The organism is Streptomyces sp. NPDC001270, from assembly GCF_042896695.1.
Classification (GTDB): Bacteria; Actinomycetota; Actinomycetes; order Streptomycetales; family Streptomycetaceae; genus Streptomyces.
In genome coordinates this window covers 57,304-114,974 of sequence record NZ_JBIAXM010000015.1, presented here as the reverse complement: position 1 = coordinate 114,974, position 57,671 = coordinate 57,304, and the positions used below count along the sequence as shown (strand labels likewise).

At 72.6% G+C, this 57,671-nt stretch carries 44 protein-coding genes, 1 other RNA gene and 2 pseudogenes (2 of these 47 only partly in view); 21 read left to right on the top strand and 26 right to left on the bottom strand.

Translation table 11 applies throughout. From position 1 onward, the window contains the following. The 8 genes from ACFY2B_RS25080 to ACFY2B_RS25045 all read right to left on the bottom strand — a co-directional run. On the bottom strand, window positions 1–1,449 hold the 5' portion of the coding sequence (locus ACFY2B_RS25080) for a 2Fe-2S iron-sulfur cluster-binding protein (RefSeq protein ID WP_390765318.1). The gene continues 549 nt to the left of window position 1, outside the view; 1,449 of the gene's 1,998 nt are visible here — the first part of the coding sequence; the start codon lies at window positions 1,447–1,449; its stop codon lies beyond the left edge, outside the window. Then, window positions 1,446–2,339 (bottom strand): FAD binding domain-containing protein, encoded by an 894-nt coding sequence (locus ACFY2B_RS25075; protein WP_376523794.1) that lies wholly within the window; start codon window positions 2,337–2,339, stop codon window positions 1,446–1,448. The genes ACFY2B_RS25080 and ACFY2B_RS25075 overlap by 4 nt, the downstream gene beginning before the upstream one ends. A gap of 586 nt (window positions 2,340–2,925) precedes the next feature. Further along, window positions 2,926–4,596, bottom strand: coding sequence for a beta-N-acetylhexosaminidase (locus ACFY2B_RS25070; protein WP_390765428.1), 1,671 nt, complete (start codon window positions 4,594–4,596; stop codon window positions 2,926–2,928). 16 nt (window positions 4,597–4,612) lie between these two features. After that, window positions 4,613–5,467, bottom strand: coding sequence for a carbohydrate ABC transporter permease (locus tag ACFY2B_RS25065; protein ID WP_390765317.1), 855 nt, complete (start codon window positions 5,465–5,467; stop codon window positions 4,613–4,615). 5 nt (window positions 5,468–5,472) lie between these two features. Further along, window positions 5,473–6,306: a carbohydrate ABC transporter permease gene (locus ACFY2B_RS25060; RefSeq protein ID WP_390765427.1), complete on the bottom strand. Its 834-nt coding sequence runs from the start codon at window positions 6,304–6,306 to the stop codon at window positions 5,473–5,475. Window positions 6,307–6,644: 338 nt separating this feature from the next. Further along, a complete protein-coding gene (locus tag ACFY2B_RS25055) occupies window positions 6,645–7,940 on the bottom strand; it encodes an extracellular solute-binding protein (protein ID WP_390765316.1) in 1,296 nt (431 codons plus the stop codon). Window positions 7,941–8,176: 236 nt separating this feature from the next. Beyond that, window positions 8,177–8,452 (bottom strand): DUF3039 domain-containing protein, encoded by a 276-nt coding sequence (locus tag ACFY2B_RS25050; protein WP_376523789.1) that lies wholly within the window; start codon window positions 8,450–8,452, stop codon window positions 8,177–8,179. Between the two features lie 30 nt (window positions 8,453–8,482). Then, window positions 8,483–9,055 carry a YqgE/AlgH family protein gene (locus ACFY2B_RS25045; RefSeq protein WP_390765315.1) on the bottom strand — a complete coding sequence of 191 codons (573 nt, stop codon included), beginning with the start codon at window positions 9,053–9,055 and terminating at the stop codon, window positions 8,483–8,485. A 318-nt stretch (window positions 9,056–9,373) separates the two neighbouring features. Here ACFY2B_RS25045 and murA point away from each other — a divergent pair, with 318 nt between their 5' ends. Next, window positions 9,374–10,714: a UDP-N-acetylglucosamine 1-carboxyvinyltransferase gene (gene murA, locus ACFY2B_RS25040; RefSeq protein ID WP_376523786.1), complete on the top strand. Its 1,341-nt coding sequence runs from the start codon at window positions 9,374–9,376 to the stop codon at window positions 10,712–10,714. A gap of 230 nt (window positions 10,715–10,944) precedes the next feature. Here the strand turns inward: murA and ACFY2B_RS25035 are convergent, their stop codons facing one another. From ACFY2B_RS25035 to ACFY2B_RS25000, 8 genes are all read right to left on the bottom strand, one after another. Then, complete coding sequence (locus ACFY2B_RS25035) at window positions 10,945–11,226, bottom strand: HU family DNA-binding protein (protein WP_351736298.1); 282 nt, start codon at window positions 11,224–11,226, stop codon at window positions 10,945–10,947. 275 nt (window positions 11,227–11,501) lie between these two features. Continuing rightward, a complete protein-coding gene (locus ACFY2B_RS25030) occupies window positions 11,502–12,932 on the bottom strand; it encodes an NAD-dependent malic enzyme (protein ID WP_390765314.1) in 1,431 nt (476 codons plus the stop codon). Between the two features lie 425 nt (window positions 12,933–13,357). Continuing rightward, window positions 13,358–15,787, bottom strand: coding sequence for a HelD family protein (locus tag ACFY2B_RS25025; RefSeq protein WP_390765313.1), 2,430 nt, complete (start codon window positions 15,785–15,787; stop codon window positions 13,358–13,360). A 94-nt stretch (window positions 15,788–15,881) separates the two neighbouring features. Further along, the gene (locus tag ACFY2B_RS25020; protein WP_390765312.1) at window positions 15,882–16,655 is read right to left on the bottom strand and encodes an anti-sigma factor family protein; all 774 of its coding nucleotides are present in this window, start codon (window positions 16,653–16,655) and stop codon (window positions 15,882–15,884) included. 47 nt (window positions 16,656–16,702) lie between these two features. Continuing rightward, window positions 16,703–17,224, bottom strand: coding sequence for a sigma-70 family RNA polymerase sigma factor (locus tag ACFY2B_RS25015; protein WP_390765311.1), 522 nt, complete (start codon window positions 17,222–17,224; stop codon window positions 16,703–16,705). Between the two features lie 371 nt (window positions 17,225–17,595). After that, window positions 17,596–18,183, bottom strand: a complete 588-nt coding sequence (locus tag ACFY2B_RS25010) for a CGNR zinc finger domain-containing protein (protein ID WP_390765310.1) — start codon at window positions 18,181–18,183, stop codon at window positions 17,596–17,598. A 312-nt stretch (window positions 18,184–18,495) separates the two neighbouring features. Next, window positions 18,496–19,662: a uroporphyrinogen-III synthase gene (locus tag ACFY2B_RS25005; RefSeq protein WP_390765309.1), complete on the bottom strand. Its 1,167-nt coding sequence runs from the start codon at window positions 19,660–19,662 to the stop codon at window positions 18,496–18,498. A 142-nt stretch (window positions 19,663–19,804) separates the two neighbouring features. Next, window positions 19,805–21,187 carry a nitrate/nitrite transporter gene (locus ACFY2B_RS25000; RefSeq protein ID WP_390765308.1) on the bottom strand — a complete coding sequence of 461 codons (1,383 nt, stop codon included), beginning with the start codon at window positions 21,185–21,187 and terminating at the stop codon, window positions 19,805–19,807. Window positions 21,188–21,542: 355 nt separating this feature from the next. On the opposite strand from ACFY2B_RS25000, the gene ACFY2B_RS24995 reads away from it, so the two are divergent. The 4 genes and pseudogenes from ACFY2B_RS24995 to ACFY2B_RS24980 all read left to right on the top strand — a co-directional run. After that, on the top strand, window positions 21,543–21,827 hold the full coding sequence (locus ACFY2B_RS24995; RefSeq protein WP_390765307.1) for a hypothetical protein: 285 nt from the start codon (window positions 21,543–21,545) through the stop codon (window positions 21,825–21,827). Between the two features lie 11 nt (window positions 21,828–21,838). Then, on the top strand, window positions 21,839–22,768 hold the full coding sequence (locus ACFY2B_RS24990; RefSeq protein WP_390765306.1) for a MauE/DoxX family redox-associated membrane protein: 930 nt from the start codon (window positions 21,839–21,841) through the stop codon (window positions 22,766–22,768). Between the two features lie 136 nt (window positions 22,769–22,904). Continuing rightward, window positions 22,905–23,429 carry a hypothetical protein gene (locus ACFY2B_RS24985; protein WP_376523771.1) on the top strand — a complete coding sequence of 175 codons (525 nt, stop codon included), beginning with the start codon at window positions 22,905–22,907 and terminating at the stop codon, window positions 23,427–23,429. A 259-nt stretch (window positions 23,430–23,688) separates the two neighbouring features. Further along, window positions 23,689–23,838 (top strand): annotated as a pseudogene (locus ACFY2B_RS24980) (acyltransferase); the annotation flags it as partial. On the opposite strand, the pseudogene ACFY2B_RS24975 reads toward ACFY2B_RS24980, so the two are convergent. Next, a pseudogene (locus tag ACFY2B_RS24975) lies at window positions 23,839–24,286 on the bottom strand (glycosyltransferase family 2 protein); the annotation flags it as partial. On the opposite strand from ACFY2B_RS24975, the gene ACFY2B_RS24970 reads away from it, so the two are divergent. Continuing rightward, the gene (locus ACFY2B_RS24970; protein ID WP_390765426.1) at window positions 24,240–25,604 is read left to right on the top strand and encodes an MFS transporter; all 1,365 of its coding nucleotides are present in this window, start codon (window positions 24,240–24,242) and stop codon (window positions 25,602–25,604) included. The pseudogene ACFY2B_RS24975 and the gene ACFY2B_RS24970 overlap by 47 nt on opposite strands. Window positions 25,605–25,704: 100 nt before the next feature. Continuing rightward, window positions 25,705–26,139, top strand: coding sequence for a nuclear transport factor 2 family protein (locus ACFY2B_RS24965; protein ID WP_390765305.1), 435 nt, complete (start codon window positions 25,705–25,707; stop codon window positions 26,137–26,139). 103 nt (window positions 26,140–26,242) lie between these two features. Here the strand turns inward: ACFY2B_RS24965 and ssrA are convergent. From ssrA to ftsE, 5 genes are all read right to left on the bottom strand, one after another. Beyond that, window positions 26,243–26,640: a transfer-messenger RNA gene (gene ssrA, locus ACFY2B_RS24960) on the bottom strand. A gap of 148 nt (window positions 26,641–26,788) precedes the next feature. Further along, window positions 26,789–27,268, bottom strand: a complete 480-nt coding sequence (gene smpB / locus ACFY2B_RS24955; RefSeq protein ID WP_390765304.1) for an SsrA-binding protein SmpB — start codon at window positions 27,266–27,268, stop codon at window positions 26,789–26,791. 60 nt (window positions 27,269–27,328) lie between these two features. Beyond that, window positions 27,329–28,498, bottom strand: coding sequence for a S41 family peptidase (locus ACFY2B_RS24950; RefSeq protein WP_390765303.1), 1,170 nt, complete (start codon window positions 28,496–28,498; stop codon window positions 27,329–27,331). Between the two features lie 67 nt (window positions 28,499–28,565). Further along, window positions 28,566–29,483: a permease-like cell division protein FtsX gene (ftsX, locus tag ACFY2B_RS24945; RefSeq protein ID WP_390765302.1), complete on the bottom strand. Its 918-nt coding sequence runs from the start codon at window positions 29,481–29,483 to the stop codon at window positions 28,566–28,568. 38 nt (window positions 29,484–29,521) lie between these two features. Then, a complete protein-coding gene (ftsE, locus tag ACFY2B_RS24940) occupies window positions 29,522–30,211 on the bottom strand; it encodes a cell division ATP-binding protein FtsE (protein WP_030167209.1) in 690 nt (229 codons plus the stop codon). 248 nt (window positions 30,212–30,459) lie between these two features. Here ftsE and ACFY2B_RS24935 point away from each other — a divergent pair, with 248 nt between their 5' ends. Continuing rightward, complete coding sequence (locus ACFY2B_RS24935) at window positions 30,460–30,666, top strand: hypothetical protein (RefSeq protein WP_376523764.1); 207 nt, start codon at window positions 30,460–30,462, stop codon at window positions 30,664–30,666. 112 nt (window positions 30,667–30,778) lie between these two features. Here ACFY2B_RS24935 and ACFY2B_RS24930 read toward each other — a convergent pair whose 3' ends face one another. The 4 genes from ACFY2B_RS24930 to ACFY2B_RS24915 all read right to left on the bottom strand — a co-directional run bounded on the left by ACFY2B_RS24930 (window position 30,779) and on the right by ACFY2B_RS24915 (window position 36,301). After that, window positions 30,779–31,648, bottom strand: a complete 870-nt coding sequence (locus ACFY2B_RS24930) for a hypothetical protein (RefSeq protein ID WP_390765301.1) — start codon at window positions 31,646–31,648, stop codon at window positions 30,779–30,781. 328 nt (window positions 31,649–31,976) lie between these two features. Then, window positions 31,977–33,083 carry a peptide chain release factor 2 gene (gene prfB / locus ACFY2B_RS24925; RefSeq protein WP_390765300.1) on the bottom strand — a complete coding sequence of 369 codons (1,107 nt, stop codon included), beginning with the start codon at window positions 33,081–33,083 and terminating at the stop codon, window positions 31,977–31,979. A 101-nt stretch (window positions 33,084–33,184) separates the two neighbouring features. Beyond that, window positions 33,185–34,417: a serine/threonine-protein kinase gene (locus tag ACFY2B_RS24920; RefSeq protein WP_390765299.1), complete on the bottom strand. Its 1,233-nt coding sequence runs from the start codon at window positions 34,415–34,417 to the stop codon at window positions 33,185–33,187. A gap of 225 nt (window positions 34,418–34,642) precedes the next feature. Then, window positions 34,643–36,301 carry a protein kinase gene (locus ACFY2B_RS24915; protein ID WP_390765298.1) on the bottom strand — a complete coding sequence of 553 codons (1,659 nt, stop codon included), beginning with the start codon at window positions 36,299–36,301 and terminating at the stop codon, window positions 34,643–34,645. A gap of 350 nt (window positions 36,302–36,651) precedes the next feature. Here ACFY2B_RS24915 and ACFY2B_RS24910 point away from each other — a divergent pair, with 350 nt between their 5' ends. From ACFY2B_RS24910 to ACFY2B_RS24850, 13 genes are all read left to right on the top strand, one after another. Further along, window positions 36,652–40,305, top strand: coding sequence for an FtsK/SpoIIIE domain-containing protein (locus tag ACFY2B_RS24910; RefSeq protein ID WP_390765425.1), 3,654 nt, complete (start codon window positions 36,652–36,654; stop codon window positions 40,303–40,305). A gap of 272 nt (window positions 40,306–40,577) precedes the next feature. Then, window positions 40,578–41,960 carry an ABC transporter substrate-binding protein gene (locus tag ACFY2B_RS24905; protein WP_390765297.1) on the top strand — a complete coding sequence of 461 codons (1,383 nt, stop codon included), beginning with the start codon at window positions 40,578–40,580 and terminating at the stop codon, window positions 41,958–41,960. 7 nt (window positions 41,961–41,967) lie between these two features. Then, the gene (locus ACFY2B_RS24900; RefSeq protein WP_390765296.1) at window positions 41,968–43,320 is read left to right on the top strand and encodes a carbohydrate ABC transporter permease; all 1,353 of its coding nucleotides are present in this window, start codon (window positions 41,968–41,970) and stop codon (window positions 43,318–43,320) included. Beyond that, window positions 43,317–44,225 carry a carbohydrate ABC transporter permease gene (locus tag ACFY2B_RS24895; RefSeq protein WP_390765295.1) on the top strand — a complete coding sequence of 303 codons (909 nt, stop codon included), beginning with the start codon at window positions 43,317–43,319 and terminating at the stop codon, window positions 44,223–44,225. The genes ACFY2B_RS24900 and ACFY2B_RS24895 overlap by 4 nt, the downstream gene beginning before the upstream one ends. A gap of 163 nt (window positions 44,226–44,388) precedes the next feature. Further along, window positions 44,389–46,650, top strand: a complete 2,262-nt coding sequence (locus tag ACFY2B_RS24890; protein WP_390765294.1) for a CDP-glycerol glycerophosphotransferase family protein — start codon at window positions 44,389–44,391, stop codon at window positions 46,648–46,650. 166 nt (window positions 46,651–46,816) lie between these two features. Next, window positions 46,817–49,036 (top strand): CDP-glycerol glycerophosphotransferase family protein, encoded by a 2,220-nt coding sequence (locus ACFY2B_RS24885; protein WP_390765293.1) that lies wholly within the window; start codon window positions 46,817–46,819, stop codon window positions 49,034–49,036. Window positions 49,037–49,042: 6 nt separating this feature from the next. Beyond that, on the top strand, window positions 49,043–51,286 hold the full coding sequence (locus ACFY2B_RS24880) for a CDP-glycerol glycerophosphotransferase family protein (protein WP_390765292.1): 2,244 nt from the start codon (window positions 49,043–49,045) through the stop codon (window positions 51,284–51,286). After that, window positions 51,283–52,575, top strand: a complete 1,293-nt coding sequence (locus tag ACFY2B_RS24875) for a hypothetical protein (RefSeq protein ID WP_390765291.1) — start codon at window positions 51,283–51,285, stop codon at window positions 52,573–52,575. Before ACFY2B_RS24880 ends, ACFY2B_RS24875 begins: the two co-directional genes overlap by 4 nt. Before the next feature lie 585 nt (window positions 52,576–53,160). Further along, entirely contained in the window at window positions 53,161–55,905 is a 2,745-nt protein-coding gene (locus ACFY2B_RS24870; protein WP_390765290.1) for a nitrate- and nitrite sensing domain-containing protein, read from the top strand. Beyond that, entirely contained in the window at window positions 55,898–56,341 is a 444-nt protein-coding gene (locus ACFY2B_RS24865) for a roadblock/LC7 domain-containing protein (protein WP_376523742.1), read from the top strand. Before ACFY2B_RS24870 ends, ACFY2B_RS24865 begins: the two co-directional genes overlap by 8 nt. After that, window positions 56,338–56,706: a DUF742 domain-containing protein gene (locus ACFY2B_RS24860; protein ID WP_390765289.1), complete on the top strand. Its 369-nt coding sequence runs from the start codon at window positions 56,338–56,340 to the stop codon at window positions 56,704–56,706. Before ACFY2B_RS24865 ends, ACFY2B_RS24860 begins: the two co-directional genes overlap by 4 nt. Before the next feature lie 85 nt (window positions 56,707–56,791). After that, on the top strand, window positions 56,792–57,409 hold the full coding sequence (locus tag ACFY2B_RS24855) for an ATP/GTP-binding protein (protein WP_390765288.1): 618 nt from the start codon (window positions 56,792–56,794) through the stop codon (window positions 57,407–57,409). A gap of 171 nt (window positions 57,410–57,580) precedes the next feature. Further along, window positions 57,581–57,671, top strand: partial view of a helix-turn-helix domain-containing protein gene (locus ACFY2B_RS24850; protein ID WP_390765287.1) — the beginning only. It continues 440 nt past the right edge of the window; the window shows 91 of its 531 coding nt (coding positions 1–91); it begins with the start codon at window positions 57,581–57,583; its stop codon lies beyond the right edge, outside the window.

Here is a 57,671-nt window from a genome sequence, read left to right as displayed (position 1 = left end):
GCGCAGCACGTACAGCAGGGACTCGCCGATCCAGGCGTCGGTGACGGGGCGGTCGGCGCCGTTGACCCGCAGGACGTAGGAGGCGAGGGGATGGTCGTCGTGCGGGGCCGTGACGGTGGCTTCGGCGTCCTCGGCGGGCTCGGCCTCGGCGTCGCCGGACGGGGTGTCGGAGCCGGCGGCCGTCGCGGGCGTCTGCCCGCCTTCCGGGCCGGTTCCGGCGGCGCCGGTCGCCTCGGCCCCCGCGGGGGGCTCAGCGGCCCCTTCAGCGGCCTCCTCGGCGCCGTCGGCGGTGCCGGGCGGCCCGGTCAGCACGGCGGGTCCCGCCGCGCCCGGGGTTCCGGCGGTCCGGTTCGGTTCGTGGGAGGCCGGCGCGTCGGCCTCGGACAGGGCGCGGGCGGGGGCGTGTTCGGCCGTGGCGGCCGGAGCGGAGCCGGAGCGGACGTCCGCGCCGGATCCGGCCAAGTCGGCGGCGGTGGTGGTGCCGTGGTCGGCCGTGGGCCGGGGGGCGGGGGCCGCCGGACCCGCGGCGCCCGGACCGATGGGTCCTGCCTCGGGCGCGTGGCCGTCGTACGGACGGAGCGCCGTGCCGTGACCGGGCTGGGCGTGTCCTGCCTGGGTGTGTCCTGCCTGGGCGTGGTCCGTGGGGCCGTGGCCGGTGAGGTCGCGGCCCGTGAGGTCGTGGCCTGTCGGGCCGTCAGCGGGCGGAGCCGCCTGGCCCGGTCCGGCCGGGGCCGGCGGACCGTCCTGGTACGCCTCGGCGGGCAGGAACTGCTCCGGAGCGGTCTCCGGCGCACCCCCGGCCTGCTCTCCGCCCGCGCGCGGGGGCGCCGTCCGCTGGTCGGCGGGCGCCGCCTGTGCTCCCCAGGGCTGTCCCGCGGCCTCGGTCGCCCAGGGTGCGGGGGCGCCGCCGGGCAGAGTGGCCGGCGGCGTGCCGCCCCACTGCTCGACGAGGGAAGATGTAGTGAACTCGCCCGATTCGTCCGGTAGATCACCCCCGGCGACAGGAATGGACCACTGGCCGGTCACGTCCTGGCCGGCCATGTCCTGGCCGGGAGCGTGCGCCGACGGCGCGGCCTGCGCACCCGGCGCGGTCGGGTCCTCGTAGGTCCACTGCTGCGTGGCCGCCGGGTGGTACGTGAACCGGTCGCCCGCGCCCGGATCCTGCGGCACGGCGTTCGGGTCGGCCCACTGGACGCCGTCGGCCGGCATCGACCAGCCACCGGTGGCCGCCGGACCGGCGCCGGGGTCCCCGGCTGCCACCGTGATCGGCGGCGGCACATAGCCGTGGCCGGGCGCGGCGAGCGGGCTGTCGGAGGTCCGCAGGGCGTCGACGCCCCCCTCGGGGAGCTTCACGAAGGCGGTGGCACCGTCGTCGTAGCCGTCCTGGGGCAGCGGATCCCAGCGGCCGCCCGCCTGGGGCGGGTTCTCTCCGTGCTGGTCGTCGGTCACGACAGTGCCCTCCCCAGTGCTCGCCGGGCCAGCGCGGCGACGGTGCGCCGCAGGTGCAGTACGGCAGGCGGAAGCTGTGGTACGGAGCCGTCCTGCTCGGGGGCCGGGTCGGGGATGCAGGCCGCGGCGACGTACTCGCCGAAGGCGGTCAGCGCCTCGGGCACGATCGCGCGGTCGTTGTCCCAGTCGATCAGCCGGGCGACCCACTGCTCGGCCTCCAGGGGCCGCAGCGGCATCGGCGCTATGGCCCCCACGGCGCACCGCACTCCGCGCCGGGCGGGGTCGAGGACGAGCGCCACGGACGCCGCGGCCCGGCCGGGTCCGGTGCGCCCCGTCGCCTTCAGGAAGACCTGCGGGGCGTGCAGCAGCGGCACGCGCACGTAGCCGATGAGTTCGCCGCCGCGGAGCATGTCCACGCCCGCGAGCAGATGCGACACCGGGACCTCCCGGCGCGCTCCCTGCGCGCCCGCGATGACCAGGATCGCCTCCAGGGCGGCGAGGACCGGCAGCGCGTCCCCGGTGGGTGCGCCCGAGGCGATGTTGCCGCCCAGGGTGCCCGCGTTGCGGATGTGCGGCGGACCCGCGGCGCGCGCGGCGGCGGCGAGCGCCGGGATCAGGGCCGCGAAGTCCGGGCGGCCCATGCGCGCGTGCGTGAGGCCGGCGCCGAGGAGCGCGTGACCGTCCTGGTACTGCCAGCCGCGGATCTCACTGATCCGGCCGAGGCCGACCAGGGCGGCCGGCCTGAGCTGTCCGGAGTTGACGGCGGCCATGAGGTCGGTGCCACCCGCCACGGGGACGGCGGCCGGCATGGCGGTGAGCGCCGCCACGGCCTCGTCCAGCGTCGTGGGCAGCGTGACGGCCTGCGCCGCCTGCGGTGCGTGCGTGGTCAAACCGGCTGCCCCTTCCCGCTGCCCCACCTGGTCCCACCTGTGCTGCCGTACGGTACGTGCTGACAGGGCGGACGTGGCAACTCTGGCACATCTTCGCAGGGCCCGAACGCAGGGGTCCGCTAGGAGGCATTCGCCCACCTCGCTGGGGAGATGGCCGGTTTTTACCCATCATCGCCGGTGCGCGGTGAATGACACTCTTCGGTGATTCCTGAGGGCTTTCTCCGTCATGTGTTCGGGTCCGCGGACGGGGGCGGCAATCGGCCACCCGGCGGCCGGCCGCACGGCCCCGGCGACCGACCGCACGGCCTCGGTGGCGGGTCGCACCGCCTGGGCGGGCGGTCGTCGCGGTGACGGCACCGGCGACGACAACCGGCCAAGCGCGAGTACGGCCGACCGCATGACGTCGACGGCCGGCCGCACCGCGACGGCGGCGCCGACCACACCGATGGCGGTCCCCCACGCCGTACGCGGCCGGCCACACCCTTGGCGGCAGGCCACCCACTTGACGGCAGGTCAGGCCGTCCGCGGCCGGTCGCGCCGCACGCCCGGCCGCACCGTGGTTACGGCCGGCCGGCCGCGGGAGGGATCACCGGCTCGGAGGCGGTCCGTCCAGGGGCCGGCCCTGCACGCCGGGACGCTGCTGCCACGGCCGGGGCCCGGACGGCGGCCGGTAGTCGACGCCGAGGGCGTCGAGTCGCCGGTAGTGGGCGGTCATCCGGCGCTCGAATCCGGCGAAGTCCCGCTCCGCCGGCGCGGGCAGCCGGCTCCAGGCCACCTCGGCGAACGCGGCCAGCCGGGGGAACGCCTGATAGTCCACGCGCGCGTGGTTCTCCATCACCTCGGTCCACAGGTTGGCCTGGGTGCCGAGCACGTGCTCGGCCTGCCGTGCGTCCAACTCCGGGGGAACGGGCTCAAAACGGTAGACGTCCTCCAGGGTGCGCACGAAGCCGATCGGTACGGGTTCGTCCGGGCCGGCGGCCTGCCGGTGGTCGAGGTAGACGTGCTGTTCGGGGCAGACGACGACGTCGTGGCCGGCCCGCGCGGCGGCGATCCCGCCCTGGTAGCCGCGCCAGGACGCCACGGCCGCGCCCTTGGCGAGCCCGCCCTCCAGGATCTCGTCCCAGCCGATGAGCCGCCGCCCGCGGTCCCGCAGCCAGTTGTCGAAGTGCGCGATGAACCAGGACTGCAACTCGTCCTCGTCGGCGAGCCCGAGTTCCTTGATGCGGGCCTGCGCGACCGGTGACCGCTGCCACTGGTCCTTGGGGCATTCGTCGCCCCCGATGTGAATGAACCCCGAGAACGGCAAGAGCCCTGTGACGTCCGCCGGGAAGAGTTCGAGGACTTCCTCCAGCACCCCTTCGAAGAAGTGCAGGGTGTTGTCAGTGGGGGCGAGTACGTTCGAAGAGACCCCCCAGGTGTCCCAGACGGAGAGGGCGGTGGTGTCGATGACGTCGGTGTTGCCGAGTTCCGGATACGCGGCGATGGCGGCCTGCGAGTGGCCCGGTACGTCGATTTCCGGGATGACGGAGATATGCCGCTCGGCGGCGTAGGCCACGATCTCCCGGATGTCGTCCTGGGTGTAGTAGCCACCGTGTGGCTTCTCCTCCCACAGCGGCGAGAACCGGTGGCCGAATTTGGTCCGCGCCCGCCAGGCGCCGGTCTCGGTCAGCTTCGGGTAGCGCTTGATCTCCAGCCGCCAGCCCTGGTCGTCCGTCAGATGGAAGTGGAAGACGTTGAGTTTGTGCGCCGCCATCAGGTCCAGGTAGCGCAGGACGCCTTCCTTGGCCGTGAAGTGGCGGGCCACGTCGAGCAGGAGGCCGCGCCAGCGGAACCGCGGGGCGTCCTCGACGTCGGTGGCGGGCACGGTCCAGCGGCGGCCGGGGTCGAGCGGGGCGCGCCGGAAGGCGTCGGGGCCGAGCAGTTGACGCAGCGTCTGCGCGCCCCAGAACACGCCGGCCGGACCGCCGCCGCTCAGGGTGACGGCGTTCCGGTCGACGTGCAGCGTGTAGCCCTCGGGACCGAGCCGGACGGTCTCGTCGGGCCGGATCCGCAGCCGGAGCGCCCCGCTGTCCGCTCCGTCACCGGGCGGCAGCGCGAACCCCGTCGCGGCCCCGAGCGTGCCGCGCAGCCAGCGGGCGGTGCCCTCGGTGCCGGGGCCCGCGTCGATCACCGTGGTCCCGTCGAGCACGAAGTCGCCCGTGGGGTCCGCGGCGCCGGTCGTCAGGGGAGCCGGGATCAGTTCCGTCGTAGAAGTCACGTCGCCACTCACGTCACTACTCCTTAACCGCTCCGCCCAGTCCGGAGACCAGACGTCGTTGTACGAGTACGAAGAAGACCAGCACCGGAATCGTCATCACCGTGGACGCCGCCATGACCCCGCCCCAGTCCGGCTCGTCCGGCTTGTAGAAGACGAGCAGGGCCATCGGCAGGGTCGACTGCGAGGTGTCGCTGATGATGAAGGACTTGGCGAACAGGAAGTCGTTCCAGGCCGAGATGAAGGAAAACACGCTCGTGGCCACCAGGCCCGGGAAGACGAGCGGGAAAAGGATCTGCCACAGGAATCGCGCGCGGCTCGCCCCGTCGATGTACGCGGCCTCCTCCAGCGCGTCGGGCACCGCTTTCACGAACCCCCGCAGCATCCAGATCGCGAAGGGCAGCGAGAAGGCGATGTGCGGCAGGATCAGCGAGCCGAGCGTGTTCAGTTGGCCGAAGTCCCGCATGAGGAAGAACAAGGGGATCGTCAGGGCCTCGACCGGCACCGTCTGGGCCACCAGGAACATGATCAACAGCGTTGTCCGGAAGCGGAAACGGAATCGCGTCACGGCGGTCGCCGCGAGAAACGCGATCAGCGCCGAGACGATCACGACGCTGCACGCGACGACGAGACTGTTGAGGAAGTAACGGCCGAATTCCTGCTGCCCGAACACCCGTCGGAAGGAGTCCAGGGAGGGCGTCGTGGTCCACGGCCGGGGCTGGTCCGACTCGATCTCGCCGGCCGGTTTGAAGGCGCTCAGCACCATCCAGTACAGCGGGAAGGCGACCACCGCGGCGACCAGGAGGGCCGTCGCCTCGGCCAGCGCGCGCCCCGTGCGGCGCGGCCTGCGCGGAAAGCCGCGCACAAGATTCACGACGCTCACAGCTCCTCCCCCTGCCGGCGCAGCGACCGCAGGTACCCGAGCGTGACGGCGAGCAGGATCAGCAGCATCACGACGCCGATCGCCGAGCCGAGCCCGTACTGCGAGGACGCGAACGCCTGCTGGTACGCGTACACGTTCAGGACCAGGTTCTGTCCCGCGATGCCGCCGCCGTTCGTCATGACGTAGATCTGCGTGAACACCTTGAAGTCCCAGATGACCGATTGGATGGTGACGACCGCGAGGATCGGCCGGAGCATCGGGGCGAGCACGGACCGCCAGATCCGCCACTGCGAGGCGCCGTCCAGGGCGGCGGCCTCCAGGACCTCGGCGGGCACGGCGCGGATCCCGGCGTACACGGTGACCATCACGAACGGGAAGGAGCACCAGACCACTTCGAGGAGCACGAGGAGGAAGGCGCTGTAGCGGCCGTACGTCCATGAGTGGTCGCCCAGTCCGAGGACCCGGTTGACCGGGCCGAAGTCCGGGTCGAAGAGGAACAGCCAGACGGTGGAGCCGGTCACCGCGGGGGTCGCCCACGCGCCCAGCGCGGCCAGCATCAGCGCCAGCCGGGGCACGGCGCGTACGCGGGTGAGCAGGACGGCGAGGGCGCAGCCGACGGCGAGCGTGGCGCCGACACAGGCCGCGGCGAAGACGACCGTGGCCAGCAGCACCTGCCAGAACTGGGTGTCCCCGAAGAGTTCCGCGTAGTTGTCGAACCCCTCGAAGGTGCTCGGCTCGCCACCGCTGACCTGGGCCTGCGTGTACCGGAAGAAGGAGATCAGGCCCAACTGGTAGATGGGGTAGACGAGCAGCGCGCCGAGCACGGCCAGGGCGGGGGCGAGATAGAGCCAGGGAGTCCAGGCGCCGGCTCCGTGTGCCCCGCGAGGGCCCCGCGCGCCGGTGTCACGCGAAGCGCTCCGGGGGCCGGCAACTCGCGACGTACGCCGAAGGCCGGCGTCACGATCCGCCTGGCGAGAGCCGGAGCGGCGTGCCGCCCGGCGGGGGCCGGGGTCGCCGGCCGCCCGCGGCCCGCTCTCGCCGCCTGCCGCCCGCGCCCCGGGCCCGGTGCCACCGGCGGCGGCGCCCTCGCCCGCACCGTCCGCGGCGGGGTCCACGGGGGCGCCGTCTCCCGTTCCCGGCCCGGGGGTGGTGCGCCCGTTCGGCCGGCTCACCCGGCGGAGCCGAACGCGTCGTCCATCTTCGCCGCCGCGTCCTCGGCGGCCGCCGGCACCTTCTTCTTGCCGCTGATGACCTCCTGGAACATGGTCGGCAGGACCAGGGAGGAGTCGATCTGGGACCAGGCGGGCGAGGCCGGTACGAACTTGGCGCCCGCGGACAGCGTCCGCACGAACGGCTTCACGTACGGCCGCTCGGCGGCGGCCTGGTCGCGCACGTCGGTGAAGGTCGGCAGGAAGCCCATCGCGTCGAACAGCGAGGACTGCGTCTCCTTCGACGCGAGGCGCTGCATCAGGTCGACGGCGAGGCTGCGGTGCGCGGTGCTCTTGAGCACGCCGATGTTGTTGCCGCCCGCGAACGCCGGGGCGATCGAGCCGGGCGTCACGCCGGGCAGCGGCACCACCGCGTACTTGCCCTTCACCTTCCCGGCCTCCACGGCCGCGTGACTGAAGTCACCGCCGATCGCCATGCCCGCCTTGCCGGCCGCGAACACGGTGATCGTGTCGTTGCCGCCCATGCCCGCGCACTTGGCGGCGGGGCAGTTGTCGTCGGAGAACAGGGACGTGTACGCCTTGATGCCCTTCTGCGCGGCCGGGCTGTCGATGGCGGAGGTGTACGAACCGCCGTCGCCGGTCGCGAGTTCGCCGCCGCCCGCCCAGACGAAGGGCAGCGCGCCGTAGGTGTAGACGCCGCCGACGGCCAGGCCGTACAGGTCCGGCTTTGCCGTCCGGACGGCGCGGGCCGCGGTGGCCAGTTCGGCCATGGTCTTCGGGACGGCCAGGCCGAGTTCGTCGAAGACGTCGGTGCGGTAGTACAGGGCGCGGACGCCGACGTAGAGCGGCGCTCCGTAGATCTTGCCGTCCACGGTGACGGACTGCCGGGCGGTCGGGTCGGTGTCCTTGGCCTCCTTCCAGGCGCCGAACTCCTTGGTGACGTCGAGGAGCCCGCCGTCGTGGACGTAGCCGGCGGTGTCGGTGTTGCCGTACTCCATGACGTCCGGTGCGGACTTCGGGTCGTTGAAGGCGGCCTTGACGCGCTGGGCGCGGGTCTCGACGGGGATGTACTCGACGTCGACCCGCACACCGTCGTGGTCCTTCTCGAAGTCGGCCGTGACGGCGTCGACGACCTTCTCCTTCGGCTTGTTGCCGACCTCCTGGAACAGCCACACGCGCACGGTGCCGCCCTTGTCGTCCTCGTCGGAGGCCGAGTTGGAGGACGACTGCGGGGCGCAGGCGGTGAGGAGCAGGGCGGTCAGTAGTGCGGGGGCGAACCGGGCGGACTGTTTCATCGTGATCCTCCGGGAGAGCGTTGCAACATACGCAATGACGATTTCGCTCTGCACAACAGGAGGAGGCTATGAAGTACCCGAACACGCCGACAAGAGGTCTGAACCACTCTGTGACCGGCGGGCGCACATCCCGCCCCACCGCATCACGACAAAGCCGTACACAACACGACAAAGGCCCCCGAGGTACGCAAGAGCGCACCCGGAGGCCGCGGGGATCTCAGCCGGAGACGGGCCGGTTACTTGCCGTCGCCCTCGTCGCCGCCCTTGCCCATGGACTCGTAGATCTCCTTGCACATGGGGCACACGGGGTACTTCTTCGGATCGCGGCCGGGCACCCACACCTTGCCGCACAGCGCCACGACCGGGGTGCCGTCCAGAGCGCTCGCCATGATCTTGTCCTTCTGGACGTAATGGGCGAAGCGCTCGTGGTCACCGTCGCCGTGGGACACCTGCGGTGTCGGCTCTACGAGGGTCCCCGTACCAGTCCCGCGCTCGGGCTCAAGAGTGCTCATACCTGCCAGGGTACTGAAACGCCATCCGGATCAGTTGAGAGACGGGTCGTCCGGATACGTGGCCACCATCGCCAGTTCGCTGCGCTGACGGCGCAGCACCTCGCGCCACAGTCGCTCCGGGGAGGGCGAGGAGACGTCACCCGGCTCGGACTCCACGACGTACCAGGCGCCTTCCACCAGCTCGTCCTCCAACTGGCCGGGCCCCCAGCCGGCGTATCCGGCGAAGATCCTGAGCGAGCCGAGGGCCGAGGCGAGCAGTTCGGGCGGGGCCTCCAGGTCGACGAGGCCGATCGCGCCGTGCACCCGGCGCCAGCCCAGCGGGGCGCGCTCGCCACCGCTTCCACCTGGGATGACCGCGACGCCGAGCGCCGAGTCCAGCGACACCGGGCCGCCCTGGAAGACCACACCGGGCTCGCCGGCGAGGGCGGCCCAGCCCTCCAGGATGTCGCCCACATCCACGGGGGTCGGACGGTTGAGGACGACACCGAGCGAGCCCTCCTCGTCGTGGTCGAGGAGGAGCACCACCGCGCGGTCGAAGTTCGGGTCCGCCAGGGCGGGTGTTGCCACGAGCAACCGCCCTGTGAGCGAGGACACCTCGGTCATGCCAGACATGATCCCGCATCTTCCCGCCGAGTGGGGAGCCAACCGGGGTAGGCGAGTGAATGGGACGCGCATCACCGTCGGGGCCGAGGAGCGGCCTGGTGAGGGCGTTCTCCGGGGTGACGGCGGGGACGGCCGGGGCCTCGGCGGCGCCGCCCGGCCGCCCGCCGCGGCCGGTGACCCCATGTGCCCGCGGGGGGACGGTTCGTGTTGTGACACAGCTATGACGCGACTGGGTGCCCATCGGGCTTACGGGAGGGGGGCGTACGGCGATTAGTCTGTCTCCCCTGGCCCTGCCCCACTCCACGGAACGCGAGTTACATGACCGTCACCGACGATGTCCTCCTTGTCCACGGCGGAACCCCGCTGGAGGGCGAGATCCGTCTCCGCGGTGCGAAGAACCTCGTGCCGAAGGCCATGGTCGCCGCCCTGCTGGGCAGCGGGCCGAGCAGGCTGCGCAACGTTCCGGACATCCGGGACGTCCGGGTCGTCCGCGGATTGCTCCAGTTGCACGGGGTGACGGTCCGTCCGGGTGAGGAACCCGGCGAGTTGGTGCTGGACCCCACGCATGTGGAAAGCGCGAACGTCGCCGACATCGACGCCCACGCGGGCTCCTCGCGCATTCCGATCCTGTTCTGCGGCCCGCTGCTGCACCGGCTCGGGCACGCGTTCATCCCCGGCTTGGGCGGCTGCGACATCGGCGGCCGGCCCATCGACTTCCACTTCGACGTGCTGCGGCAGTTCGGCGCGGTCATCGAGAAACGCGCCGACGGCCAGTACCTGGAGGCGCCCAAGGGGCTGCGCGGCACGAAGATCCGGCTGCCCTACCCGTCGGTCGGCACGACCGAGCAGGTGCTGCTGACGGCCGTACTCGCCGAGGGCGTCACGGAGTTGTCCAACGCGGCCGTCGAGCCGGAGATCGAGGACCTGATCTGCGTCCTGCAGAAGATGGGCGCCATCATCGCGCTGGACACCGACCGCACCATCCGCATCACCGGCGTGGACAGACTCGGCGGCTACGCCCACCGGGCGCTGCCGGACCGTCTGGAGGCCGCGTCCTGGGCGTCGGCGGCGCTGGCGACCGAGGGCGACATCTTCGTCCGCGGCGCCCAGCAGCGTTCGATGATGACGTTCCTGAACACCTACCGGAAGGTGGGCGGCGCCTTCGAGATCGACGACGAGGGCATCCGCTTCTGGCACCCCGGCGGCCAGCTGAAGTCCATCGCGCTGGAGACGGACGTGCACCCGGGCTTCCAGACCGACTGGCAGCAGCCGCTGGTCGTCGCCCTCACCCAGGCCACGGGCCTGTCCATCGTCCACGAGACGGTCTACGAGTCCCGGCTGGGCTTCACCTCCGCGCTCAACCAGATGGGTGCGCACATCCAGCTCTACCGCGAATGCCTCGGCGGCTCCGACTGCCGCTTCGGCCAGCGCAACTTCCTGCACTCCGCGGTCGTCTCGGGCCCCACCCGCCTCCAGGGCGCCGATCTGGTCATCCCCGACCTGCGGGGCGGCTTCTCCTATCTGATCGCCGCGCTGGCCGCGCAGGGCACCTCCCGGGTCCACGGCATCGACCTGATCAACCGCGGTTACGAGAACTTCATGGAGAAGCTCATGGGACTGGGCGCCAAGGTGGAGCTGCCCGGCAAGGCGCTCGGCTGACACGGGGGCGCGGACGGCGGGGGCCCCTCGGCTGACCGGGGGCCCCTCAGCCGGCGTCGGCATGCGCTGACGCCGGCTTTCGGCCGACCCGGGCGAGTGGTCCGTACCAGCGCCAGAGGTCCGTACCAGTCCGTGCGCATACGACGAGAGGGGCGGCCACCCGGTCCGGGGGCCGCCCCTCTCGTGTCACTGCGTGCCGTACGCGTCCCGTGGCGCACGGACGGCAGGGATTACTTGCCCTTCGCCGATTCCTTGAGCTTGCTGCCCGCGGAGACCTTCACGCTGTAACCGGCGGGGATGTTGATGGGCTCGCCGGTCTGCGGGTTGCGGGCGGTGCGAGCAGCACGGTGGGTGCGCTCGAAGGTCAGGAAGCCGGGGATGGTGACCTTCTCGTCGCCCTTGGAGACGACGTCACCGACGACCTCGGCGAACGCGGCCAGCACGGCGTCGGCGTCCTTGCGGGTCACTTCGGCGCGGTCGGCCAGCGCGGCCACCAGCTCACTGCGATTCATGTTGTTACTCCCGTGTTCTTCTTGCTGTTGGGGCGTGCCACGCGGCGGAGCCGCAGATCAGGCACAGCGAAGCCGATGCGCTCGCGCCCAGAGACGCATCCTGCCCCCACCTGCGGCGGGAAAGCCAATCCGGCACCCGTAGGCGTCGTGAGAACACCCTAGGGAGTCACACGAAAAGCGCCTGCTCGGCCGTCACCCTAGAGGGCGCCCGGCGCCAGGAGGTTCCGCGACGCGCCGGTGCGGGGCCGCCGTGTCGATCGTCACGCCTGTGCACACTACGGTACGAGGCTCTGCACCGCTCCCGCTGCCGACCTGGCGGCGTCCCGGACCGCGCCGGCCACCGCGCCCGCGACCTTGTCGTTGAAGACGCTCGGAACGATGTAGTTCGGGTTCAGCTCGTCCACGGTGACCACGTCGGCCAGTGCCTGCGCCGCGGCCAGCATCATGTCCGTGCTGACGGTGCGGGACTGGGCGTCCAGCAGACCGCGGAAGACGCCCGGGAAGACCAGCACGTTGTTGATCTGGTTCGGGAAGTCGGACCGGCCGGTGGCCACAACTGCGGCCGTCTGACGAGCGATTGCCGGGTCGACCTCGGGGTCCGGATTCGCGAGTGCGAACACGATCGCGTCGTCCGCCATGGCGGCCACGTCGTCCCCGTCGAGGAGGTTCGGGGCCGAGACGCCGATGAAGACGTCCGCGCCGCGCACGGCCTCCTGGAGGGTGCCGGTGAGGCCCTCGTGGTTGGTGTTGTCGGCGATCCAGCGCAGCGGCGAGTCGGAGGACGCGGCCACCAGGTCCTCGCGGCCGGCGTGCACCACGCCGTGGATGTCGGCGACGACCGCGTTCTTGACGCCCGCCGCGCGCAGCAGCTTCAGAATGGCCGTGCCCGCCGCGCCGGCCCCCGACATGACGACCCGGACGTTCTCGATCGCCTTGCCCACCACGCGCAGCGCGTTGGTGAGGGCCGCGAGGACGACGATCGCGGTGCCGTGCTGGTCGTCGTGGAAGACGGGGATGTCCAGGGCCTCGCGCAGCCGGGCCTCGATCTCGAAGCAGCGGGGCGCGGAGATGTCCTCCAGGTTGATGCCGGCGAAGCCGGGCGCGATCGCCTTGACGATCTCGACGATCGCGTCGGTGTCCTGGGTGTCCAGGCACAGCGGCCAGGCGTCGATGCCGGCGAAGCGCTTGAAGAGGGCCGCCTTGCCCTCCATGACGGGCAGCGCGGCCTTCGGGCCGATGTTGCCGAGGCCCAGCACGGCGGAGCCGTCCGTCACGACCGCAACCGAGTTGCGCTTGATGGTGAGGCGGCGGGCGTCCTCGGGGTTCTCCGCGATCGCCATGCACACGCGGGCCACGCCGGGCGTGTAGACCATGGACAGGTCGTCACGGTTGCGGATGGGGTGCTTGGACTGCATCTCGATCTTGCCGCCGAGGTGCATGAGGAACGTACGGTCGGAGACCTTGCCGAGCGTGACGCCCTCGATGCCGCGCAGCTTCTTCACGATCTCGTCGGCGTGCGCGGTGGAGGTGGCGGCGATGGTGACGTCGATACGGAGCTTCTCGTGGCCGGAGGCCGTGACGTCGAGGCCGGTCACCGAGCCTCCGGAGGACTCCACCGCGGTGGTGAGCTGCGAGACGGCGGTTCCGCTCGCGGGCACCTCCAGCCGGATGGTCATCGAGTAGGAGACGCTGGGCGCCGTTGCCATGGCCGACTTCCTCTGCTTTCACCGTGTCGCGAAGTTGTGCCGTCCGATCGTCGCACCTACCCCTGAGTACGTGCCAGCCGCCCTGGAATACGGACGTTTTGTTCACAGGTGCGCTGCGAGTTCGGAAAACAGCTTCCACCATACGGGAGGACGTCGGGCAATGAGAGCGGGCAATGAGGGAGGCCCACGTCGTCGAGCGACGTGGGCCTCTCTCTTCGTTCATGACACCGACCCGCCATGCTCGCCTCGCGGCAAGTGGTCGCTCGTGGCGACTAAGGTTGGGCCCGGGGGCTTGGATCGAGCCGGTGTCACAGCAAGGCTAACAAACGGATCCCCGACTGCCTTCCCGTCACCCGGCCTCCACCCCGCAATGACGACGCTTTGCGGCGACCCCTCCTGGTTCGTCCCGAGAGTTCATCCCGCGTTCAGTCCCGCAGCAGGTCCGGCACCCCGGCCGCGTCCGGCTCGTCGCGGTCCGCGGAGACGACGGTCAGCTGCTGGGTCGCTCGGGTCATGGCGACGTACAGCACCCGCAGGCCGGCCGGGCTCTCGTCGGCGATCTCCGCCGGGGAGACGACGACCGTCGCGTCGTACTCCAGTCCCTTGGCCTCCAGGCTGCCGAGCGCCGCCACCCGGTCGCCGAGCCCGGCGAGCCAGCGCGCGGCCTCCGCGCGCCGGTTCATCGCGACGACGACGCCGACCGTGCCGTCGACCAGGCCGAGCAGCCGCTCGGCCGCCGCCCGCACGGTCTGCTCCAGGGAGTCCCGGGCGACCGTGAAGTGCGGCTGGACCCCGGTGGAGCGGACCGCGGTCGGGGACTCGGAGCCCGGCATCGCGAGGGCCAGCACCTTCGAGGCCAGGTCGGCGATCTCGGCCGGGTTGCGGTAGTTCACGGTGAGCCGGAAGCGGCGGGCGCGCGCGGAGCGGCCCGTCCCGCCGTCGCCGCCGGGGCGCTGGCGGGAGCCGGGCACACGGGTGCCCAGCGCCTCGTCGCGGGCCTCGGCCGCCTCGTCCGGGTCGGACCAGGAGGACTGCGCCGGGTCGCCGACGACGGTCCAGCTGGCGTGCCGGCCGCGGCGGCCGATCATCCGCCACTGCAACGGCGTGACGTCCTGCGCCTCGTCGACGATGACGTGCGCGTACTCGGTGCGCTCCTGCGCCAGCCGCTCGGCCCGCTCGCGCTGCGACTCCTCGCGCACCGGCATCAGCTCCTCCAGGCCGGTGAGCTGGTCCAGCGGGTCCACGTCGCGCTTCTTGCGGGGGCGGGCCGGGGTCCCGAGGATCGCCTGCAACTCGTCGAGCAGGGCGATGTCGTGCACGGAGTAGCCGTCCCGCTTCAGGGAGCGGGCCACCTTGCGGATCTCGCCGGGGTTGAGGACGCGCCGGGCCCAGCGGCCGAGCCGGCGCTCGTCGGCCATCGCGTCGAGGACGGCCTTCGGAGTCAGCTCGGGCCACCACGCGTCCAGGAAGGCGATGAAGGCGTCCTCGCCCGCCACGTCCTCGTCGAAGGAGGCGCGCAGCTCGGCGGCCAGCTCCGGGTCGGTGTGCCGTCCGACGGCGCCGGACTGCTCGTACAGGGCGTCCAGCAGCAGCCTGCGGGCGCGCGGGCGCAGCAGGTTCACCGGGGCCGTGCCGCCCAGGGCGGTACGGCGGACGTGGTCGAGGTCGGCGGCCGTCAGCTCCAGGCGCCGGCCGAAGGCGACGACCCGGAGGCGGTCGAGCGGGCCGGACGGGACCGGCGGGGCGTCGGTGTCGTCGTCCTCACCGAAGGCGAGCTGTCCCGCGGTGGGTGCCGCGCCGCCGCCCGGCCCCAGCTCCAGCGCCCCGCGCGCGGCCTTGCGCAGCACCTTCAGCATCCGGTACGAGCCCTTGGCACGGGCCACCGACGGGGCGTCGTACAGCCTGGCCTCGGCGCCGTCGACGAGCGAGCCGATCGCCCGGATGGCGACCTGGCCCTCCTCGCCGAGCGAGGGCAGCACGCCCTCGGTGTAGGCCACCAGCAGCGGGGTCGGCGAGACGATCAGGATGCCACCCGAGTAGCGGCGCCGGTCCTGGTAGAGCAGGTAGGCCGCCCGGTGCAGCGCGACGGCCGTCTTGCCGGTGCCCGGCCCGCCCTCGACGTAGGTCACCGAGCCGGCGGGGGCGCGGATGACCAGGTCCTGCTCGGCCTGGATGGAGGAGACGATGTCCCGCATGGTGTGGCCGCGGGCCTGGCTCAGGGCGGCCATCAGGGCGCCGTCGCCGATCACGGGCAGTTGCCGGCCGTCCAGGTAGGCGGTCAGCTCGGGGCGCATCAGGTCGTCCTCGACGCCCAGCACCCGGCGCCCCTTGGACCGGATGACGCGGCGGCGCACGACCCGTCCGGGGTCGACCGGCGTGGAGCGGTAGAACGGGGCCGCCGCGGGCGCCCGCCAGTCGATGACCAGCGGCGCGTACTCCGCGTCGAGCACGCCGATGCGCCCGATGTGCAGGGTCTCGGCGATGTCGGCGGTGTTGTCGGCGCGCACCGCGCCCTCGGCGGGCTCCACGGCGGTGTAGGCGCCGTCGGGTCCCTTCTTCCCGTCCTTGCCGCGCAGCAGGTCGATGCGGCCGAACAGGAAGTCCTCGAACTCGTTGTTCAGCCGGTTGAGGTGGATGCCCGCCCGGAAGACCTGCGCGTCGCGTTCGGCGAGCGCGCCGGGCGTGCCGACCTGGCCGCGCCGGGCCGCGTCGTCCATGAGGAACTCGGCTTCGTGGATCTTCTCCGCAAGGCGCTGGTACACCCTGTCGAGGTGTTCCTGTTCGACGCTGATCTCTCGGTCACGTACGGAATCGTGCACCGACCCGACCGCGGATTGCTGAGCCTGAGCGGCCACCTGGCCCCCTTCTGACGTGCTGGGCAGCCGTCAACCGTACGCGAAGGGGGCCCCTGGAAGCTACGGCCCGGCCGGGGGATCCCACCGGACGGTCTCACGCGTCGACCTGGACGAGTTTCCGGCCGCTGAAGGTCATGACCTCGAAGTGGTCGATCTGGTCCGGTTGCAGGGCCGCCCCGCCGCGGACGTAGAGGGGGTTCTTCGCCGCGTCGGTGTCGGCGCCCGGCAGGCCGTAGCCCCAGTCCGGCACGGACCAGGAGGTCACCGTCTCGCGTTCGCCGTTCTTGCCGACGGCGACCAGCGCGCACTTCTCCGGTCCGGGGACGTTCTTCAGTTGCAGGACGGTGTCCGAACCCCAGGGTTTCTTCTCCAGCGCGACCGTCGCGGTGACGTGCGTCGTCGGGTCGGTCGCCGTGACCTTGTCCGGCATGGCCGTGAACGCGGTCCTGGCGGGCGGTGCGGCCACCGCGGGGCCGTCCGAGCCGCCGGTGGCGGCCAGCACCGTCAGCGGACCGCCGATGATCAGCGCGACCGCCGCGGCGACCAGGTAGCGGCTGCGCCGCCGCTTCCGGGCGCGGTGCTCGGAGACCTCGTCGGCCAGTTTCTCCGCCAGCCGCGGGCTGGGCCCGGCGGACGGCGACTCCCCGAGCGCGGGTGTGCCGGCCCCCGGCAGGTCCGCGAGCGCGGCCAGCAGGGGCTCCGTCCCGGCGAGTTCGTCGAGCTGCCGCGCGCACCGGTCGCACCCGGCGAGGTGGGCCTCGAAGGCGGTCGCCTCGGCGTCGTCGAGGATACCGAGCGCGTAGGCGCCGACCGTCTCGTGCTCGTCGGTCGCCGGGGTTCCCCGGCCGGGAGCCGTGGGACCAGTCATGCCCGGACCGTCCGTGCCGGATCCGTCGCGTCCTCCGTACCCGCTCGTCACGCCGTCACCCCCCGCTCCTCCAGCGCCAGCTTCATCGACCGCAGGGCGTAGAACACCCGTGAACGGACCGTGCCACTGGGGATACCGAGCGTCTCGGCCGCCTCGTTGACGGTACGCCCCTTGAAGTAGGTCTCGACCAGGACCTCCCGGTGCGCCGGGGTCAGGTCGTCGAGCGCGTCGGACAGTGTCATCAGCCACAGCGCCTTGTCGATCTCGTCCTCCGCGGGGATGGCCTCCAGCGGCGACGGATCGACCTCCTGCGGCCGGGCCTGCCGGCTGCGGTGGCCGTCGATGACGATGCGACGCGCGACCGTCACCAGCCAGGGGCGTACCGATCCGGTCGCCCGGTTGAGCTGACCGGCGTTCTTCCAGGCACGGATGAGCGTCTCCTGCACCACGTCCTCGGCGCGCTGCCGGTCCCCGGCGACCAGCCGGAGGACGAAGGCGAGGAGGGGGCCGGCGTGCTCGCGGTACAGAGCACGCATCAGCTCCTCGTCGGGCTCCGCGGATCGGGACATGCGGTGCCGGGGCCTCGATCCACGCTCATTGGCCACGACGGGATCCTTGCGCACGCCACCTCCGATGTCCGGGGGTTCCCCCAGCCGGTCGCTCGTGCACGGGTACGGATGCCGGGTGGGGTGTGTTCAAACCGGAGCGGCGGTTTTCCGTGGAGCGCCGCGACGAGGGGACATCTGCACACTTTACCCCCGTGCATTCTTTGCATTTCCGATACATCGGACGGGGTTGGAACCGGCCGTGCGGCGGCGCGGACGAACAGCCTGTCGCGGACATCACTCCAGACTCCAGCCGCTGCGGACGTCACTCCGGCTGTCGCGGACATCACTCCAGCCGCTGTGGACATCGCTCCGGACGTCGGCCGGCGGGGCGGTCAGGCCCGGGCCAGCGCCGCTCGCCGGCGGTGCCGGGCCACCCGCTCCCGGTTCCCGCAGACCTCGCTGGAGCACCAGCGCCTGCGCCGCCCGCGCGAGGTGTCCAGGTACACGATGGGGCAGTTGTCGCCCTCGCACTCCCGGACGGCCGCCCGCGCCACGGGGTCGGTGAGCAGGTCCACGGCGTCCCGCGCGAGGGCCGCGAGCAGCGCCGCGCACTCGGGCGGACCGGCGAGTTCCCGGACGAGCGTGCCGTCCGGGCGGCGCACCGCGCGCGGTGCCGGGGGCGCGGCCTGCGCGACCGCGTTGACCCGGGCCAGCGCGAGATCGTACGGCCGTCCGTCACCGGCGAGCCCGCCCCGCACCAACTGCCCGATGAACCAGCGCAGTTCACGGAAGCCCGGCAGCCAGGAGGCGTCGGCGTGGGCCAGCGGGGTGCCGGGCGGGACGAGACCGGACCCGACGATCCAGGCCCGCAGCGGCTCTACCGCGGCCAGCCGTTCCTCCGGGTGGGCGGTGGCCAGGAGGTCCAGGCACCTCCGCCCGGCATGGAACCGCAGCTCATTGGGGGCCGTACCCAGTGCCATGTGCCTGTCACCGCCTCTGCGCTTCGCTGGAAGGGCCCTGATTCGCTTGCGGCAGGGGAAACCGTTCCCTCTCCCACAGTGCCTGCCCAGTCGCGCGACCGGAACCCCTCACACCGCCGAAGCCGTGGGCGGGGTCCGGTGCGGGGGGTGGTGCGACACCTGTGCGACACCCGTACGAGGGCGGGCGGGCGAACGCGGGCCGCGTCAGGGGTCGTGACGAACACTCAGCAATATTCGGAGATATTCAATGGCATTCAATGGCATTGAAGGGCGTTGAAGGGCATGTGCCGATATGCGCGGATGATCGGTGGCTCACCCGTCGCCGTACTTGGTGTCCGCCGACGGGTCCAGGGCCAGCCGGTAGCCCCGTTTGACCACGGTCTGGATCAGTCTGGGCGTGCCCAGGGCGGTGCGGAGCCGGGCCATCGCCGTCTCCACCGCGTGCTCGTCCCGCCCGGCACCGGGCAGCACGCGCAGCAGTTCGGCCCGGGAGACCACCCACCCCGGGCGCCGCGACAACGCCCGCAGCAGCGCCATCCCGGCCGGCGGCACCGGCCTGAGGTCCCCGTCCACCAGCACCGCGTGCCCCCGGATCTCCACCCGGTGGCCGGCGATCGGCAACACCTGTGCGCGCCCGGGGAGTTCCTGGCACAGCAACTGGACGAGCGGCCCGAGCCGGAAGCGTTCCGGCTGCACCGTGGCCACCCCCAGCGCCTGCAACGGCAGCGCGGTCACCGGCCCGACACAGGCCGGCAGCACGGCGTGGTGGAGCGCGTCGAGCAACTCGCCCGTGAGGCCCCGTTCCTCCGCCCTGGACAGCAGCGACGCGGCGGCGGGCGCGCTGGTGAAGGTGAGCGCGTCCAGCCCGTGCGAGAGGGCCGCGTCCAGCAGCCGGTCCACCGGGCCGATGTCCTCGGGCGGCATCCACCGGTACACCGGCACCGGGATCACCTCCGCGCCCCCGGCCCGCAGCGCCTCCACGAAGCCGGGCAGCGGCTCCCCGTGCAACTGCACGGCGACCACGCGCCCCTCGACGCCCTCCTCCAGCAGCCGGTCCAGGACCTCGGCCATCGACTCGCTCGACGGCGACCACTTCTCGGTGAGCCCCGCGGCCCGGATGGCGCCCTTCACCTTGGGTCCGCGGGCCAGCAGCTCGACGCCCCGCAACCGCCCGAGCAGCGACTCGCCGAGCCCCCACCCGTCGGCGGCCTCGATCCAGCCGCGGAAGCCGATGGCGGTGGTGGCCACCACGACGTCCGGCGCCCGGTCGATGATCTCCTCGGTGGCGGCGAGCAGTTCGCCGTCGTCCGCGAGCGGCACGATGCGCAGCGCGGGCGCGTGCACGACGACGGCACCGCGCCGCTGGAGCAGTGCCCCGAGTTCGTCGGCGCGGCGCGCGGCCGTCACGCCCACGGTGAACCCCGCGAGGGGCCCGTGCTCCGGGGGCCCGGGTTCCGGTCGCTGCTGTGCCTCGTCCATGGCTCTCGTCCCGCGCTCGGTTCGTCGTGCCGCAGGCGAAGGCGCCGGTCCGGCTGTTTCGGCGGTGCGGCACCCGCCTGCCGACCGAGCTTGTCAACGACGCGTGACAGGCTCGGATCGACTCGATGTCACCATTGTTACGTCACACCTCGGCATAGCTGAGTTGCTGCTTCTCCTCGGTGGCAGTCTCGGCCGCGACCGGGGCGGCCGGCCGGCGAAGGTATACGGCCCAGGTGACCACGGAGCAGACGGTATAGCAGGCCAGGAAGGCGGCGAACGCGCCGGTGCCGGTGCCGGAGCTGAGGAAGGACTGCCGGAAGGCGAGGTTGATGCCGACCCCGCCGAGCGCGCCGACCGCTCCGATCAGCCCCATCGAGGCCCCGGAGAGCCGCCGCCCGTACCGCACGGCCGCCTCGCCGGTCAGCCCGGCGGCCAGTGCCTTGGCCTGGAAGATGCCGGGGATCATCTTGTAGGTCGACCCGTTGCCGAGCCCGGTGAGCGCGAACAGCACGACGAACGTGACCGTGAACAGGGCCAACGACCGCTGCTGACCCGCGACGATGAGCACGGCGGTGGCCGCCGCCATGGCCCCGTAGGTCCACAGGGTGATCCGCGCGCCGCCGTACCGGTCGGCGAGCCGCCCGCCGAGCGGCCGGACGAGGGAGCCGAGCAGCGGCCCGACGAAGGTGAGGTACGCGGCCTGCAACGGCGTACGGCCGAACTCGGTGGTGAGCACCTGCCCGAAGGCGAAGCTGTACCCGATGAACGACCCGAACGTGCCGACGTACAGGAAGGACATGATCCAGGTGTGCGCCTCCTTCGCGGCGTCCCTGGCGGCGCCGGTGTCGTTCTTCACGGAGGCAAGGTTGTCCATGAAGACGGCGGCGAGTACGGCGGCGACGACGATCAGCGGGATGTAGATCCCGAGCAGGACGCGCGGCCCGCCGCCGGCGCCGATGATCGCGAGCGCGACGAGCTGGATGACCGGCACGCCGATGTTGCCGCCGCCCGCGTTGAGCCCGAGCGCCCAGCCCTTCTGCCGCATCGGGAAGAAGGCGTTGATGTTGGTCATGGAGGAGGCGAAGTTGCCGCCGCCGATGCCGGCCAGCAGGCCGATCCACAGGAAGGTGGCGAAGGAGGTGCCGGGCTCCATCACCGCGAACGCGGCAACCGTCGGGACCAGCAGCAGCCCGGCGGAGATGATCGTCCAGTTCCGTCCGCCGAAGACCGCGACGGCGAAGGTGTACGGCACCCGGGCGACGGCGCCGACCAGGGTGACCACCGAGGTCAGCAGGAACTTGTCGGCCGGGGTCAGGCCGTACTCCGGGCCCATGAACAGCACCAGGACGGACCACAGGGTCCAGATCGAGAACCCGATGTGTTCGCTGAGCACGGAGAAGAACAGGTTGCGCCGGGCGATCCGCTCGCCGGTGGTCGTCCAGAAGGTCTCGTCCTCGGGATCCCAGTCCTGGATCCAGCGGCCTCCCCTGCCGGTCGGGGCGGGGTCCGTACCAGTGGCTGTCATCGCGCCTCCAGGTGCTCCGGGGATCGGGGGGTTGCGGGGGTCGGGCGTTGCGGGCGCCACTTGCCGGTGAGCGGGGTGACGAGCGGGATGAGCGGGATGAGCGGGTGATGACTTCCGAAGGTAGGAAGGGTGCGTTTCCGGTCTGTGGCCGTGGGTGACCGCCCGGGAACGTTGCTCTCACCCGGCGAGGAGGGCGGCTGAGAGGTCCCCCGCGGCCCCGGCGGCGGCCGGGTCCGAACGGATTGGGCTCACCTGCCCACGTCCGGACGCGCGTAGAAGCACGGCATCATGGCTGTCACTGCGCACCACCACCGCGGAGGCCGTCGAGACGGGCGACGGGCTCTACGCCCGCGGGGTGACCATGCCCGACGGCACCATCGCGGCGGACGCGGTGTGGGTCAACATCGTCAACATCCACTGCACGATCCGCGGCATCGCCAAGGACCGGCTGCACCTCGCCCACAACGACCACGAGTTGGTCGGCAGGGTCGTGGCCGAGACCACGACCGCCTCCTACCAGGGCGGCGCGCCGACCTCCGACCTGTCGCGGATGCGGATCGGGCAGACCGCGCAGGTGCTCGGTGCCTGGCGGCCCGCGGACCACCACATCGACATCGCCCGCGTCGCACTCGGACACTGAGGGGCGGCGCCATGATCGCCACGCTCCCGCTCGTCTCCGGCCTGGCGCCGCTGGTCTGCGGGCTGCTGCTGGGACTGACCGGCGCGGCCAAGCTCCTCGGCCGGCGGACCGCGCAACTGGCCGCCGGCACCGTACTGGTACGGGTGCTCGGCGACGGCCGACGGGCCACACTGGCACTGCGCACCGTGGGCGGATCCGAACTCGTCCTGGCCGCCGCGCTGCTGACCGTACCGGCCACGACCGCCCCCGGCCCCGCCCCGGCCCTTCCCGGCCTCGCCACGGCGGCGCTCGGCCTCGGCTTCACCGCGTACCTGACCTACGCCGGGGCCACCGCCCCCGAGTCGTCCTGCGGATGCAGCGCCCGCGCGGAGGGCCCGATCGGCGTACGGTCCTTCACCAGGGCCGGGCTCGTCGTGGTCGGCGGTCTGGCGGCGGCCGGCGCGGACACCGCCTGGTGGTCGACGCTCACCGGCCGCCCCGCCGCGTCCGCCGTCCTGCTCCTGGCCGCGGCGGCACTGCTGCTGTCCGTCTCCTCGGACGTCGACCACCTGTGGCTGGTCCCGCTGCGCCGGGCCGGGCTCCGGCTGTTCGGCAACCCGCTGCCCGCGGCGGCCGGCGAACGCGTCCCGGTCGACGCGACCGTACAGCTCCTGGAACGCTCCCTGGCCTGGGAGACCACCCGTCCCGCGGTCCGCTCGGCGCTGCTCGACCACTGGGACGACGACGGCTGGCGGGTACTGCGCTACTCGGGCACGTACCCGGACGCCCGCGGGTCCCGTCCGGTGAGCGTGCTGTTCGCCCTCGACATCACGGCGGACATCGTCACCGCGCCGAACCCGGCGGTCCGCGTCTGCCTGGTGGACGAGGAAACGGAAGAGATCCTCCCGCCCGAGGCCCTGGCCCCCCTGCCCCACCGGACCCCGCTGCCGCTGGCCGACTGACGGTCCGCCGGCCGGGCGAAGGCGATCGGACGCCCGCCTCCCCCTGGCGGACACGCGTAGACCTCGGGCACCATCTCCGTGCACCACCTGCACAGCCGCCCCATAGGAAGAACGGCCCTACCGCAGGAAGGTCCCCATGAAGATCCGCTCCGCCCTCACGGCCCTCGCGCTCACCCTCACCCCCGGGCTCGCCGTCCTCGCCGGCGCCGGGGACGCCCTCGCCGCCCAGGACGGTGCCCAGACCGTCGCCGTCACCAAGATCTCCCACGCGACCGCCACGTCGATGTTCAGCTCGGTCGGCATCACCTGGTCGTCCTCCGGCAACTGCTCCAACCGCAACGTCTCCACCTGCACGTCCTTCGACCAGCTCAACCTGGCCACCGCGCAGGGCGCCCAGACCCTCAAGCGGTCCTCCGGCTGCGCGCTGAACATCACGGGCGGCACCGAGACCGGCCACGCCAGCGGCACGTACTCCCACTGGAACGGCTACAAGCTCGACTACGGCAAGAACACCTGCGTCACCAACTACATCAAGGGCGCCTTCACCTACATCGGCCTCCGCGGCGACGGCGCCCCCCAGTACCAGTCCGGCGCCGGCAACATCTACGCGGACGAGGGCAACCACTGGGACGTCCTCTACTACAACTGCGGCGGCTGCTGACCCGGCCCCACCGGGAGCCCCGCCCCGCCCGGGACCCGGCCGTGAACGGCGGCCGGGTCCTTGGTGGTTGGGGGGCGTGGTGGGGGTGGTTCGGATCTACCGGTTGACGGCCTGGATCTCCTGGACGGCTACGTCCTGGGTACCCCCGAAGGTGCCGTCCGGCAGACGTCGTTCTTGGTTGACACCGGTACCTGTCCAGTAGATCGTCACCGCACGGTTGTTGGACAGGGTCACCAGCCTGTCCCAGCGCGCCAGCCGGTCCGGCAATGCACTGGTGATGGCCTTGGGCCTGTGGTGGGCCTCGGACCATTTGGGCCCCGACGGCTGGGACCTGAACGACATTCCGCTGGCGCAGGCCACATGGTCCTTCGGATTCGTGGTCGTTCTGCTGCAGTACTCGCCGTCCTGGCACGTCCGTGTCCTCGGCCAGGGTGTCGTCGCTCATGCCGCCGATGCGTTCCAGCGCCGACCGGCGGAACGCGCCCACCGCGCCTGGGATCGTCGGCATGCAGCGCAGCACGTCGTACAGGCGACGGTCGAGGTTGAAGCCCATCACGTACTCGATGTGCTGCCAGACGCCGATCAGCGAGTCCCGGTTGCCGACCTTGGCGTTGCCGCCACCGCGCCGACGCGCGGGGCGCCGAAGGGCTGCGCCAGTTCGCGGACCGTCGCCGGTTCGAAGACGGTGTCGCCGTCCATCATGACGATCAGGTCGTGCCGGGCGTTCGCCAGGCCACGGTTGAGCGCGGCCGGCCTGCCCACGTTCAGCCGGCGTACGACGCGGACGTTCGGCAGGGCCATCGCTCCACGATCCGGGCCGTACCGTCCGTCGAACCGTCGTCGACGACCACGAGCTGGGTCCTCACGGCGTTTCTGCTGTCCAGCGCGGTGCTGACGCCCCTGCTCGGCCGGCTCGGCGATCAGGTCGGCAAACGCCGCGTCCTCGTCACGGTCCTGTTGCTGCTGACCGTGGGCAGTGTGGTCGCGGCGCTCGCGACGAGCCTGCCCGTGCTGGTACTGGGACGCCTGCTGCAAAGCGCGGGAGGCGCCACCCTGCCGCTGGCCTTCGGCATCGTCCGCGACCTGCTGCCCGGCGAGCGGGTCGGTGCCAAGATCGGCACGATCGCCGCCGTCAGCGCGGTCGGCGGTGCGGTCGGTGTGCTCGTCGCCGGCCCGATCATCGACGGTCTCGGTGTGCCGTGGCTGTTCTGGGTGCCCGCCCTGGCCAACGGGATCATGGTGCTCGCCGTGCTCGCGCTCGTCCCGGACACCGGGGCCGCCACCACGGGCCGGATGAACTGGCTCGCGGGCCTCCTGCTCGCGGCGACCCTGGTACTGCTTCTGCTGCCGCTGAGCCGCGGGCAGGAGTGGGGCTGGGGCTCGGGCAGGACGCTGGGCCTGTTCGCCACCGCGGTGACGGCCGGAGTGCTGTGGGTGACCGTCGAGGCGCGGTCCGGGTTCCCGCTGATCGACATGCGGGTGTTCCGCCTGCGGCCGGTGTGGACGGCGAATCTCGCGTCGTTCCTCTTCGGGGTCACCCTGTACTCCGCCCTCGGGTTCATCCCTTCTTTCCTCCAGACGCCCACCAGTACCGGCTACGGCCTCGGTGAATCCATCGTGATGACCGGCCTGATCTTCCTTCCCGTCTCGGTCACCCAGTTCCTCGGCGGCCTCGCCGCGGGCCCGCCGGCGCGGACGGTGCCGACGAAGACGCTCCTGGCCCTCGGCACCGGGCCGATCGTCGTCTGCTTCCTCCTGCTCGCGGCCCGCCACGACAGCGCCTGGCTCATCTCCCTGGCCGCCGCGATCGGCGGCGTGGGTTTTGGCATCGGGCTGTCCGCGCTGTCCGCGCTGTCCGCGCTGTCCGCGGCGATCGTGCACGCCGTCCCCGCGGAGCACACGGGCGCGGCGAGCGGGATGAACGCGAACATCCGCGCCATCGGAGGAGCGGTGGGCGCCGCCGTCGTCGCCGCCGTCCTCGCCTCCCGCACGACGTCCGGGCAGTTCCCGAGCGAGAACGGTTATACGGTGGCGTTCCTGCTGCTGGCCGGGGCTGCCGTGGTCGGGTTGGTCTCCTGCCTCTTCATCCCGGCGGGGCCGCCCGGTGCGGGCCGGACCGAGGAGACGGCGCACGAGATCAGCGCGGACCTCGTCGACGAACGCCACACCAAGTGAGTCGAGCGTGCCGGATCCTCCGGATTTCCGGCGAGCTGACCCCGGTGCGTCACTTGACGTGTGCCAGCGTGCAGCAGAGAAGAACACGAAAGGGTTTCCCATGACAGCAGTTGCCGCCGCTCGGGATATCGAGAATCTGATCGCCGAGTACGCAGAACTGGTCGACACCGGCGACCTGGCCGGCGTGGGCCGGCTCTTCACCGACGGCGTTTTCATCGGCAGTGACGGCGTCCGGTTCGAGGGCAGTACGGCCGTCGAGAACATGCTCCGGGACCACGTCATCCTCTATGACGACGGCACTCCACGCACCCACCACGTCACCACCAATATCCGCATCGAGGTCGACGAGCAGGCCGACACGGCGACCGCCCGGTCCTACCTGACGATTTTCCAGGCGGTGGACGGACTGCCGCTCCAGCCGATCGCTGCGGGCCGTTACCGGGACCACTTCGCACGGCGGGACGGCACATGGCGGTTCGCCCAGCGTCGGATCACCATTCACATGGTCGGGAACGTCAGCCGTCACTTGCGCTGACCGGTGGGCCGGTCCCCCGGCCGACCATGACGGTGGACCGGTGCCCGGCCGCCCATGACAAAGACCCCGTCGCCGCGGCGACGGGGTCCTGGTCGTATGGGACGAGTGGAGATGGCGGGAATCGAACCCGCGTCCAACGGTGCGGAACCAGGGCTTCTCCGTGTGCAGTCCGCTGCGCTTTTCTCAGCCCCGGAGATCACGCGGACAAGTCTCCGACGGGCTCAGTCACTGTTTGGTTTCCCTCTTCACCCCGTGACCGGGATCAAGGTTTAGTCCCCTAGCTGATGCCAGGATCCGGGTCGGGAACAGCCCCGGGCTGACACTCCCTTAGTAGGAGGCTCGCTCTTGCTGCCTGATCAGGCAGCGAGGGCGAAGGCCTGCTGGGAGGAATCGCGCTTGGTATTGGCGATTATTTTTTCGGCCTGTGGTTTACGAGATCATGGCCGCTTCCTCGACACGCTTCCCCTGCTTCGACAACCGCTGTCGAAACCGATCATCCCCATGTTGATTTTTCAATCCGTGCACCCGCCTCGGGGTGCGGTGACATCTTACGTGACCAACGCGCCCGCATGCCAGCGCATTCCCGCCGCCGGCGGGGCCCATGGCCTCCGGCAGGTGTCCGGGCGGCGCAGCACGGCCCGCGGACCGGTCAGGCGCGCTGTTTGCGCCGGACCGCCGCGATCGCACGGTCCGCCTCGCGGCGGTCCTGCTTCTCGCGCAGGGTCTGCCGCTTGTCGTACTCCTTCTTGCCCCGCGCCAGCGCGATCTCGATCTTGGCCCGGCCGTCCTTGAAGTACAGCGCGAGCGGCACGATCGTGTGACCCGTCTCCTGGACCTTGGACTCCAGCTTCTCGATCTCCACGCGGTGCAGCAGCAGCTTCCGCTTGCGCCGGGCGGTGTGGTTGGTCCAGGTGCCCTGGCTGTACTCGGGCACGTGCACGTTGTACAGCCACGCCTCGTGCGCGTCGAGTTGCACGAAGCCGTCGACCAATGAGGCCCGTCCCTGGCGCAGCGACTTCACCTCGGTACCGGTGAGGACCAGGCCGGCCTCGTAGGTGTCCAGGATCTGGTAGTCGTGCCGCGCCTTCTTGTTCTGCGCAATCAGCTTGCGCCCTTTTTCCTTAGCCATAGTGCCGACCATTTTCGCACTAGGGAGGGGGTCTGGCGGAAGCCGATAAAACGGGGGTCCCTACGGCGGGTCGCCCAGTCCGCTCAGGACGGTCTCCGCCCGCTCCAGCGCCTGCTGGCCGGCCTGTAGGTCGGGGGTGATGCCGCGGCCGTCGACGGTGTGCCCCGAGGGGGTGCGGTAGTGGCCGACGGTCAGTTCCGCGACGGAGCCGTCGGGCAGCTCGGTCGGCATCTGGATCGAGCCCTTACCGAAGGTGCGGGAGCCGACGACGACCGCGCGGCCCCGGTCCTGGAGGGCACCGGTGAGCATTTCGGCCGCGCTCATCGTCCCGCCGTCGACGAGCGCGACCAGGGGCCTGGTGGTGTCGCCGCCGGACGCGGCGTGCAGGGCGCGCTGCTCGCCGTCGACGTCGTAGGTGGCCACCAGGCCGCCGTCCAGGAAGGCGGAGGCGGCGGTGACGGCCTCGGTGACCAGGCCGCCGGAGTTGCCGCGCAGGTCGAGGATGATCCCGGCGCCGGCCGGGGCCTGCCGTACGGCGGTGCGGACGGTGTCGCCGACTCCCTTGGTGAAGGCGTCGACCTTGATCACGGTGACGCCCCGGGTGAGCCTGCGGACGGTCACGGAGTCGGTGGACAGCCGGGCCCGGCGCAGCGTCTCGCTCCACGCGCGCGTGCCGCGCTCCAGGCCGAGCCGGACGGTGGTGCCGGCGGCGGCGTCCTGGGCGTCGCCACGCAGCAGGGCGACCACCTCGGTGACCGGGCGCCCGTCGACCGCGGTGCCGTCGACGCTGCGCAGCAGATCGCCCTTGCGGATCCCGGCGGCGGCCGCGGGCGATCCGGCCCGCACCTTGGTCACCTCGATACGGCCGTCGCTCGCGCGCCGCGCCCACAGGCCGACGCCGGTGTACTCGCCGTCGAGGGCCTCCTCGAACTCCTGGTACTCGCCCTCGGAGTAGACGGCGTCCCAGCGGTTCCCGCTGCGGCTCACGGCTCGTTCGGCGGCCTCCATGGGGGACTTGCCGTCGGCCATGGCCGCGGCGGCGGCCTCCTGGACATCGTCGTACCGGGTGGCCGTGCGGGCCGCGTCGCGGAGGGTCCTGCGGCCGGAGTGGTCCGGGTCGGGGAAGGATCCGGTCGCGGCGCCGGTGACGAGCACGCCGGCGAAGACCAATGTCAGGGCCGCCCCGCGGCGGAAGCGGCGGGGCTGACAGAACGGGTCACGGCCTGACATGCCGGTGAGTCTAGGACAACGCGAAGGGCCGTACGGCCGGTTGACCGTACGGCCCTCTTGGCGTGCGTCACACCTTCAGGTACTTGCGCAACGCGAAGAACGCTGCCAGCGCGGGCATCAGAATGCTCGCGGCGAGGATCAGCGGGAGCTTGGTCAGCACGGCGTCCCAGCCGACGAAGTTGATCAGGCTCAGCTTCGCGGACAGGTCCATGCCGTGGTCGACGGTGAAGTAGCGCCCGACGACCAGGAAGACGCAGGCGAGGCCACCGCCGATGAGTCCGGCGACCGCGGCCTCCATGATGAACGGCGCCTGGATGTAGAAACCGGACGCGCCGACCAGCCGCATGATCCCGGTCTCGCGCCGCCGGCTGAACGCGGACACCCGCACAGTGTTGACGATCAGCATCAGCGCGATGATCAGCATCAGCGCCATGACACCGAGCGCCGCCCGGTTCAGCAGGTTGAGCAGCCCGAAGAGGTTGTCCAGGATGCCCTTCTGGTCCTGGACCGACTGCACACCGTCCCGTCCGGAGAAGGCGGAGTCGATGACCTGGTACTTCTCCGGGTCCTTCAGTTTGATCCGGTACGACTCCTGCATCTGGTCCGGCGTGAGCGAACTGGCCAGCGGGGAGTCGCCGAACTGCTGCTTGTAGTGCTTGTACGCCGCGTCCTGCGACTCGTAGTTGACCGTCTCGACGACCGACATCTTCTTCAGGTCGGCGAGGATCTGCTTCTTCTGGTCGTCGGTCACCGCGCCCTTGGCGCAGGTGGGGTCCGTCTCGGCCTCGCTCTTGTTGCAGAGGAAGATCGAGACGTTGATCTTGTCGTACCAGAAGCCCTTCATGGTGGTCACCTGGTCGCTCATCAGCAGCGAACCGCCGAAGAGGGCCAGGGAGAGGGCGACGGAGACGATGACGGCGAAGGTCATCGTCAGATTGCGGCGGAGACCGACACTGATCTCCGACAGGACGAACTGGGCGCGCATGGCGTCGGATCAAGCCTTTCCGTGGATCTCGTGCGGTGTCAGTGCTGGTAGCCGTAGACGCCGCGGGCCTGGTCGCGGACGAGACGCCCCTTCTCCAACTCGATGACGCGCTTGCGCATCTGGTCGACGATGTTCTGGTCGTGCGTCGCCATCACCACGGTCGTGCCGGTCCTGTTGATCCGGTCGAGCAGTTTCATGATGCCGACGGAGGTCTGCGGGTCGAGGTTGCCGGTGGGCTCGTCGCAGATGAGCAGCTTGGGCCGGTTGACGAAGGCCCGCGCGATGGCCACGCGCTGCTGCTCACCGCCGGACAGCTCGCCGGGCATCCGGTCCTCCTTGCCGCCGAGCCCGACGAGGTCGAGCACCTGCGGCACGGACTTGCGGATCTCGCCGCGCGACTTGCCGATGACCTCCTGCGCGAAAGCCACGTTCTCCGCGACGGTCTTGTTCGGCAGGAGCCGGAAGTCCTGGAAGACCGTGCCGAGCTGGCGCCGGATCTGCGGCACCTTCCAGTTGGAGACGCGCGCGAGGTCCTTGCCCAGGACGTGCACCTGACCGTGGCTGCACCGCTCCTCGCGGAGGATCAGCCGCAGGAAGGTGGACTTTCCGGAGCCGGAGGACCCCACGAGGAACACGAACTCGCCCTTCTCCACTTCCAGGGAGACATCCCTGAGCGCGGGGCGGGTCTGCTTGGGGTAGACCTTGGAGACATTGTCGAATCGGATCACGGATGCACCACGGGTAGCCGGGGGTAGATGTGCGTGACCATACGCGAACCCGGAGGGCGAGCGCAGTCGCCGGTCGAGGTTGTGCGGAGCTTGTACATTTTTGTGCCCGGATTTGGGGGGGCGCCGTGTGGACCGGGCCACGGCGGTGGCCCGCGCAGGCTCCGCGGGAACCTGGCACAGTGGTGGGGGAACGTTCCCGTTCCCGTGGGCGTTGTCCCTATGACGGCCGGTGCAAGGAGGGCGAGCGCATGACGTACGACCGGTTGGTGTGCGCGAACTGCGCTGCGCCTGTGAGCGAGGGCCGGTGCCCGGTGTGCCGGGCCAATCGCGAGCGGCTGCAGCAGCAGGGCTTCTTCCAGGACGGCTTCTTCGCGGGGCTGAACCCGATGGCGCTGATCGCGCTCCTGGTGGTGCTGATCGCCGCGGTGGCGCTGGTGGCGCACCAGACCGCATGAGCGGGCCGTAGCGCGGCTGAGGACGGCCGAAGGGCCCGGAGCGCCAGGCTCCGGGCCCTTCGTCATGCCCTGTACGTACGAATCGTACGTCGGCGACTACGTTCCGTCACCGTCAGGCGGCGGTGCCGCCCCGGCCGCCCGCCAGTCGCGGCAGGACACGGAAAGCGATGCCGCCGGCGATCATCGTCGCGGCGCCCACGAGCAGGAACGCGGTCTGCCCGGCACCGGTCTCGGCCAGCTGGTCGCCGCCGCCCTGGGCCGTGGTGTCCGGGCCCGTGTCGGTGAGGGCCGAGGAGCCCTCGTCCTGGGGCACGTTGTCGTTGCCGCCGCCGTCGGGGGTGGTTCCGCCGGTGGTGCTGGAGCCGCCGCCGTTGCCGCCGCCGTTCCCGTTGCCGCCGCTGTTCCCGTTACCGCCGCTGTTGCCGCCGTTACCGTTACCGCCGGTGTTGCCGCCGCCGTTACCGTTGCCGCCGCTGTTCCCGTTACCGCCGCTGTTGCCGCCGTTACCGTTGCCGCCGTTGTTCCCGTTACCGCCGCTGTTACCGCCGTTGCCGTTGCCACCGTTGTTGCCGGTGCCACCGTCGGAGGCGCCGGTGCTGGTTCCTTCGGACGCGCCGGTGCTGGTCCCCTCAGAGGCACCCGTGCTCGTCCCCTCGGACGCACCCGTGCTCGTCCCCTCAGAGGCACCCGTGCTCGTCCCCTCGGACGCACCCGTGCTCGTCCCCTCGGACGCACCCGTGCTCGTCCCCTCAGAGGCACCCGTGCTCGTCCCCTCGGACGCACCGATGCTCGTCCCCTCGGACGCACCGGAGCTGGAACCGCCGATGAGTCCATCGCCGGTGCTCACCTTGGCCTTGATCGGACCGGCCTGGATACCGATGTCCAGGGCCGAGGCCGCGCCCGCGGCGGTCAGCGAGGCGCCGGCCGCGATCACCGCACCGGCGGCGACCCGTGCGACCCGGACCCGCGTCTTCTTGGTCATGTAGTTGCTACCCCCAGTAGCTGATCGTCAGTGTGCGGCGCATGGGGCCAGCCGTGATCGACGGAGGTAGCCGGTGAAGTCAGCGTCCTTCAACTGTCCTTCGAGTCCTGCACGCCCCCCGGTTCACATGCGCCCCAGAGATACGCATGAGTACGCTTCACCCTTCCTATTTTCCAAGGAACCGTCAAGGCCACTGCGTGGACAATGTCCGCCCGCACGGCATTTACGGGGAGTTGCAGCCCGCGATCGTTATCGAAAATCCAGCCAAAAGACAACTGCCGCCTCATGGGCGGCAGTTGGCGGACCGAGACCGACGTCTCTGCTGCTGCTACTTCTCCTGCTGCTTGCGCCAGCGGATCCCGGCCTCCAGGAAGCCGTCGATCTCGCCGTTGAACACGGCCTCCGGGTTGCCGACCTCGAAGTCGGTGCGCAGGTCCTTGACCATCTGGTAGGGGTGCAGCACGTACGAACGCATCTGGTTGCCCCAGGAGTTGCCGCCGTCGCCCTTGAGAGCGTCCATCCTGGCCTGTTCCTCCTGGCGGCGCCGCTCCAGCAGCTTGGCCTGGAGGACGTTCATGGCGGTGGCCTTGTTCTGGATCTGCGACCGCTCGTTCTGACAGGAGACGACGATGCCGGTCGGCAGGTGGGTGATGCGGACCGCGGAGTCGGTGGTGTTGACGCCCTGGCCGCCCGGGCCGGAGGACCGGTAGACGTCGATGCGCAGCTCGGACTCGTCGATCTCGACGTGGTCGGACTGCTCGACGACGGGCAGCACCTCGACGCCGGCGAAGGAGGTCTGGCGGCGCCCCTGGTTGTCGAAGGGCGAGATGCGCACCAGCCGGTGCGTGCCCTGCTCCACGGAGAGGGTGCCGTAGGCGTACGGCACCTGCACGGCGAAGGTGGTCGACTTGATGCCGGCCTCTTCGGCGTACGACGTCTCGTAGACCTCGGTCTTGTAACCGCGCTGCTCGGCCCAGCGCAGATACATGCGCTGGAGCCTCTCGGCGAAGTCGGCGGCGTCGACGCCGCCGGCCTCGGCGCGGATGTTGACGAGCGCCTCACGCGCGTCGTACTCCCCGCTGAGCAGCGTGCGGACCTCCATCTCGTCCAGCGCCTTGCGGACGTCGGCCAGCTCGGTCTCGGCCTCGGCCCGGGTGTCGGGGTCGTCCTCGGCCTCGGCCAGCTCGAAGAGCACACCGAGGTCGTCGATCCGGCCGCGCAGCCCCTCCGCCTTCCTGACCTCGGCCTGGAGGTGGGAGAGCTTGCTGGTGATCTTCTGCGCCTCGTCCGGGTTGTCCCACAGGGACGGCGCAGCCGCCTGCTCTTCGAGCGCGGCGATGTCTGCCCTCATCCGGTCGAGGTCCAGTACGGCCTCGATCGACTCCATGGTCGAGGAGAGGGACTTCAGCTCTTCGGATACATCGACGACTGCCACGCCCCCAGCCTAACCGCTGTGGCAACCGACCTCGGCCGCGCGTCCGCCGGCCGCCCGGTCGGCGGACGGCGGGCCGGGCGGACGCCGCGGGATGGGGAATGTCACGGTGCCGTGGACGTCTGAGTGCTCCCGGGGGTCGCGTCCGTGCCGTCGCCCGAGGTCGCGAGCCAGGCGCCGACGCCGACGGCCGCCGCGAGCACCACGCCCGCCACCCCCAGCGTCACCCGTCTGCGCCGGGCCGCCGCCCGGTGCCGGGCCGAGCCGGGGCGCGCGGCACCCGCGGCCCGGGGCACCCGCGCGGTGCCCCGGGCGCCGCCCGCCAGCTCGTCGGGCCCCGGCACCCGCATCGAGGTGTGGGTGTCCCGGTTGGAGTCCGGCTGGGCACCGGGGACGAGCGACACCGAGCCGCGCCGCCGGGTCCGCTCGCCGGCCGCCGGGCGTTCCTGCGCGGGCTCCGCGGCCTCGGGCGGCGCCACCGCGTCCGGCTCGTCCACCTCCAGCGGCGGCATCCCCGCCAGCAGCGGCAGCTGCTCCCGCAGCCGTGCCGCCAGCTCGGACGCGCGCAGCCGCGAGGCGGGCGCCTTTGCCAGGCACTGCACGAGCAGCTGCCACAGTTCGTCCGGGATCCCCGGCAGCGGCGCGACCGTCTCGGTCACGTGCCGGCGCAGCACCGCCCCCGGGTGGCCGCCGCCGAACGGCGTGAACCCGGCCAGCAGCTCGTACAGCACCGTCGCGAGGGCGTAGATGTCGACGGCCGCGCGCGGCGGCAGCCCTTCCACGATCTCCGGCGCCAGATAGTCCGGGGTCCCGATGATCTTCGTGGCGCGGGTCCGCTTCGGGGAGTCGATCAGCTTCGCGACCCCGAAGTCGGTGAGCAGCGCGCGGTGCGAGCCGCCGGGGCCGAGCGGCCCCTGCATGTCCAGCAGCACGTTCTCCGGTTTGACGTCGCGGTGCACGACTCCGGCCGCGTGTGCCGCGGCCAGCCCCTCCGCGACGTCCGCGACGATGGCCACCGCCGCCTCGGGGGCGAGCCGCCGCTCCCGCTCCAGGCGGGTGCGCAGGTCGGTGCCGCGGACCAGGTCCATGACGAGGGCCAGGTCGGTGCCGTCGACGACGAGGTCGCGCACCGACACCACGTTCGGGTGGTCCAGGCCGAGCAGCGCCGTGCGCTCCTGCACGAAGCGTCCGACGAGTTCCTGGTCGGAGGCGAGATCCTCGCGCAGCAGCTTGACGGCGACGGGTCCGTCCGGTCCCTCGCCCAGCCACACCGTGCCGGCGCTGCCCCGTCCCAGGATCTGGTTCGCGGTGTACCGGCTGCCGATCTTCCGTGTCAAGACTGCTCCTACAGACGCGTGTTGCCGACAAAACTACGCGTCCGAGGAGCCCACGTTCACCGCGGAGACCCAAATCACCCGCGAGGTGTCGACAAATCCCCAGACCGGGAGCCGAGCGCTCCGCCGACCGGGTCGAGCCGTGCCGTCGTTCGTCCGCGGCAGCGCCGTGGACGGCCGGGCGGTTTCCCCGCGCCCCGTGGGGCGCGGCGGCCCCGCCCGGTCCGGTCAGTTGCCGCTGGAGCTGCTGCCGCCCAGGTCCTTGAACCATCCGGTGACGGTGCTGAACCAGTCGCTGAGCTGTCCCCAGTAGCTCTTGCCGGTCCCGATCCAGTCCTGCAAGGGGCTCAGCTCCCACACCAGCCAGCCCGCCACGAACAGGATGACGATCGTGAACAGGCAGCCCTTCAGACAGCCGAGCCCGGGGATCCGCATCGGGTTGGCGCTGCGCTGGCGCGGCTGCCGGGGCTCCGGCGCCGGGCGCTGCGGCTCGGCCGGGGCGGGCGGTGCGTACCGCTGCTGGGGGCGGGGTGCGGCGTACGGCTGCGGCTGGTACTGCTGCGGCTGCTGGTACGGCTGCTGCTGGTAGCCGCCGGGCGGGCGCTGTTGCTGCTGCGGGTGGGACACCTGCCGCTGCGGGCGGCGGCGCAGCGGGTCCTGGTCCGGGTCGAGGTACTGGACCTGCGTCTGCTCGTTGCGGTCGCGGGCCGCGCGCAGCTGGTTCTGCCAGGGGTGCGGCTGGTCGGGCTGGCCGGGCTGGCCGGGTTGTCCCGGGGGCATCGGCGGCATGACGGCGGTCGGGTCGGCCGCGCCGGTGCTCGGCAGGACCGCGGTGGGGTCGGCTGCCCCGGCCGGGCCGCCGGAGTGCGGCAGGACGCTGGTCGCGCCGTTCGGGTCGAACCCGCCGGGGGACGAGCCCGTCGGCAGCACCTGGGTCGGGTCGGCCGCCCCGGGCGCGCCCAGTACGGAGGTGGGCGCCGGGTCGGGGGCCAGCAGCGCGCCGACGCCCTCGGCGGCGGCGATCTGGGCGGAGCCCGCGTGCACGCCGACGCCGTCGGCGACGACCCGCAGGCCGCGCGCGAGGTTTTCGGCGCTGGGGCGTTCGTCGGGGTTCTTGCGCAGGCAGCGCTCGATCACGGTCCACAGCGGGTCGGGCACGGTGGACGGGCGGCGCGGCTCGGCGCTGAGGTGCTGGTGCAGGACTTCGAGGGCGGAGCTGCCGGCGAACGGCGGGTGGCCGGTGACCAGCTCGTACAGCAGGATGCCGGCGCCGTAGATGTCGACGGCGGAGGTCTGCGGGCGGCCCTCGGCGGACTCCGGCGCGACATACGCGGGCGTGCCGACGAACTCCTGCGTACGGGTGAGGCCCGGGGAGTCGGCGAGGCGCGCGATGCCGAAGTCGGTCAGCAGCGGGTGCATCCGGCCGTCGGACTGCTCGAGCAGGACGTTGGCGGGCTTCAGGTCGCGGTGGACGACCCCGTCGGCGTGGCTGGCCGCGAGCGCGTCGGCGATCTGGGCGGTCAGCAGCGCGGCGGCGACCGGCGTGAACGGGCCGTTCTCGCGCAGGTAGCGGTGCAGGTCGGGGCCCTCGACGAGGTCCATGACCAGGGCGAGCAGATCACCCTCGACGACGAGGTCGCGGACCCGGACGATGTTCGGGTGGGTGAGCCGGAGCAGGACGGAGCGCTCCCGCAGGAACCGCATGACGACGTCGGCGTCGCTCGCCAGCTCCTCCTTGAGGACCTTGATCGCGACCGTCTCGCCGGGCTGGCCGGGCACGGCCGCCTCGGCGCCCGCCGTCTCCCTCTGGCGGGCTCGCCAGACGGTGCCCGTGGCACCGCGTCCGAGCGGCTCCTCGAGCAAGTACTTGCTGCCTACCGGCCGCACGTCATGCGCTCCCTGTTGCTTGCGGGTGTTCCGGTCCACTGTAGTGCCGCCCACCGAGGCGCCACATAAGCGTTCTCGTCCGTGTTCGAAGGAAAGACGCTCCCCTTGCTCTCCAGGTTGCCGAAAGGTCGCCGAAGCACGGCATGGCCTATCTCACCCGGTCCCAAGTGATCATCAGCGCAGGAGTGGTCAGGCACTTTTAGGGGCAGAGCCGACCAATCAAGATCACTTGGCACCGGACCGCGGGCGAGGTGTCGGTGGCAGGTGCGAGGATGCCTGCAGTACTGGCCGATGTGCTCGTGTGGGGTGGGGGGAAGTCCGCGCCCGCGCAGAAGGGACCGCTGACGGCGATGCAGATCCGGCTGACCGTCGTAGAGCCGCCCGGCCCGTCTCCGCGCAGGGGACCCGCCGCGAGCCGCGACGTGCTGGTCACGGCGCCCGCGGGCACCGCCCTCGCGGCGGTGGCCTCGGCGCTGGCCTCGACGGTCGCGGGCGACGGGGGCACGGGCCGGGACCCGGCGAACGCCCCGGTCGTGCTGTACGCCGGCGCCGAGCGGCTGGACGCCCGGCGCAGCACCCTCGGCGAGCCGCCGCTGGTCGACGGCGCCGTGCTGGCCCTGGGCGGTCCTGCCGAGCCGGAGCCCCATCCGGAGCTGGACGACGCCCCGACGCAGTTGCACGTGGTCGCGGGGCCGGACGCGGGCGGGGTCCATCTGCTGCACGGCGGCCGGGTCACCGTGGGCCGCTCCGCCGACGCCGACGTCCCGCTCGACGACCCCGACGTCTCCCGCCTGCACTGCGCCGTCACGGTCGCCGCGGACGGCCAGGTCTCCGTCGCCGACCTCGGCTCCACGAACGGCACGGTGCTGGACGGCACGCGCGTGGACGACCGCCCGGTCGGCTTCGCGCCGGGCGCGCTGCTGCGGATCGGCGAATCCGCCCTGCGGCTTACACCGTCCGGGGGGCCGGGCGCCCGGATCGGGACGGCACCCGACGGCGAGGGCTGCGTGCGGCTGACCCCGCGGCCGGGAAGCACCGCGGGCGGCGGGGGTGGCGAGGACGCGGGGGGCGGTGAGCGTACCCGGCTCCCGGGAAGCGGGGCGGCCTACGGGGGCGGCGCGGACGGCCCGAGCGGGGGACACGGGGCCGGTGCGGCGTACGGCGGGGCGGGCGCGCCCTCCGGGGCCACCCGGCACGCCTACGCCACGGCCGGCTGGGGTGCCTCGGACACGGCTCCCCGGGCCCAGGAGCACCACCCGGTGGAAGGGCCGGTCGTACCCGGGCAGGCCGGCGCGCCGCGGATCGAGAACCGGGGCGGGCCGCGCACGGCGACCGGCATGGACACCCACGCCGGCCGCTTCGGGATCGGCGGCCCCGGCGCGGCCTTCGGCGGCCCGGGGTCCGGCCCGCCGGCGGACCCGCACGCGGCGGCTCACGGCACCGGTCCCGACGGCCTCGCCCCGGACCCGACGCGCGGCGGGCACACCGAGGGCGTGCCGGGCAGGCGCCCGCCCGCGGGCCACCCCGCGACCGGCCCGGAGGGGGCGTACGGACCCGGTGGTCCGGGCGCCGGCGCCCCGCAGGCCGACGGCCGCAGGGGCACCCCCGTGCGCGGCACCGACCTGCCGCAGGGCGTGCGCAGACGCGGCGGTCTCGGCGCCTGGGCGCGGCGGCTGGCCGGGGGGCGCCCCGATCCGGCGGACGGCGGCCCGGGGCCGTACGACACTCAGGACCCCGGCCCCGCCGGCGGTCCCCCGCCCGGCGGCCCGCAGCGGCCGGAGACCTGGCCGGACCCGGCGGCGCTGCTGCTGACCGCGCTCGGACCGGGCCCGCGGCTGTGGGAACGCGGGCCGGGCCATCCGCAGACACTCACGGTCCGGCTGGGCACGGCCGACCGGACGGCACCGGACGGCTCGGGGCCGCTGCCCGCCGTCCCGGTCACCGCCGACCTGCGCGAGGCCGGGGCGCTGGGCCTGGCCGGACCGCGCCCGCGGCTGTCCGGGCTGGCCCGCGCGGTGCTGGCCCAGCTCGCCGCGCTGCACTCCCCCGACGGCCTGGAAATCGTCCTGATCAGCGCGGACCACTCGCGCCCGCTGGAGGAGCGCACCGCCGAATGGTCCTGGCTCGGCTGGCTCCCGCACGTACGCCCCGGCCACGGCCAGGACTGCCGCCTGCTGCTGGCCTACGACCGCGAGCAGGCCGCGGCCCGCACGGAGGAGCTGCTGCGCCGCCTGGAGAGCCGTGCGGGGGACGCCCCGGCGGGGCGGGCGGCGCACCACCCCGCCGGGGCGTCCCACCCTTCCTCCCCCGCCGTGCACGGCGGGGAGGCGGCGGGTGGCTTCCCGGGTCCGTACACGGTCGTCGTCGTGGACGGCGATCCGGGCGGTACGGGCCTGCGCGAGGCGGTGACGCGGCTGGCGCTGGCGGGGCCGCGGGCCGGGGTGCACGTGGTGTGCCTGGCCGAGACACCGCCCGCCCCGGCGCACGCCGCCGGGCAGGCGGTCGGGGCGTACGAGGCGGCGTACCGGGCCGCCTACGAGGCGGCGTGCGAGGTGGCGCCGGCGTTCCGCGCGTGCGGGGCCATAGCGCTGCTCGGCGGTGACGTCGCGACGGCGCTGCACCTGATGCGGGTCGCCCAGCCGAACACCCCCACCTCTCCCGCTGCCGCGGCCGGCCCCCTGAACCCTGCCGCCCCCACCCCGGCCGGCCCGCGCCGCCACGACTCACCCGTCCCGGTCGGTCCGGGCGCGTTCGCCGCGGTCGACGCCGTCTCGCCCGCCTGGGCGGAGCGGTTCGCGCGGGCGCTGGCGCCGCTGCGGACGGACGGCGCCGTCGACGCGCACCGCGCCCGCGTCGCGGCACCGCTGCCCCAGTCGGCGCGGCTGCTGGACGAGTTGGGGCTCGCCCGGGCCACCCCGGCGTCGCTGATGGCGCGCTGGGCGGATGCGGCGGACGACACGGAGTCGCGGGGCGGCCGGGCCTGGGCGGTGCTCGGCGCCGGTCCGCACGGTCCGCTCGGTACGGACCTGGTCGCCGAGGGCCCGCACCTGCTGGTCGAGGGCCCGCCCGGCAGCGGCCGTACGGAGTTGCTGCGCGCCCTCGTCGCCTCGCTGGCCGCCGCCGAACGCCCGGACCGGCTGGGCGTCGTCCTGATAGACGGGCGGGACGGCGCGGGAGCGGGCGGCGAAGGGCTGCGCGTGTGCACCGACATACCCCACGTCACCACCCACCTGACCACCAACGACCCGGTGCGCATGCGGGAGTTCGCGCAGTCGCTGAGCGCCGAGCTGAAGCGGCGGGCCGAGTTGCTGGGGCGGACCGGTTTCGCCGAGTGGCACGCCCACGGCGGGGCGGCGGGCCGGATCGTCGCCCAGCGCACACCGCCCGGGCGGCCCGCCGCGCCCGACGGCGGTGACCTCGAATCCCCGCCCAGTACGACGCTGCGGCTGCGCCCCGCCGGGGCCCGGCAGAAGCGGACACCGCAGGCGCCGCCGCTGCCCCGTCTTGTGGTGGTCGTGGACGACCTGGACGCGCTGGTCTCCCCGGCGCTCGGTGCGCCGGGCCGCCCCGCCGCGGGCTCGGTGCTGCGGGCGCTGGAGGCGGTGGCGCGGGAGGGCGACCGGCTCGGCGTCCATCTGGTGGCGGCGGCGGCCCCCGGCGGTCGTACGGCGGAGACGGAGCCGGCGCGGCGGGCGGCCCTCCGGGTCACCCTGGACGCCCCGTCCGCGGGGCCGGACGAACCGGCGCCGGGGCGCGGGCGGTTGGCCACGGCGGACGGCCGCGTCACCGCGTTCCAGGCGGGCCGGGTGACGGGGCGCATCCCGCGGACGGCGACCCAGCGGCCCACGGTCGTCCCGCTGGAGTGGCACCGCATGGGCGACCCGCCGGCCCGTCGGCCGGTGCGTGAACTGGGCAACGGACCCACGGACTTGGCGTTGCTGGCGAGTGCGGTGGAGCGGGCGGCCCGGGAGGTGTCGGCCGCGGAGGTCCCGTCACTGCTGTGACCCCGAGCGCCACCGCCCGTCGCCACCACCGCCCTCAACCCCCGCTGCCCCAGGCGCCGTCGCCCCGAGGGACAGGCCCCGTGGCCGATCCCCGGTGCCGTCCCTTCGACGCATGACACCGCGAACTGTGTGTAGGTGCCCGATCACGAGCCGGTCACGATCAGCCCGCCCACGCCGCAGGCGCTCTTGCCGCCTGTGAGCGGCCGGGCGTAGACCGTACGGCACGGGACAGCGCTCGGACGTTCAACGGCAGCACGAAGAACGGGGTAGTGATGCGCAGCAGGAGCAGCACCGTCCGGACACACAGGGCCGTCACCACACTCGCCGGCCTCCTCGCGGGGGCGCTCGCGCTCACCGCCTGCGGGGGCAGCGACGACGAGAAGAGCGGCGGCGGCGAGAGCAGCGGCTCCGCCGGGACGGGGAGCACCGTCACCCTGCCGAAGCTGAACGGCGCGAGCCTGGAGGTCGCCGCCGTGTGGACCGGTGGCGAGCAGAAGAACTTCAAGCAGGTCCTCGCGGAGTTCGAGAAGCGCACGGGCGCCAAGGTCACCTTCGTACCGGCGCAGGACCCGATCATCAACTTCCTCGGCTCGAAGATCGCGGGCGGAAAGCCGCCGGACGTCGCCCTGCTGCCGCAGCCCGGCGCGATCAAGCAGGCGGTGGACAAGGGGTGGGCCAAGCCGCTGGGCGCCGAGGCGCAGGCGCAGCTGGCCAAGAACTACGCGCAGGGCTGGCAGGACATCGGCAAGGTCGGCGGCAAGCAGTACGGCGCCTACTACAAGGCCGCCAACAAGTCGCTGATCTGGTACAACGCCAAGGCGTTCGAGAACGCGGGCGCCCAGGAGCCGAAGACCTGGCAGGACCTGCTGACGGCGGCACGGGCGGTGTACGACTCCGGGGTCACGCCGTTCTCGGTCGGCGGCGCCGACGGCTGGACGCTCACCGACTGGTTCGAGAACGTCTACCTCTCCCAGGCGGGCCCCCAGAAGTACGACGAGCTGGCCCAGCACAAGATCAAGTGGACGGATCCCTCCGTCAAGGAGGCGCTGACCACGCTCGCCCAGATCTGGGGCAAGAAGGACTACATCGCGGGCGGCGCGAACGGCGCGTTGCAGACCGAGTTCCCGGCCTCCGTCACCCAGACCTTCACCGGCGGCGACCAGCCGAAGGCGGCGATGGTCTACGAGGGCGACTTCGCGCAGGTCAACATCGGTGAGACCAAGGCGAAGGTGGGCACGGACGCGAAGGTGTTCCCGTTCCCGGCGGTGGGGGACGGCACGCCGGTGGTCTCCGGCGGCGACGCGGCCGTCGTCCTGAAGGACTCCGCGGCGGCGCAGGCCCTGGTCACCTTCCTGGCCTCGGCGGACGCGGCGACGATCCAGGCGAAGCTCGGCGGCTACCTCTCCCCGAACAAGAACGTGCCGAACTCGGCGTATCCGAACGACGTGCAGCGCACCATCGCGAAGGCGCTGATCGCCTCCGGCGACGACTTCCGCTTCGACATGTCCGACCAGGCCCCGCAGGCGTTCGGCGGCACGCCCGGCAAGGGCGAGTGGAAGGCCCTCCAGGACTTCCTGAAGAACCCGTCGGATGTCGCGGGCGCCCAGGCGCAGTTGGAGAAGGGCGCGGCAGCCGCGTACGGGATGGGCGGCTGAGGCGGCGATGGCGTCGGCCACGGCGGCGGGCGGCCCACCGGCCGCCGCCGCTCCCCGCAGCCGCAAGAGCGTGACCGGCACCCGCAGGACCGTGGCAGTCCTCTTCCTGCTGCCCGCCCTGGTGCTGCTCGGCGCGCTCGTGGTCTACCCGATCGGGTACTCGCTCGTCCGCAGCTTCTACGACTCCTCGGGCGGCGGATCGGCCCGTTTCGCCGGATTCGACAACTACCGGGCCCTGTTCACCGACGACGGCATCCGCACCGCCCTGAAGAACAACATCATCTGGGTGGTGTTCGCGCCGACCGTCTCCACCGCCCTCGGGCTGGTCTTCGCGGTGCTGACCGAACGGGTGCGCTGGGGAACGGCGTTCAAGCTGGTCGTCTTCATGCCGATGGCGATCTCGATGCTGGCGGCCGGGATCATCTTCCGGCTGGTGTACGACCAGGACCCGGACAAGGGCGTCGCCAACGCCGTGTGGGTGGGGGTGCACGACACCTTCGCCCAGTCGTCGGCGTTCCCGAAGGCGCACCCGGGCCGTGAGTCGCCGCTCAGGCCGGACGGCGGCGGCTTCGTCACGTCGGCGGCGGTCCACGCCGGTACGCCGGTCACCCTGCCGATGGTGGGCGTCGCCCCCGACCTGATGCCCGGTGACGCGCGCAGGGCCGTGGCCGCCGGGCCCGAGCCGGGGAAGGTCACCGGCACCGCCTGGCAGGACTTCACCCGCGGCAAGGGCGTCGGCAGGCTCGGCGCGCCCGACCCGTCCGAACTCGGCTACGCCGGGATGAAGATCGAGGCGGTGAAGGACGGCAAGGTAGTGGCCGCCGCGAAGGCCGCCGCGGACGGGACGTTCACGCTGCCCGCGGCGGCCGACGGCGCCCTGCTGCGGCTCCCGGCGGACAACTTCAAGGAGCCCTACAACGGCGTCGACTGGCTGGGCCCGGCGCTGGTGACCCCGGCCGTCATCGGGTCGTACGTATGGATGTGGGCGGGCTTCGCGATGGTGCTGATCGCGGCCGGGCTCGCGGGGATGCCCCGGGAGCTGCTGGAGGCCGCGCGGGTCGACGGCGCCAATGAGTGGCAGGTGTTCCGGAGGGTCACCGTGCCGCTGCTCGCGCCGGTCCTCGGCGTGGTCGTCGTCACCTTGATGATCAATGTGCTGAAGGTGTTCGACCTGGTCTTCATCATCGCGCCCGGCTCGTCCCAGGACGACGCGAACGTGCTGGCCCTTGAGCTGTACCGGAAGGGCTTCGCGGAGGACCGGCCCGGCGTCGCGAGCGCGATCGCGGTGTTCCTGCTGCTGCTGGTGATTCCCGTGATGTGGTTCAACATTCGGCGGCTGCGGCGGGAGGGGCGGCGATGACGACGGAAGCGGCAGGCGTCGGCAAGGTGGTCCCCGGCCCGGCGGTGCGGGCCCGGTCCTCGCTCGGCTCGCGGATCGCGGCGCGGCTGAGCGGCGGGCTGGTCCGCGCGGTCCTGATCGTGGTCGGCCTGTTCTGGCTGATGCCGACCATCGGGCTGCTCGTCTCGTCCCTGCGGTCGCCCGAGGACATGAGCGCGGACGGCTGGTGGCACGTGTTCACCAAGCCGTCCCAGCTCACCCTCGGCAGCTACCAGAAGCTCCTGGAGAACGGCGACATCACGGGCTCCTTGGTGAACACGGTGCTGATCACGGTCCCGGCGACGGTCCTGGTCGTCGTCATCGGCGCGCTCGCGGGCTATGCGTTCGCGTGGATGGAGTTCCCGGGCCGCGACTGGTGGTTCCTGATCGTGGTCAGCCTGCTGGTGGTGCCCGTGCAGGTGGCGCTGATCCCGATCGCCGAACTCTTCGGCAGGATCGGGCTGTTCGGGTCGGTCTTCGGCGTGGTGCTGTTCCACGTCGCCTTCGGCCTGCCGTTCGCGGTGTTCCTGCTGCGGAACTTCTTCGCTCAGATCCCGCGGGAACTGCTGGAGGCGGCCCGGCTGGACGGCGCGGGTGAACTGCGGCTGTTCGCCCGGGTGGTGCTGCCGCTCGGCGGGCCCGCCGTCGCCAGCCTGGGCATCTTCCAGTTCCTGTGGGTGTGGAACGACATGCTGGTGGCGCTGGTGTTCAGCGATTCCGGCTCGCAGCCGATCACGGTCGCCCTGCAGACCCAGGTACGGCAGTTCGGCAACAACATCGATGTGCTGGCGCCCGGTGCGTTCCTGTCGATGGTGATCCCGCTGGCGGTGTTCTTCGCGTTCCAGCGGCAGTTCGTGTCCGGGGTCATGGCGGGCGCGGTCAAGTAGCCGCCGGGCGAGGGCGGACGGAGATCCGCCGGGAGGCGGGCCGGTGCCGGCCCGCCTCCCCTTGTGCGCGAGGGTCCCCCGTATGCCGTACGGGCCGTAACCACGTCACTCCACCGGCCGTTCCCGGGCAGAACGCCCGCGCCGAGCGACCCATGGATGTGCCGTGCCCAGGTTCAGTGTCATTGTCCCCGCGTACCAGGTCCAGGCGTACCTCCACGCCTGCCTGGACTCGGTGCTCGCGCAGTCGTACCCGGATCTCGAACTGATCGTCGTGGACGACTGCTCGCCCGACGCGTGCGGGGCGGTCATCGACGAGTACGCGGCCCGGGACGCGCGGGTCCGGCCGGTGCACCTGCCCGAGAACCGGGGGCTGGGCGGCGCCCGCAACGCGGGCATGGAGTGCGCGAAGGGCGACTACCTGGTCTTCCTGGACGGCGACGACACCCTCACCCCGGACGCGCTCGGCTCGATCGCCGACCGGATCGCGGAGACCGGCGAACCGGACGTCCTGGTCTACGACTACGCGCGCACCTACTGGACGGGCGAGACGGCCCGCAACCGGGCCGCCGCCGAACTCACCGAGGACGGACCGGCGCCCTTCCGGCTGGCGGACCGGCCGGGGCTGCTGAACGTCCTGATGGTCGCCTGGAACAAGGCGTGCCGCAGGGAGTTCGTCGAGGCGGCGGGGTTCTCGTTCCCGCCGGGCTATTACGAGGACACGCCCTGGACGTTCCCGGTGCTGATGTCGGCGCGGTCGATCGCGACCCTGGACCGGGTCTGCGTGCACTACCGGCAGCGCCGCGCCGGCAACATCCTCTCCACCACCAGCCGCCGGCACTTCGACGTCTTCGAGCAGTACGACCGGGTCTTCGCGTACGTCGCCGAGCGGCCCCGACTCGCCCGCTGGCAGCCGGTGTTGTGGCTGCGCATGGTGGACCACCTGGCGACGGTGTACGGCAGGCGGGACCGGCTGCCGCGCGGCGCGAGGGCCGAGTTCCTGCGCCGGGCCCGCGCCCACTACCGCCGCTACCGCCCGGCTGGTGCCCCGGTGCCGCCGGGCTCCCGGCTGCGCCACACCCTCATCCGGCTGGGCGCGCACCGCACCTGGCGCACGCTCCGGGCGGCGGCGGCCCTGCACCGGCGCGCGCGAGGGCTCGCCGCCGGACTGCTCAAGGCGGTGCGCACCGGTATCCTGCGGCTGCACTACCGCGTCCAGCGGTGTCTGCCCGTGCGCGCCGACCGTGCGGTGTTCGCCGCGTACGACGGCCGCGGCCACGGCTGCAACCCGGGGGCGCTGGAGGCCGCGTTCCGGGCGTATGCCCCGCACGTCCGCACGGCGTGGATCGCCCGGCCCGAGCACCGGCACACCGTCCCGCCGGGCACGCGCCGGCTGCGGCCCGGCACCGCGGCCTACTGGACGGCGCTGGCCCGCGCCAAGTACCTGATCGACAACTCCGCGCTGGATCCCCGGCTGGTCAAGCGGCGCGGCCAGGTCCGGGTGCAGACCCGGCACGGCACGCCGCTGAAGCGGACGGGCCTCGATCTGCACGGCCGCCCGGCCGCCGCCCGCGGCACGGACCTCGCGGCCTTCCTGGCCGACGTCGACACCTGGGACTACGTCCTGTCCGCCAACCGCCACTCCACCCTGGTCTGGGAGCGCGTCTGCCCGGGCCGCTACACGACGCTGGAGTACGGCTACCCGCGCAACGACGTCTTCCAGAAGGCGACCTCGGCGGACGTGTCCCGGCTGCGCGAGCGGCTCGGCGTCCCCGCGGACGCGGTGGCGATCCTCTACGCGCCCACCCGCCGCGACTACCGGCGTGCCCAGCCGCTTCCGCTGGACCCGCAGCGGCTGCTGCGCCGGCTGGGCCCGCGGTTCGTGCTGCTGGTGCGCGCCCACCCCGGGCACCCCGGGCCGCCGGCCGAGGGCGAACGCGTCATCGACGTCAGCGGCCACCCGAGCGTCGAGTCGCTGTGCCTCGCCTCGGACGTGCTGCTCACCGACTACTCGTCGATCATGTTCGACTACGCCAACCTGGACCGTCCGATCGTGCTCCACGCCGACGACCAGGAAGCCTTCGAGGCGGCCCGGGGCAGCTACTTCGACCTGCGTTCCTGTCCGCCGGGCGCGATGGCACGCGGCGAGGACGAACTGGTCGACATCTTCGCGAGCGGCCACTGGCGCGGCTCGCGCTCGGCCCAGCTGCGGGCCGCGTTCCGGGAGCGGTTCTGTCCGTACGACGACGGACGCGCCGCCGAACGGGTGGTCAGGCACGTGGTGCTGGGCGAGTCGGCGGGGCTGCCGCGCATCACCCCGCTCGCCCACCGCCACCCGGTCCCGTCGGCGTCCTCGGCCCCCGCCCACTCCCCTTCGGTAACCCTTCCGCAACCTTACGGACCGCTCACCGTCACCGAAGGCCGCTGAACGCCGTTTCCCCCTACGGGAGTTCCCATGCCCCGCAGCACCTCGCGGCCCACCCCGAGCCGGCCGTCCACCTGGCGGCCGACGGGGCGGCCCGGCCGCGTCCGCACGGCCTGAGTCCCGGGACCCGCACGACCCGGGAGGCAGGTAAGACCACAGAGAGAGCGCCATGCCCCGTTTCAGCATCATCGTTCCGTCCCACGGGGTCGCCGGCCGGCTGTCCCAGGCGCTGGACTCGGTCCTCGCGCAGTCCTTCGGCGACCTGGAACTGATCCCGGTCTGCGACGGCCCCGGCACCCCGGCGGCGGACGTCGCCGGGACGTACGCCGAGCGGGATCCCCGGGTGGCTCCGGTGCACTCCCCGCCGTCCGCCGGGCTGAGCGGGGCCCGCAACGCGGGGGCGCGGGCGGCGAGCGGGGCGTATCTGCTGTTCCTGGACGGCGACGACCTGCTCCTGCCGGGGGCACTGGCGGCGCTCGACGCACGGCTCGCCGGGACCGGTGACGTGGACGTGCTGTACTTCGGGCACGAGCGGGCCCCCTGGTGGGAGGGCGAGCCCACCGACCCCGTCGCCCCGCTGCTGGCCGGCGCCCCCGACGGCGCGTTCGCGCCCGGCCGGTGGCCGCGGCTGACCGGCGTACCGCTTCCGGCGTTCAGCGCCGCCTACCGCCGCTCCTTCGTCACCGGGCACCACCTCGCCTTCCCCGACGGGTACTTCACGGACCTGGGCTGGGGCGGGCTCGCCACTCTCGCCGCCGAACGGATCGCGGTGCTGCGCCGGGTCCTGGTCCGCCACCGGCTGCGCCGCCAGGGCAGCCGGCTCAACCTGCCGGGCGGACACCAGCGGGACCTGCTCGACCAGGTGGACCTGGTGCTGACCCGGGCCGCCGAACGGCAGCTCGCCGCCGACCGGGCCCGGCCGCTGTTCGAGCAGTTGTTCGCGGCCGTCCTGAAGACGGCCTCCCGGCCCGAACGGCTGCCCGGCGGGCACCGCGCGTTCTTCCGGCGCGCCCGCAGGCTCCACCGCCGGCACCGGCCGGCCGGCTTCAGGCCGCCGGCCGGGCGGCTGGGCGTGCAGCACCGGCTGCTGGCGGCGGGCGCGTACACGGCGTTCCGCGCGCTGCGCGCCGCCAACCGGACGGCGGCGCGGGCCGCGGAGCGCGTGCCCCGCCCCCGTATGCTGCGCACCCGGCTGCGCTACCAGGCCCTGCTGCGCCGCCCGCTCGACGCGCGGCTCGCCGTGTACTGCGCCTACTGGGGCCGCGGCTACGTGTGCAGTCCGGCCGCCATCCACGCCAAGGCCCGGGTGCTCGCCCCGCACATCCGCTCGGTGTTCCTGGTCGAGCCGGGCCAGGAGCGCACCCTGCCGCCGGACGTCGACCACGCGGTGATCGGCTCGCGCCGCTACTGGGAGGTGCTGGCCCGCGCCAAGTACCTGATCAACAACGCCAACTTCGCCGAGGGCGTCGTCAAACGGCCGGGCAGTGTGCACGTGCAGACCCAGCACGGCACCCCGCTGAAGACGATGGGCGTGGACCAGTCGACCTATCCGGTGGTGGCCGCGCAGACCGGGAGCTTCGCCAAGCTGCTCGGCCGGGTCGACCGCTGGGACGTCAACCTGTCGTCCAACCGCCACTCCACCCAGGTGTGGGAGCGCGCGTTCCCCGGTTCGTACGAGGCGCTGGAGTACGGCTATCCGCGCAACGACGTGTACTGCACGGCGACCGCGCACGACGTGGCCCGCGTCCGCCGGGAACTCGGCGTGCCCGAGGGCGTGACGGCCGTCCTGTACGCGCCCACCCACCGCGACCACCACACCGGTTTCGAACCGGGCCTGGACCTGGCGGCGTTCTGCGCGGCGGCCGGCGAGGACGTGGTCGTGCTGCTGCGCGCCCACTACTTCTACGACCGCGACCCGGCCGCGGGCGGCGACCCGAACGGCCGCGCCGGCCGCGTCATTGACGTATCCGCGCACCGTTCGGCCGAGGACGTCTGCCTGGCCGCGGACGTCCTGGTCACCGACTACTCGTCGATCATGTTCGACTACGCCAACCTGGACCGCCCGATCGTGATCCACGCCGACGACTGGGAGGTCTACCGGGAGACCCGGGGCGTCTGCTTCGACCTGATGGCGGCGCCGCCGGGCCCGGTGACCCGCACCCCCGAGGAACTGGCGCGCGTCTTTCGCGACCGCACCTACGCGGGGGCGGAGTCGCGGGCGCTGCGCGCCGCCTTCCGGGAGCGGTTCTGCCAGTTCGACGACGGCCTGGCCGCCGAACGGGTGGTCCGCAGGGTGCTGCTCGGCGAGCCGCCCGAGGCGATCCCGCCGGTGATCCCGCTCGCGGAGCGCCTCCCTGCCCCCGCCGCCACGACCCTCGCAAGGAGCTGACCCGCCGTGCCCCGCTTCAGCGTCATCGTCCCGTGCTACAAGGTGCAGGGCTTTCTGCGCGAATGCCTCGACTCGGTCCTCCAGCAGTCCTTCGCCGACATCGAGCTGATCGCCGTGGACGACCGCTCGCCGGACGGCTGCGGCGCGATCCTCGACGAGTACGCGGCCCGCGACCCCCGGGTGCGGGTGCTGCACCTGCCCGAGAACGTCGGCCTCGGCCGTGCCCGCAACGCCGGACTGCCCCACGCCACGGGTGACTACCTGCTGTTCCTGGACAGCGACGACACCCTCACCCCGGGCGCGCTGCGCGCCGTCGCCGACCGCCTGGACGAGGCGGACGACCCGGACGTGCTGGTCTTCGACTACGCGCGCACCTACTGGTGGGGCGGCACCCGGCGCAACGTGCTCGCCCAGGTGCTGACCCAGGCGGGCGACGGCGTCTTCACGGCGGCCGAACAGCCGCAGATCCTCGACCTGCTGATGGTGGTGTGGAACAAGGCGTACCGCCGCGCGTACGTGACGCAGCACGGCTTCCGCTTCCCGCCCGGCTACTACGAGGACACCCCCTGGACCTTCCCGGTCCTGCTCAACGCCGGGCGGATCGCGGTGCTCGACCGGATCTGCCTGAACTACCGGCAGCGCCGGCAGGGCAACATCCTGTCCACCACCAGCCGCAAGCACTTCGACATCCACGACCAGTACGAGCGGGTCTTCGGGTACGTCGACGAGCGCCCCGGGCTGACGGACTGGCGGCCGTACCTGCACCGCAAGATGGGCGAGCACTGTCTGGACATCCTCGCCAAGCCGGACCGGCTGCCACCGGGCGACCGGGCCGAGTTCTTCCGGAACACGGCCGCGCTGTTCGCCCGGCACCGGCCCGCGGACACCCGGGTGACCGGCGAGACCGCCGTGCTGACCGGCCCGTACGCGGCCTATCTGGTGCGGCGGCAGGCGGAGCGGGCGGGCCGGGAGCTGGGGCGGCGCGCGCTCCAGGCCCGGCGGGCGGCGGCCGGGCACGTCAAGCGCGGCGTCCGGGCGGCGCACGCGCGCCGGCCGCTCGATCCGCACCTCGTGCTGTACTCGGCGTCCTCGCACCGGGGGGTGCTCGGCGACCCGGCGGCGGTGTACCGCGCGGCGCGGGAGATCGCCCCGCAGCTGCGCGGGGTGTGGGTGGTGCGCGACGTGAACGCCGCGACGTCCGCGGAGGCCGCCGCGCTCGTCCCGGACGGCGTGGAGCACGTACTGCTCGGTTCCGCCGCCCACCACCGGCTGGCGGCCCGGGCCGGCTTCTTCGTCAACAACGTCAACTGGCCGGGCACCCAGCCCAAACGGCCCGGCAGCGTCCACATCCAGACCCACCAGGGCACCCCGCTGGGGTACGCGGGCGTCGACCTGCTGGGCAAGCCAGGCGCCCGGCACGGCTTCGACGTGCCGCAGATGCTGCGCCGGGCCGACCGCTGGGACCACAGCCTGGTCGCCAACCGCCACTCCGAGCTGGTGTGGGAGCGGGCCTACCCGTGCCACTTCGCCTCGGCGCGCACCGGCAGCCCGCGCAACGACGTCCTGGTCCGGGCGGCGCTCGACGGCGCCGACGCCGGGGCCGCGTTCCGCCGGCGGCACGGCATCCCGGACGGTCACCTGGTGGTGCTGTACGCGCCGACCCGCCGCGCCTACCGCAGGGGCGGCCATGTGGACCGGGTGGACCTGGCCCGGTTCGCCGCCGATCTGGGCGCGGGGCACACGCTGGTGGTCCGGCTGCACCCCGCCCTGGCGGCCGGTCCCGCGCGCGGTCTCGGCCTCGCGGAACTGCACCGGCGCGGGATCGTGGTGGACGCCACGGACGAGCCGCACGCCGAGGAGGTGCTGCTCGCCGCGGACGCCCTGGTCACCGACTATTCGTCGATCATGTTCGACTACGCCAACCTGGACCGGCCCGTCGTCGTCCACGCGGACGACTGGGCGGCGTACACGGCGAGCCGGGGCGCCTACGTCGACATCACGGCCGAGGCGCCGGGCCATGTCTCCCGCTCCTACGAGGAGTTGGCGGAGCTGTTCGCCTCCGAGCGCTGGCGGGACGAGGAGTCGGCGCGGCTGCGGGCCCGCTTCCGGTCCCGTTTCTGCGAGTTCGACGACGGCCGGGCCGCCGAGCGGGTGGTGCGGACGCTGCTGCTCGGCGAGACCATGCCCGAACCGGGCGCCGCCCGGGTACCCGGGCAGGACGCCGGCCACGACCTGCTGGCGTCGACGTGAGGCCGCGCGCCTGGGTGCTGCTGCTGGCCGCGGTGTTCGCGCTGCTCCAGCTCACCGCCGTCACCGGCCGGGACACCCCCGACTCGCGGAACTACGTGGCGTACGCGCTGGGTCTGGGCGGCGCGGGCAAGCGGGAGGCCGCCGCCGCCACCGTCGACTGGGCCTGCGCGGGCAACGCCTCCCTCGCGCGGCGCGGGCAGAGCGTCGACGTGGTGCGCTTCCACCGGCCGGACCCCGCCGCCCGGGAGTTCGCCGCGTGCCGGGCCGACGCGCTGAAGGTGGTGGACCGGCGGCTGGCGGCCGGGCAGACGGACGGTCACATCCCGCCGTTCATGAAGCCCCGGCTCAGGCGGATCTTCGAAGTACGGCCCGGCTACCCGGTGTTCCTGCTGCCGTTCGTCACGGCGCTCGGGGTGACCTGGGGGGTGTGGACGGCGAGCGTGCTCGTCACGGCCGCCGCCGGGATCCTCGCCTTCCTGGTCCTGCGCACCCTGTCCGTACCGGTGCCGCTCGCGCTGACCGGTCAGGCGCTGTACTACGTCCTGCCGTGCGGCGCGACCGCCATGCGCCCGATGACCGAGGGCCTGATGCTGGCGCTGACCCTGGCCGCGGTGTGGGGCTGCGCCCTGGCCCTGACCGGTCGCGCACGCGTCGGCACTGCCCTGACCTGCGGCTGTCTGCTCGCGCTGGTCCCGGTCAAGCACTCCCAGGCGCTGTTCCTCGGGCTGACCCTGGCCGGGGCGGGCGCCGCGGTCGTCGTGGCGCGCGGGCGGCGCGGGCGACGCGGGCGGCGCGGGCGGGCGCCGGGACGCGGGGTGGCGGCGATCGCCGTGGCGGGGTGCTGCGCGGCGCTGGGCACCGTGCTGCTGGCGCGGCTGCTGCACTATCCGGCCGAGTCCGAGAGCCTGCAAGACCTGCTCACCGACCACTTCGCCCGGCCGGACCGGGCCCACCCGTGGGCGGAGTTCCTGCACCTGGAGGGCAACTTCTGGACGGAGTGGGCGCGGCGGCAGGTGGGACAGCCGCTGTTCGCCGCGGCGCTGGGCGCGGGGCTGTGGGGTGCGCTGCGCCGCCCCGCGTTCGGCTGCTTCCTGCTGGCGGCGGCGGCCACCGGCTTCCTGACCCAGGCGGCACACCCGGACATCAACATCTTCGGCGAACGGCTGATCGTACTGGCCTGGCTGCTGCCGGTGATCGGGGTGCCGCTGCTGCTGGAACCGGTGGTGCGGCGGCCCCTGCCGGTACCCGCGCAGGGGGTCGGGGGACGGCGGGTGCATTCGGTGGGGTGAGCGAACGGGCGGCGGCGAGCCGCGTCCAGCGCCTCCCGGGTGGCCTCTGGCCGGCAGTGGAGCGGTGCGTGCGGCCGCGCGGGTTGGACGGGGCGCTGCGGCTTGTCGGCGGCCATGTGCGGCTCCACGGGTGCCCGTGCCGGTTGCGGGGGCGGGCGGTCCGCCCCTCACGCCGGGCGGACCATTCCCGTACGCGCGGTGATGGTCCCCCGTTGTACCGACTCGCGCCTTCAAAGCGAGAGTTGCGGGCGGTCTGCTTCCCCTCCCGGCCGTCCGAGGCGCGGACTGCGGAAGGGATACCGGGATACCTCCACATTGTGGTGATATGACCCGGTGCTCCCGACAGGAGACCTCCGGGAGCAGAGCCGTTAACAAAAATGTCGGGAGACGTCTATCTCGCAACCGATGCATGCGCATAACATGATCACGACGTGGAGATTCCTCCAGGGTGATGCGCTCCTTCCTCCTTGACCTGCGCAAGCAGCACACACCCTCTTCTGCCGTGGAGAAAGCATTCTGCGTCACGGAAGTCACGTATCCGTATGCCGGCAGCCGTGCGCCACCGCGCTATTCGACAGGGCCTCAATGAAACGTCATGGCTGGTCCATCCGCCGCAAATTCACCGCGCTCCTCCTCTTGCCGCTGGTGTCGCTGGCAGCCCTGTGCGGCTACGCCGCCTACCTGTCCCTCGGCAACGCGTTGACCCTTTCGCACGTCGACACCATCGGCAATCACCTCGCCGCCCCCCTCGGACGTACGGTGGTGGCCCTGGAGATCGAACGGCGCGAAGCCGTCGTGGCGGCCTCCGTGGCGCAGAGCGGCAAGACACCGGACGGCGACCGCAAGACGCTGGACGCCGGTCGCGTGGCCACCGACACGGCGGTCGCGGCCTTCCTTAAAGAGGCACACGACGACGGCGTACGCCGCGCGGAGAACGACTCCGTGCGCACCGGCGTGGACCGGGCGGAGAAGTCACTCGCCACCCTGGACGCGCTCCGGCGCGGGACCGACGCGGGAACCAGCACGCCGGACGAGATCCTGGCCGCGTACACGGCCGTCAGCGGCGACATCGCCGAGGCGCTGCGGGCCATGACGATCCTGCCGGACCAGGACGCCCAGGACTTCGGACAGGCCCTCTACACCGAGGTGCCCGCCGGTGACCTGCTCTCCCGGGAGGACGCGCTGATCTCGGCCGCCGCCGCCTCCTCGGGCCGGCTGGACGCCGCCACCTACCGGACCCTGGTGCAGGACATCGGCGCCCGCCGGCTGCTGAGCGCCGAGGTGGTCAAACGGCTGCCCGAGGCCCAGCGCAGGCCGTTCCTCGAACTGGCCGCGCCCGGCGGGCCGATGGCGAAGGTCGGCGCACTGGAGGACAAGATCATCGGCGCGGGTCCGTCCGCCGCACGGCTCCCGTTCACCATCGACCAGTGGCGCTCCGCCTACGACGCGACGGCGAAGGCGAGCAGCACGACCGCCCTCGACGACATCTCGTTGGTGTTCACCCGCACCAGTCCGCCGGCCCGCCGGGCGTTCGCCGAACTGATCGTGGCCGGTGTGCTCGGTCTGTCGTCGCTGATCGTGTCGATCGTGATGTCGGTCCGGATGGCACGCTCCCTCAGCGGTGACATCAACCGTCTGAACACCTCCTCACGCAACCTCACCGAGGACGCGCTGCGGGACGTGGTCGGCCGGCTGCGCCGCGGGGAGACGGTCGACGTGCGCGCCGGCATGACCCGGCCGGTCTTCGTCAACCGGGAGATGGCCGAACTGGGCGCCGCGTTCGACGCGTTGCAGCGGACCGCCGTGGAACTGGCCGAGGAGGACGTGCGACTGCACCAGGGCATCAACCAGCTCTACGTGAACCTCGCGCGGCGCAGCCAGGTACTCCTGCACCGGCAACTGAGCCTGCTGGACGTGATGGAGCGGCACGAGGAGGACGCCAACACGCTGGACCGGCTCTTCGAACTCGACCAGTTGGCCACCCGGATGCGGCGATACGCGGAGGGCCTGCTCATCGTCTCGGGCGCCACGCCGGGACGGTTCTGGCGCCGGGCGGTGCCCGTGGTGGACGTGGTGCGGGGCGGGATCGCGGAGACCGAGCAGTACGCGCGGGTCGTGGTGCTGCCCGTACCGACCGTGGGCATCCAGGGCCGCGCCGTCGCCGACGTCATCCATCTGCTCGCCGAACTCATCGAGAACGCACAGGTCTTCTCGCCGTCGGACAGCGAGGTGCGGGTCAGCGTGGGCACCGCGGCCAGTGGCCTGATCGTCGAGATCGACGACCGTGGTCTGGGCATGCCACCCGAGGAACTGGCCGCGGCGAACGAGCAGTTGAGCGCCCCGCTGCACGTCTCCGCCCTGGACAGCACCCGGCTCGGCCTGGTCACGGTGGGCCGCCTGGCCCAGCGCCACGGTATCGAGGTGACGCTGCGCCGCTCGCCGTACGGCGGTGTCAACGTGGTGGTCCTCATACCGGACGGCCTGCTGGAATGGGGGCCGGCCGGCGCCGCGGGCCCGGCCGTGTCCGCGGCCGGTGCCACGGGCCGGCTGCCCGGCGGCGCACCGGACGAGCAGCCGTCGGCCCAGCTCGCCCCGGGTGCGGCCCCGCCCGCCGCGGTCGGTCCGGGCCCGATCACCCCGTCCGACCCCACCCGCGAAGCCCACTTCCAGGACCCCCTGCACAGCACATACGCCCCACACACCCCGACCACACCCACGCCCGCACCGGCCCCTGGCCCTGCTCCCGCCCCGGTCTCCCGGCGTGGCTACGGACCGGATGATGTTCCGGGCGGCCAAACACCCGTACGACCGTCCCCCGCACCCGCACCCGCTCCCGCCCCTCCGCAACCGGGCGCCACGATCGACGGACTGCCCTGCCGGGTTCCCCAGGCGAGTCTGGCGGGCGAGGCCGCCACGAACGAGCCCGGCGACCGGGGACAGCTCATGGACTGGGGACGCGGCGACCACGAGCGGCGGGTCGGCCCCGGCGCACCGTCCTTCCCCGGCCCCCGGAGCCCGGCGGCGCCGGGGATGCCGGCCGGAGGCCCGGCGGGTCCGCTGCCGGCCGAACACCACCACGCGGCCGTGCCCCCGCGGGCCCAGGCCGACCCTCCGCCGCAGACCCATCCCGCGGCCGAACGCCCCGACCAGGTCCGCATGATGATGTCCGCCTTGCAGGCGGGGGCGGCGCGCGCCCGGCTGGAGCAGTACGCGGCACCCGGCGACCCGGCCGGCCGGCCGCGGGGCGACGCCCTGAGCCACGACGCCCACGCGGCCTTCCCGGCCCACACCCCCGCTCCCACCACCCCCACTTCCAGAAAGCGTGGTTGACATGACCCAGGTCGGCCCATCCGAGACGGGTTCCCACCTCGACTGGCTGCTGAGCGACATGGTGCGCAACGTGCCGGAGATCGGCCATGCGGTCCTGCTGTCCACGGACGGTCTGCTGCTCGGCGCCTCCGACGCCCTCGACCGCGACCAGGCCGAGCGGCTGTCCGCGGTCGCCTCGGGATTCCACAGCCTGGCGAAGGGCGCCGGACGGCACTTCGGCGGCGGCGCCGTGCTCCAGACAATGGTGGAGATGGAGGGCGGTTTCCTGTTCGTGTGCGCGGCGGGCGACAACTCCTGCCTGACCGCGCTGACCCGTCAGGGCGCGGACATCGGCGTCGTCGCCTACGAGATGGCCATGCTGGTCAAACGCCTCGGGTTCCACATGTCGGTCGAATCCCGCGGGGAGCCCTCACCGTTGCCCGGGAACCCGCGTTGACCAGCGCCGAATGGGTGGACGATGCGGCCGGCCCGGTCGTCCGCCCGTACGCCATGGTGCGGGGACGGACCCGTAACGAGGGCTACTGGTTCGATCTGGTGGCCTACGTGGTCGCCACGGTGGCCACCCTCCCGCCGGACGTGGGCATGCAGCCGGAGCACCGGGCGATTCTCGCGCTGTGCCGCACCCCGCGTCTGGTGGGGGAGGTGGCGGCCCGGATGAACCTGCCGGTGGGCGTCGTACGGGTGCTGCTCGGCGACCTCTTCTCGATGCGTGCCATCCGGGTACGGCAGCCCGCCGATCCGGCCGCACGCCCCAGCGTCCGGTTGATCAGAGAAGTACTCGAAGGACTGCGCGCACTGTGAGAGCGCCCCGCCCGACCCCCGCGGCCCGGCGGGAAGGCACACGGTCGGCCCGGCCCCGCCGGAGACCACACGGAGATGGAAAGGCATGCCCGCAATGTCAGAGACACCGCGGAACGGCACAGGCCCCGCGCCGGGAAACGAACTGCCGGAGGCGGCGAAGATCCTGGTGGCAGGCGGCTTCGGGGTGGGGAAGAGCACGCTCGTCTCCACGATCAGCGAGATCGTCCCCTTCCACACCGAGGAGACGCTCACCCACAGCGGCATCGACGTGGACGACCTGTCCGGAGTGGAGCGGAAGGCGACCACCACGGTGGCCCTGGACTTCGGCCGGATCACCATCCACAACCGTCTCGCGCTGTTCCTCTTCGGCACGCCCGGACAGGACCGTTTCTGGTTCATGTGGGACGAGTTGGCCGCCGGTGCGCTCTGCGCGGTCGTCCTGGCCGACACCCGCCGCCTGCCCGACTGCTTCCCGGCGGTCGACTACTTCGAGCGCAGCGGCCTGCCGTTCGTGGTCGCCGTCAACTGCTTCGAGGGCGCCCGCCAGTACCCGGCGGAGACCGTACGCCGGGCGCTGACCCTGGGCCCGCACGTACCGGTACTGCTGTGCGACGCGCGACGGCGGGCTTCGGTGAGGGACGTTCTGATCCGGACCGTCGAGCACGTACTTCATCTGGAGACCCAGCCGTCGGCTTACGCCTGAACCGGGCGCGTGGGTCGGCCGCGTGGGCCGGGACGGGGGCGGACGCGGCAGTACGGGCCGCGCTCCCGGTTCGGGCGATCGTGCACGTCCGGTCGGCCGGGGCCGAAGCGGTGCAACCCCGGGTGATCCAGGCGTACATTGCGAAGTCTCAAGCACGCAATGGGAGTCAGCATGCCCGACCACACCGAGAGGCACGTGGGGACCCGCATTCGCGAGTTCCGCGCCATTCGTGACTTCAGCCTCGCCGAACTGGGACGCCTCG

Excerpts from the sequence above, each read along its gene's own strand:
- ACFY2B_RS24950 (WP_390765303.1), bottom strand. The coding sequence starts at position 28,498 with ATGTCAGGCCGTGACCCGTTCTGTCAGCCCCGCCGCTTCCGCCGCGGG.
- ACFY2B_RS24905 (WP_390765297.1), top strand. The coding sequence starts at position 40,578 with ATGCGCAGCAGGAGCAGCACCGTCCGGACACACAGGGCCGTCACCACA.
- ACFY2B_RS25020 (WP_390765312.1), bottom strand. The coding sequence starts at position 16,655 with ATGACTGGTCCCACGGCTCCCGGCCGGGGAACCCCGGCGACCGACGAG.
- ACFY2B_RS24900 (WP_390765296.1), top strand. The coding sequence starts at position 41,968 with ATGGCGTCGGCCACGGCGGCGGGCGGCCCACCGGCCGCCGCCGCTCCC.
- ACFY2B_RS25050 (WP_376523789.1), bottom strand. The coding sequence starts at position 8,452 with ATGAGCACTCTTGAGCCCGAGCGCGGGACTGGTACGGGGACCCTCGTA.
- ACFY2B_RS24885 (WP_390765293.1), top strand. The coding sequence starts at position 46,817 with ATGCCCCGTTTCAGCATCATCGTTCCGTCCCACGGGGTCGCCGGCCGG.
- ACFY2B_RS24910 (WP_390765425.1), top strand. The coding sequence starts at position 36,652 with ATGCAGATCCGGCTGACCGTCGTAGAGCCGCCCGGCCCGTCTCCGCGC.
- ACFY2B_RS25010 (WP_390765310.1), bottom strand. The coding sequence starts at position 18,183 with ATGGCACTGGGTACGGCCCCCAATGAGCTGCGGTTCCATGCCGGGCGG.
- ACFY2B_RS25035 (WP_351736298.1), bottom strand. The coding sequence starts at position 11,226 with ATGAATCGCAGTGAGCTGGTGGCCGCGCTGGCCGACCGCGCCGAAGTG.
- ACFY2B_RS24895 (WP_390765295.1), top strand. The coding sequence starts at position 43,317 with ATGACGACGGAAGCGGCAGGCGTCGGCAAGGTGGTCCCCGGCCCGGCG.
- ACFY2B_RS24935 (WP_376523764.1), top strand. The coding sequence starts at position 30,460 with ATGACGTACGACCGGTTGGTGTGCGCGAACTGCGCTGCGCCTGTGAGC.
- ACFY2B_RS24930 (WP_390765301.1), bottom strand. The coding sequence starts at position 31,648 with ATGACCAAGAAGACGCGGGTCCGGGTCGCACGGGTCGCCGCCGGTGCG.
- ftsX (WP_390765302.1), bottom strand. The coding sequence starts at position 29,483 with ATGCGCGCCCAGTTCGTCCTGTCGGAGATCAGTGTCGGTCTCCGCCGC.
- ACFY2B_RS24985 (WP_376523771.1), top strand. The coding sequence starts at position 22,905 with ATGAAGATCCGCTCCGCCCTCACGGCCCTCGCGCTCACCCTCACCCCC.
- ACFY2B_RS25045 (WP_390765315.1), bottom strand. The coding sequence starts at position 9,055 with ATGACCGAGGTGTCCTCGCTCACAGGGCGGTTGCTCGTGGCAACACCC.
- ACFY2B_RS25055 (WP_390765316.1), bottom strand. The coding sequence starts at position 7,940 with ATGAAACAGTCCGCCCGGTTCGCCCCCGCACTACTGACCGCCCTGCTC.
- ACFY2B_RS25030 (WP_390765314.1), bottom strand. The coding sequence starts at position 12,932 with ATGGCAACGGCGCCCAGCGTCTCCTACTCGATGACCATCCGGCTGGAG.
- ACFY2B_RS24965 (WP_390765305.1), top strand. The coding sequence starts at position 25,705 with ATGACAGCAGTTGCCGCCGCTCGGGATATCGAGAATCTGATCGCCGAG.
- smpB (WP_390765304.1), bottom strand. The coding sequence starts at position 27,268 with ATGGCTAAGGAAAAAGGGCGCAAGCTGATTGCGCAGAACAAGAAGGCG.
- ACFY2B_RS25015 (WP_390765311.1), bottom strand. The coding sequence starts at position 17,224 with ATGTCCCGATCCGCGGAGCCCGACGAGGAGCTGATGCGTGCTCTGTAC.
- ACFY2B_RS24855 (WP_390765288.1), top strand. The coding sequence starts at position 56,792 with ATGCCCGCAATGTCAGAGACACCGCGGAACGGCACAGGCCCCGCGCCG.
- ACFY2B_RS24870 (WP_390765290.1), top strand. The coding sequence starts at position 53,161 with ATGAAACGTCATGGCTGGTCCATCCGCCGCAAATTCACCGCGCTCCTC.
- murA (WP_376523786.1), top strand. The coding sequence starts at position 9,374 with ATGACCGTCACCGACGATGTCCTCCTTGTCCACGGCGGAACCCCGCTG.
- ACFY2B_RS25005 (WP_390765309.1), bottom strand. The coding sequence starts at position 19,662 with ATGGACGAGGCACAGCAGCGACCGGAACCCGGGCCCCCGGAGCACGGG.
- ACFY2B_RS25000 (WP_390765308.1), bottom strand. The coding sequence starts at position 21,187 with ATGACAGCCACTGGTACGGACCCCGCCCCGACCGGCAGGGGAGGCCGC.
- ACFY2B_RS24990 (WP_390765306.1), top strand. The coding sequence starts at position 21,839 with ATGATCGCCACGCTCCCGCTCGTCTCCGGCCTGGCGCCGCTGGTCTGC.